We start from the raw sequence: 57671 nt of genomic DNA, 5'->3' as shown, positions 1-57671 counted from the left end.
ACCCCAGGCGTCACGGGGCTCACCGCTTTCTCCATCACCTCGGCGCGCTCCCCCTCACTGCCGGGCCCCCGCAGCCGCCACGCCCTCAGCAGCAGCGCCCCCGGCACACCGAGCAGTGCCGTCCACGCCACCGCCGCCGCCCCGGTCAGCCACCACACCGGGCCGAACTCCGCCAGCGCCCCGGTCCCCAGCGGACCGCCCGCCGCCGCAGTCAGCACCGCCGTACACATGCCACATCCCAGCGCAGCCAGGGCAGCCGTCAGCGCGGTCCCCCGCAGGCCCCATGCCGACTCCCCCACGCCACGGGAGGGCGCTGCCCTCCGCACCGTGAACCAGGCGATCGTCACCCCGGCCGCGACCGGTACCGCCGCGGCCGCCCAGTTCGGAGCCGTTCCGGCTCCGTGGGCGGGGACCGCCGCCAGCAGCGGGAAATTCGGCAGGGCCGGCCGCCCGGTGAAGGCGAGCGGGGTGACCGTGGACGCCGTACCGAGGGCGAATCCCGGCCCCATCCCGTACGCGGCACCCCACATCGCCGCATCCGGCACGAGCACCAGCGCCAGCAGCAGGACCGCGGCCCGGCCCGCCCAGTCGCCGGAGAGCCCCAGGAACGAGTCCCGCAGCGCCTGCTCATGCCACACCAGGGCCACCGCGACGAGCAGCGCCCCACCACCCAGCAGCACCGCCGTCCCGGCCACCGCCGATCGGAGCACCGCGTCCGCCCGCTCCACGAACCGGGACCGTGCCAGCGCCTCGCGCACCCGCACCGGCGCCCAGGCCGGCGGCGGCCCGATCGGGCGCCCGGTCGCTGCCCAGACGCCGGCGGCTGCACCACCCCCCACCACGAGGGCCATCGGGAACAGGAGCGAGCCCGGCCGCGCGAACATCGGTCCGCCCTTCGCGTAGAGGGCGACCGCCACCGCGACCAGCAGGTATCCGGCCGTCACCAGGCAGAAGGCGCTCGCGCCCGACGGCGGGGTGCGCCCCTCGTCCGGCTCCATCACGTCGCGCGCGGCCCGGTGCACCAGCCACACCAGCACTCCGGTGAGCAGCAGCGGGACGATGCCGACGGGGGCGGGCGCGCCGCCGAGAGTGTCGGTCCTGACGAGTACCGCGCCGTGCGCCAGCAGCCAGATGCCGGCCGCCGTGTGGAGGGCCCCGCCGGGACCGCTGTCGGGGGCCGGGGAGCTGATCCACACGGCCAGGGCGAGGACGGTGAGCGAGCCGAGCCCGAGCCCCGCGGCAAGCACCCCCCGAACAAGGGCAGATGCCAGTACGGCGGTCCTTCCCTGCTCTGCCGAGAACGACGGGGTGCGTTCGGTCATGTGGATCACACAGCAATGCTCCCAACGACACGCACTTAATCCATGTAACAGGCGATTAGCCGCTGTGTCGCCCAATATACGTTTATGTACATTTCCATCCCGTGGGGGCCTGCCGGAGGTTCCTCATGACTCGGAGCGCCACCGACACGGCCGACTCCTCCCCCCTGCCCTCCCCCGAGGAGCGACGCCGGCTGCGTGAGGAGAAGTCACTGAGTGAGGAACAGGTCGCTGCGGCCATGGGCGTCACCCCGGCCACGGTCCGGGCCTGGGAGTCGGGCCGCGCCAGCCCTCGGGGGCGGAAGCGCGAGGCGTACGCGAAGCTGATCGGCTCGGCCGGCACGGGCGGCACCGGGGCGCCGGGCACATCGGAAAGCGCCCCTCAGGACGCCCACGACAAGCGGGCTGATCGGACGAAGCCGTCGTCGTCCCCGGCGCCGGCAGCGGAAGCTGCACCGACGGAAGTGGCGCGGGCGGACGAGCCGACGGCCACCGACCGGCCGGACGCCCCCGTACCCGCCCTCACACCCGCGGAGGCATTCGACGCCCTGTACGTGAAGAACGCCGCCGCCCTCTTCCGCCAGACGTTCCTGCTGACCGGGCGCCGAAGCCTCTCCAGGGAGGCCGTCGAGCGGGCCTTCGAGCAGGCCTGGCAGCGCTGGCCCGAGGTCGCCGTGGACCGGGACCCCGCGGGCTGGGTACGGGCAGCCGCATACGAGTACGCCGTGTCGCCCTGGCACCGGCTGCGCCGGGCGCACCGCCACCCCGACCCGCCGCCCGCCGCCCCCGGCGCGCGGGCCCTGCTCGACGCACTGCTCGAGCTGCCGCCGTCCTACCGTCGCACCCTGCTGCTCTACGACGGTGTCGGCCTGGACCTGCCGGAGACCGCCGCGGAGACGGAGGCAAGCACACCGGCGGCTGCGAGCCGGCTGATGAACGCGCGTGCCGCGGTGGCAGAGCAGGTGCCCGAGCTGGCGGAACCCTCATTGCCCACCGGGCGGTCGGCGTTGCTGCACGAGCAGCTGGGCGCGCTCGCCCTCACTCAGCCGGTGGCCGCGATGCCCGCGGCCCGTGCGATCCGTGACGGCAGTGAGCACAAGGCCAGACTCTGGACGCGGGCAGCCATCGCCCTGACGGCTCTGATCGCCGGAATCGCGCTGGTCACCACCGTGACGTCTCCGGTGCGGTACGCGAATCCGCCCGCAGAGCAGGTCGGTGGTGCGCCTCCCCGCGGCGGTCCCCAGAAGCTGACCCCACAGGACCTGGAGCTGCAGAAGAAGCTCCGCGAAGAGCTCTTCCGTGGCCCGGCGCGACTGGTACCGGACCTGAGGTGACCTCCGGCGCGCTCCGGCCTGCGCACAGGAAACGGCGCGGGCCCGTACCCCCGGAGGAGGGGTACGGGCCCGCGCCGTCTGTGCGGAGGCAGTCCCGCGAAGAGGTGATCAGGCGCCGAGGATCTCGCGCGCCAGCTTGGCGGTCTCGGTCGGCGTCTTGCCGACCTTGACGCCGGCGGCCTCGAGGGCCTCCTTCTTCGCCTGGGCGGTGCCGGAGGAGCCGGAGACGATGGCGCCCGCGTGGCCCATGGTCTTGCCCTCGGGGGCGGTGAAGCCCGCGACGTAACCGACGACCGGCTTGGTGACGTTCTTCGCGATGAAGTCCGCCGCACGCTCCTCGGCGTCGCCGCCGATCTCGCCGATCATGACGATCAGGTCGGTCTCGGGGTCGGCCTCGAACGCTGCGAGGGCGTCGATGTGCGTCGTACCGATGATCGGGTCGCCACCGATGCCGACGGCGGACGAGAAGCCGATGTCACGGAGCTCGTACATCATCTGGTAGGTCAGCGTGCCGGACTTCGACACGAGACCGATGCGGCCGGGCTTGGTGATGTCGCCCGGGATGATGCCGGCGTTGGACTGGCCGGGGGTGATCAGGCCGGGGCAGTTCGGGCCGATGATCCGGGTCTTGTTGCCCTTCGAACCGGCGTACGCCCAGAAGGCGGCCGAGTCGTGGACGGCGATGCCCTCGGTGATCACGACGGCGAGGGGGATCTCGGCGTCGATCGCCTCGACGACGGCGGCCTTCGCGAAGGCCGGCGGCACGAAGAGGACGGACACGTCGGCGCCGGTCTTCTCCATCGCCTCGGCGACGGAGCCGAAGACGGGAACCTCGGTGCCGTCGAAGTCGACGGTCGTACCGGCCTTGCGCGGGTTCACGCCGCCGACGATGTTGGTGCCATCGGCCAGCATGAGCTTGGTGTGCTTCATGCCGGTGGCACCGGTCATCCCCTGGACGATGACCTTGCTGTCCTTGGTGAGGAAGATAGCCATGGTGTTGGAGTCCCTCGTCCCTTACTTCGCAGCCGCGGCGAGCTCGGCGGCCTTGTCGGCCGCGCCGTCCATGGTGTCCACACGCTGCACCAGCGGGTGGTTGGCGTCGGAAAGGATCCTGCGACCCAGCTCCGCGTTGTTGCCGTCGAGGCGCACGACCAGCGGCTTGGTGACCTCTTCGCCCTTGCTCTTGAGCAGCGCAAGAGCCTGGACGATGCCGTTGGCGACCTCGTCGCACGCGGTGATGCCACCGAAGACGTTGACGAAGACGGACTTGACGTCCGGGTCGCCGAGGATGATCTCCAGGCCGTTCGCCATGACCTCTGCGGAGGCGCCGCCACCGATGTCGAGGAAGTTGGCGGGCTTCACGTTGCCGTGGTTCTCACCGGCGTACGCGACGACGTCCAGGGTCGACATGACCAGACCGGCACCGTTACCGATGATGCCGACCTCGCCGTCGAGCTTGACGTAGTTGAGGTTCTTGGCCTTGGCGGCAGCCTCGAGCGGGTTGGCTGCGTCCTTGTCCTCGAGGGCCTCGTGGCCGGGCTGACGGAAGTCGGCGTTCTCGTCGAGAGACACCTTGCCGTCCAGCGCCAGGACGTCGCCGGAGGCGACCTTGGCGAGCGGGTTGACCTCGACGAGGAGCGCGTCCTCGGCGACGAACGTCTCCCACAGCGTCACCATGACCTCGGCGACCTTCTCGGCCACCTCGGCCGGGAACTTCGCCTGGGCGACGATCTCGCGGGCCTTCTCGATCGTGACACCGGTGTTGGAGTCGACCGGGACCTTCGCGAGGGCCTCGGGGGTCTTCTCCGCGACCTCCTCGATGTCCATGCCGCCCTGCACCGAGGCCATGGCCAGGAAGGTGCGGTTGGTGCGGTCGAGGAGGTACGAGACGTAGTACTCCTCAAGAATCTCCGGCGCGGTCTCGGCGATCATCACCTTGTGGACCGTGTGGCCCTTGATGTCCATGCCGAGAATGTCGGTCGCCCGGGCGACCGCCTCGTCGGGGGTGGCGGCCAGCTTGACGCCGCCGGCCTTGCCGCGGCCGCCGACCTTCACCTGCGCCTTGACGACAGACTTGCCGCCCAGCCGCTCGGTCGCCTCGCGGGCTGCCTCAGGCGTGTCAATGACTTCACCGGCCAGCACCGGTACACCGTGCTTGGCGAAGAGGTCCCTCGCCTGGTACTCGAACAGGTCCACGCGCGTCCGTCCCTTTTCAGTGGTCTCGCGGTTCGTTTTCAGCGTGGGCGTGCCGCGAGGGGCAACGTGACTGCTCGGTCACAAGGAAGGCGCACACGGTTACCGAGTACGCGGCATGTCCATCTCGCAGGTTATCCCCGAGCTCCGCAGGACCCTAAATCGCAGATCACACCTGGGCGGTGATTACGGTCACAGATCGTGCCGGTGGCCGGGCGCAGTGAACAGAACAGCACGGGCCGCGCCGGTGGGGCGAGGGCGGCCCGCGCCCGGGCGGCCCCACGGTCGGGACGCAGTGGTCCTGACACGACGGGGAACCGCCCGGCCACGGGCCGGGAACTGCACTCGGCGTTCCGAGGGGTCTCAGATCCCCGGGGCCTGGTACTCCGGAGCGGTGAAGGCGGCCACCGCATCGCGCAGATAGGCGGGAGCGATCGAGTCCAGACCCGCCGCTCCGTACGCCGCGTGCTCGACGGCCGGACGGGCGTCGCCGCCCGCCGTGCCGACGAGACCGGCCGCGAACGGCTGCACCTGTGCCCCGACACCCTGCGCCAGCGGCTTCACCCGGGCCGTGACGCCCTGGGCGAACGGGGTGACCGCGTTCCCGGTCAGCCCCTGGGCGAGCGGCTGCACCTCGGCGACGACTCCCCCGGCGAACGGCTGGACCGCACCGGTCACCCCGTCGGCCAGCGGTGCGACCTCGGCCGTGACGCCGTGCACGAAGGGCAGGGCGTCCTGCGCGACGACACCGTGGGCGAACGGTGAGACTTCGGAGACCACCCCCTGGACGAGGGTGCCGACATCCTCGAGCGCCTGGTCGACGACCGGCAGCACCGCGGAGACGGCGTCGACGACGACCGGCGGGAGCACGGAGTCGGAGGTCTGTCCGACAACCGGTCCGGCCTGCGCGACAGTGCCGTGCGCGGTGCTCTGTGCCGTGGTCACGGCGCCGGGGGCGGTGTTCTGCACGTAGCCGGGGATCTGCTCGATCGGACCGAAGAGGTAGTCGATCGGGGCGTCGGGCGCGGTCGGGATGTCGTACGTGGGGACGCCGTACGAGGAGACGTCGAACCCGGGAGCGTCGTAGCCGGGGAGGCCCTGCGGGTCCTGCGTCCCGTACGTGCCGGACAGGCCGGACAGGTCCTGCACGCCCTGCGCGTCCGCGCCGCCGGTGGCGCGGTCGACGGTGCCCGTGACCGTGCCGGTGGCGCCGGCGACCTTCCCCTCGAGGCCGGTCACCTGCCCGGTCTGCCCGGCGGCCGCGGTGGCCTTGGAGACCGTGTCCCCGACAGCTGTCTTCGCCTCACCGGCCGTCGTCCGCACGGTGTCCTCGAGGCCCTCGACCCCGTCGACCCCATTGATCACGTCGGCCGCGTCGTCCGCGTGGTCGGGAGTGGACAGCGGGACGGAGACGGGCAGCTCGTCCGCGCTGGCTGCGGCGGTGCCGAGGGCCCACATCCCGGTGGCCGTGGCGGCGACAGCTATGGAACGGCGGATGTTCTTGTGCATGTGCGTCAGATCCTTCGAATGCGTTTCGACGGTCCGGAGTCGTCCGGACAGCGGGCAGACCTGTTCCGCCCCCGCGCGGCAGGTCGAGGCGGGGGAACGGCCTGCCCTAGCCGGGGAATTCGACGATCTCGCCGGATCTGTCACGCATCGGGGCGGCGGTGGCCGGAAGACCGGCACCGCGTACGAGCCCGAAGGAAGCACCGCCCGCGAACGGGACGGCGTGCTGGTCGCCGCCGCGCGGCACATGCGTCACGGCGGTGGCGGGGCCACCGAAGCCGTCACAGGGATCGAGCGGCACCTGCCCGGGCGCCGGCCGGTACTGCGGCACGGCGCCCCGTCGCTCCGTTTCCTTCGCAGTCACGCCGCTCAGCGGGGCGGCGAAGCCCCGGCCCGGATCGGCCGCAACGGTGTACGCGCCAGCAGGACGAGGCGCGGGTGCGGCGGGGTGTGGGGCACTGCCTTCGGCAGAGCCGTGAGCGGGCGGCTCGATGGAGGAATGGGGAGGCAGCAGTCCTGTCGGCAGTGCCAACGAGTCCGGGAGCAGCCCGGCAGCCTGGCCGAGAGCCGTACCGACGGCCTTTTCGACCAGCCGGCCGACCGGTCGGCCGAGGTCCTGGACCGTGGTCCGCGCCACCCCGGCGACCGGCCGGAGGCCGGGAACGGTGTCGGAGCCCGCGGTGGCCTCAGAGGGAGCGGGTCGAGCAGTGGCGGTGGTGGCGGCCGCAGGCACGGCGAGCCTTTCGTCGGCCCGCGCCCCCTCCGGCCGGGCGGCCGGAACGCGGGTCACGACCGCGGCCGAGGCCTCGGTGGCGTCCGTGGCCGGTTCGGCGTCCGGAACCGCTGTCCGGTCGGCCATCGCGTCGGCCCCGCGTGCAACCGCCTTCTTCACGAGGGCATGTGACGGACCGGGCACCTGCTCCGCGTGCGCCTCGGCCCCGAAGAGGACGCCGAGCGCCAGCAGTCCGCCCAGGAACAGCACCACCTGCAGCGTGCGCCGGCCGACCGGCCCGCGCACCGGGCGCGGGTCGGCGACTGAACGTACAGCTGCTGTGGTCACGTCGGAGTGAGCCCTCCCAGAATGGCGCGGACTGCGGAACGCAGTCCTCCGCGGGCGACGGGACGATGCTTGCACGACCCTCCCGGGTTGACGCAAGCCCCTTGTTACTGATGGGTCTCCTTGTCCGGTATGGGCAGTGACCTCTTCTCAAGTGCCGCGGCCATCACCTCCGGAAAGAGGTCCGGGGTACACGCGAATGCCGGTGCTCCGAGCGCGCCGAGCGCCGCCGCGTGCTCGCGGTCGTAGGCGGGCGCGCCCTCGTCGGACAGGGCGAGCAGCGTCACGAACTGCACGCCGGACGCCTTCATCGCGGCCACCCGCTTCAGCATTTCGTCGCGGATGCCGCCTTCGTAGAGGTCGCTGATGAGGACCACGACGGTGTCGGCGGGCCGGGTGATCTGGGACTGGCAGTAGGCGAGCGCCCGGTTGATGTCCGTGCCGCCGCCGAGCTGGGTGCCGAAGAGGACGTCGACGGGGTCGTCGAGCTGCTCGGTGAGGTCGACGACAGCCGTGTCGAAGACGACGAGCCTGGTGCGCAACGTACGCATGGAGGCGAGCACCGCGCCGAAGACGGAGGCGTAGACGACGGAGGCGGCCATCGACCCCGACTGGTCGATGCAGAGGATGACGTCCTTCTTCACCGCCTGCGCGGCACGCCCGTAGCCGATGAGCCGCTCGGGGACGACCGTGCCGGCCCCGTCCCCGCCGGGAAGCAGGAGGTAGTTCTTGAGGTTGGCCCGGATGGTGCGGTCCCAGTCGATGTCGTGGTGACGCGGCCGGTTGATCTTCGCCGAGCGGTCGAGCGCGCCGGTCAGCGTGGCCCGGGTGCGGGTGGCGAGCCGCTTCTCCAGGTCGTCGACCACCTTGCGTACGACGGCTCGTGCCGTCTCCTTCGTCGTCTCCGGCATCGCCTTGTTGAGCGAGAGCAGTGTTCCGACCAGGTGGACGTCCGCCTCGACGGCCTCCAGCATCTCCGGCTCCAGCAGCAGCGCGGAGAGACCGAGCCGGTCGATCGCGTCGCGCTGCATGACCTGGACGACGGAGCTGGGGAAGTACGTGCGGATGTCGCCGAGCCAGCGGGCGACGGACGGGGCGGAGGCGCCGAGTCCGGCCGAGCGCTCGCTCCCGCCGCGGCTGCCGGGCCTGCCCCCGCCGCCGTACAGCGCGTTCAGCGCACCGTCCATCGCGGCGTCCTGTCCGGTCAGGGTGCACCCGGTGGACTCGGCGCTGTCCGCGCCCAGCACCATGCGCCACCGCCGGAGCCGTTCGTCGTCCGCAGCACCCCGCCCGACGGCTGCCGGCCGCTCCGCGTCCGTGCCGGATTCCGTGACCGTCGTCATCCTGTTGCCCCCAGCGGTTCCATGGCGTTCTCGGCACCCTCTGCGCCCTCGGCGTCCAGGCCCAGCAGCAGCCGCAGCACCGGCACCACCGCGTCCGCCCGCGCCTCGTCGAGGCCCGGTCCGAAGCCGGGTGCCGCCGTCCCGGCGGCGGTCGCGGCCGGTGCCCCGGCGGCCGGACCGCGTCGTACGAGCTCGCCGAGCGTGCGCCGTACGCCGGCTTCGTACGCCGAGAAGGTGCGGCGCAGCAGCGGGAGCACGTCGGTGAACGTGTCGGCGGGGACACCTGCCAGCCAGGCGTCGACCAGGCCGAGCAGCCGTTCGTCGTGGACAAGGAGCATGCCGCCCCCCTCGGCCCCGCCGACGAACCCCTCGATCCAGGCCGCCGCGTCGGCCGGGGGTGTGCCGGGCGAGAGGGCGAGGCCCATCAGCCGTGCCGCGTCGTCCTCTTCGAGCCTCCCGTCGTCGAGGAGCAGCCGCGTCGAACGGCCCCGGATGACGCCCGCGACCGTGTCCCGGGCGGCCAGCTTGTGCAGCACGGCGGCCCAGCGCTCGCGGAGTCCCTCGGCCGGCACGGTTCCGGCGAGCAGCCCGATCGCGGTGTGGACGCCGTCCACCTTGCGGCGCAGTTCGGCGGCTCCGTCGGCGTCCAGCCCGGTGCAGGCGGGCGGCAGTCCGACGCAGATCCGCTCGGCGAGCCCGGCCGCGACCTCGCCGAGCGCCGCGGTGTCCGTGGACCGCACATCCCCGTACCGCAAGGTGCGGGCGAGGGCGGGCAGGGCGTCGGCGAGGTGGCCGACGTCCGCGTCGAGCGCGGCGCGGTCGGCGAGGGCCCGCATCACGACGGGCAGCGCCTCGGGCAGTTCGGCAAGGAGACAGCGCTCGGCGAGCGCGGTGACCTCGGCGAGGGCGGTCGCCGAGACCGCCTGGGACCCGGCCTTGGCCGTCGCCGCGGAGAGCACGGTGGTGCCCCAGGTGCCGGCCTCCGCGACCTGTACGTACAGCTCGGGTTCCCAGCGCAGCCGCCAGCTCTCCCGGAAGGTGCCGGTGCTCCCCCGCCCGGTGGCCGGTTCGCCCCAGCCGACGGCGAGGATCCGCAGCCGGTGGAGCAGCCGGCTGCGGGCCGCGTCGGTGTCCTTGCGCAGGTCGAGCTCCAACTCCCGCTCCAGCGCTTCCGGCTTGAGACGGAGCATGCGCTGCTGTCGGGTGAGGTCACGCTGCAGGGGCACGGCAGGAGCGGTGTCCGGCACTTCGCCGAGTGTCTCGCCGACGATCAGCCGGTCCCGGACGAGCGCGAGCGGCACATCGGAGCCCTCGCACATCACGGCCCGGATCGCATCGGTCGTCTCGCTCAGCCCTGCCAGCGGGCGGCCGCGCATGGCGGCGAGGGTCTCGGCGAGCCGGACGGCCTCGATGACATGGGCGGACGACACGAACCGGTCCTCGTCGCGCAGGAGTCCGGCAACCTTCGTCATCCACCGCTCGATCGGGCGGTCGGCGACCTCGAAGAGGTGTCCGTACCAGCCGGGCGAGTCGATGCCCGCCCCGTATCCGCTGTGCCGGGCGAGCCGCCGATGCGACCAAGGCACCCAGGTCAGCTCGGCCTTGAGCTTGGGCAGCCCCTTGAGCAGGGCCCTGTCGGCGGCGAGTGTGGTCCTCGTACCGAGTGCGGGCACATGCCAGGCACCGCAGACGACCGCGACGTCGTCACCGAACTCCTTCACCGCTTTGCGGAGCTGGATGCGCATGTACGCCTCGCGGACGGCGTCCCGAGGATGCCCGCCGTCCCCGTACACATCGCGCAAGGCCGTCATCGCCTCGGCGAGCGCGGCGAACGGTGCCCGTGGGTCGACGGCCTCACCGCCCTGGGTGCGGTGTTCGACGACGTCCTCCCACCATCGCTCCGGGTCGTCGTATCCCGCTGTCTCGGCCAGCACGCCGATGGGGTCGATCGGGGCATGCCCGGGTGAGCGTCCCGGAGCCGGCTCCCCGGCCGCGCCCCCGGTTCCGTCCGCTTCACCGCCCCCGTCCCCGTCCGGTTCGCGTTCCGCTGCCTGTGTCATGGCCAGGGAGTTCGCCGCGGGCAGGTCGATGAAGCGGACCGGCACGTCGTGCGTCAGCGCCCAGCGGATCGCGACCCACTCGGGCGAGAAGGCGGCCATGGGCCAGAACGCCGCCTGTCCCGGGTCGTCCACGGCATGGGCGAGCAGCGCGACCGGCGGTCGCATCCGCTCGTCGGCCGCCAGCGGCAGCAGTGCGTCACCCTCGGGAGGCCCCTCGATGAGCACCGCCTGCGGGCGGGCGGCTTCCAACGCCGCACGGACGGCTCGGGCCGAGCCCGGCCCGTGGTGCCGCACCCCCAGCAGCAGCGGTCCGACGGGACGCGCGGCGCGGGTCATGCGGATACCTCGCGGCAGGCGCGGTAGAAGTCCTTCCAGCCGTCCCGCTCCCGGACCACGGTCTCCAGGTACTCCTGCCAGACCACCCGGTCCGCCGCCGGGTCCCGGACGACCGCGCCGAGGATGCCGGCCGCCACATCGCCGGGGCGCAGCACTCCGTCGCCGAAGTGGGCGGCGAGCGCCAGGCCGTTGGTGACGACGGAGATGGCCTCGGCCGTGGACAGCGTGCCCGACGGGGACTTGAGCTTGGTGCGCCCGTCCGTCGTGATGCCGTCGCGCAGTTCACGGAAGACCGTGACCACCCGTCGGATCTCGGCCATGCCGTCGGGTGCCGCCGGAAGGTCGAGCGAGCGCCCCATCTGGTCGACGCGCCGGGACACGATGTCGACCTCGGCGTCGGGCGTGGCGGGCAGCGGCAGCACGACCGTGTTGAACCGGCGGCGCAGGGCACTGGACAGCTCGTTGACCCCGCGGTCGCGGTCGTTGGCCGTCGCGATGACATTGAATCCCCGGACGGCCTGGACCTCCTGGCCCAGCTCCGGAACGGGGAGCGTCTTCTCCGACAGGATCGTGATGAGCGAGTCCTGCACATCGGCGGGGATGCGGGTGAGCTCCTCGATCCGCGCGGTCATGCCCTCGGACATGGCACGCATCAGCGGGCTGGGCACCAGTGCGTCGCGGCTGGGGCCGTGCGCCAGCAACTGCGCGTAGTTCCACCCGTAGCGGACGGCTTCCTCGGGTGTGCCCGCCGTGCCCTGGACGAGCAGCGTCGAGTCGCCGCTGACAGCGGCCGCGAGGTGCTCGGAGACCCAGGTCTTGGCGGTGCCGGGAACGCCGAGGAGCAGCAGGGCCCGGTCGGTGGCGAGTGTGGTCACGGCGACCTCGACGAGGCGGCGCGGGCCGACGTACTTGGGTGTGATCACCGTGCCGTCGGGCAGGGTGCCGCCGAGCAGGTAGGTGGCGACGGCCCACGGGGACAGCTGCCAACGGGCGGGCCGCGGGCGGTCGTCGGCTGCGGCAAGGGCCTTCAGCTCATGGGCGAAGGCGTCCTCGGCATGCGGCCGCAGGGCCTGCACGCCGACGGCGGCGGTGGTTTCGGACACGGTCATGGATCCCCCTCCAGATCGGTCGACCTGATGTGGTTCCCACCGTGCACCATGCCACTGACAACCGGCCCCGACCGCAGGTCAGGGCCGGTCCAGCGGCTACGGACGGGGAAGTTCAGCCGGCCACCGGCGAGACCGCGACGCAGCCGCCGCCGGAGATGAGTCCCTCGCCCTTGGCCTCCTTGATCACCTTGCCCTTGTGCGTGATCGAGCAGGCGACGTCGGCCCCGGTCTCGTCCAGGGCGATCGGCATGACGGCGGGCGGCATGATGCCGCGCAGCGTGACGGTCTTCCGCCACGGCAGGGTCGGGGACTTGACCGTCTCGATCTCCGGGTCCATGGCCTTGCCCCCGCCCGCGTGGAACTGGATCTCGTCGACGCGCGTACCGGTGACCTCGTAGGTGACTTCGTACGTCTCGTTCACGGCCTTGTCCACCTGATCGACGGACTCGGAGCAGGCCCCGAGGCCCACGGCGAGACCGAGGACGACGGCTGCGGAGGCGGCAGTCCGGATGGTGCGGGAGTTACGGAAATTGTGGATGCTGCGGACGGTGTGGCTCATCGGTCCATCCCCCCCCGGATTCAAAGGTCGGTATCTCGCAGCGAATCGCAAAGGGAGAGTAAAGTCAAGCTGTTTGCGCGACAACGAAATGGCAGGTCAGCGTGATTGTCAGTGGCCCGTTCTACCGTCGTTCCCATGCTGCTATCTCACGGGGGAGAACCCTTGCGCACCGCCGACCCGGCGGCGCGCTGGACGGTGGAGCAGGTCCTGGCCCTGGCTCCTGACGAGGCATCACGCAAGGCGGGGAGCAAGCTCGGTTCGACCGGACCGTGGTCGGGTGGCGGGTGTGACGGTTCGGGTGCGGTGTGGGGGCTGTGCAAGGGCAGCGGAAGCAAGCCGTATCAAACCGTGGTCGACACGACCGGCCCTGCGTACAGGTGCAGTTGCCCCAGCCGGAAGTTCCCGTGCAAGCACGCGCTGGGTCTGCTGCTGGTCTGGGCTTCCGGCGCATCGGCCCTGCCCGCGGGCGAGGTGCCGGACTGGGCCGGCGAGTGGCTGACGGGCCGTCGCACGCGCGCGGAGGCCAAGGGGGAGAAGGGCGGGCCGGGGGCGGGCGGCTCCTCGGCCGCGGGCCCGGCCGACCCGGAGGCCGCCCGGCGGCGCGCCGAGCGGCGGGCCGGGCGGATCACCGGCGGTGCACAGGAGTTGGAGCAGCGGCTGATGGATCTGCTGCGCGGCGGTCTGGCGGCGGCCGACCAGTCGGGGTACGGGCTGTGGGAGGAGACGGCGGCCCGCATGGTCGACGCGCAGGCGCCGGGACTTGCGGGCCGGGTCCGGGAGTTGGGGGCGATCCCGGCGTCCGGCGCCGGCTGGCCTGCGCGGTTGCTCCAGGAGTGCGCACTGCTGCATCTACTGGACACCGCCTGGCTGGGCATCGACCGGCTGCCGGAGCCGCTGGCCGCGACGGTCCGTACGCGGGTGGGGCTGACCTCCCCCGCCGACGGCCTCCCGGTCCGTGACCGGTGGCTGGTCCTCGCCCAGTACGACACCCCGGACGGCAAGATCGTCACGCGTCGGATCTGGCTGTACGGGAGGGACTCGGGCCGCACCGCACTGCTGCTGTCCTTCGGAGCGGCCGGGCGCTCCCCGGGGCAGGCCCTGCCGGTGGGCGCCACGCTCGACGCCGAACTCACGCCGTACCAGGGTGCTGGACAGCTACGGGCCGAGCTGGGCGCGCAGTTCGGTGCGCCGGTGCCGTCCGGCACTCCCCCTCGGGGCTCCACGACCGCGGGCGCGGTCGCCTCGTACGGGCGCGCCCTGCGGGACGACCCCTGGCTGGAGTCCTGGCCGGTGACCCTGCGCGAGGTCATACCGGTGCCGTCGGGCGACGGCTGGCAACTGGCGGACGCCACAGGTGGTACGGCCCTGCCCGTCGTCCCGTCGGCGCTGTCCCGGCCGGGTCTGTGGAAGCTCGTCGCGCTGTCCGGCGGCGCGCCCCTCACGGTGTTCGGCGAATGCGGCCACCGCGGCTTCGACCCGCTCGCCGCCTGGACCGATGGCTCCGACGGCGGTGCGGCCGAGACCGTACCGCTCATCTGACCCCTGGAGGAGGACCGATGCCCAGTACAACCACCCCGTGGGAAGAGCTCGTCACCTCGGCGTTGCTCGGCACCGATCGCCGGCCGTCATCGGCGGACGGCGATCGGGGGCCGGTCGCGCTCCTGGACGCGGCGGCGCTCCACACCGTGCGGCACAGAGCCGGACTGCTTCCCGCGCCCGCGGCCGCGCGGCCGGGGACGGCGCCCGCCGACCTCCGGCCGCCCCTTCCGCCGGCCGCGCGGCGCAGACTCGCCCAGCTGCTCGCCGACCGGTCGGCGCCGAGCGGTGCGGGCGGCCGGCGCGGTGCCGCGCCGGATCTCACCGAGCTGATCCCGCAGTGGCTGGCCACAGCCGGTCTGCACGGCTACCGGGCGCCGGAGGCGCTGCTCCCGGCGCTCTTGGACGCGGCCCGCGCCCGTACCGACCTGCGGCCGCAGGCCCTGGCCTTCGCCGGGCCGCGTGGGCTGTGGCTGGCCCGGCTGAACCCCGACTGGAAGTTCGCGCTGCGCGGCTCGTCCGGCGGCGCGCCGCGGCCCGAGGTGACCGACCCGGAGGCGGTGCGCCGGCTGTGGGAGGAGGGCTTGTTCGCCGAGCGCGTCGCCCTGCTCGGGGCCGTACGCGCACATGATCCGGGGAGCGCGCTCGCACTGCTGGCCAGCACGTGGCCGACGGAGCGTGCCGAGGACCGGCTGATGTTCGTGGACTCGCTGCGTACCGGGCTGTCCGGTGCGGACGAGCCGTTCCTGGAGCAGGCGCTCTCCGACCGCAGCCGCAATGTCCGCGCGACGGCCGCCGAGCTGCTGTCCGCGCTGCCGGAGTCGGCGCTGGCCGGGCGGATGGCGGCCCGTGCGGCGTCATGCGTGAACCCGGACCTGACGGCCAGTTCCGCGTCCATCGCCGTGGAGGCGCCGCATGAATGCGATGCGGAGATGCAGCGCGACGGCGTGCTCGCGGCGCCGCCGTCCGGCCGGGGCGAACGGTCGTGGTGGCTGGGCCAGTTGGTGGAGTCGACCCCGCTGTCCACCTGGCCGGCGCAGTTCGGCGGGCGTACGGCACAGGAGATCGTCGCGCTGCCCGTCGCCGACGGCTGGGGTGAGGAACTGCACGCGGCGTGGTGCCGGGCGGCGGTGCGGCAGCGGGACCCGGAGTGGGCCCGCGCGCTACTGGGCGCCCCCTCCGTACCCCCGTCGAACGGCCCCGGCACGGCGTCGCTCGCCGAGCGCTCCAAGCTCCTCGCCACACTGCCCGGTACGGAACGGGCCGCGTGGGTGGCCGACTTCATTGCCGCGCACGGGCTGTCCGAGGCGTTCCAGCTCCTGGGGGTCTGCACGGTTCCCTGGGCGGAGCCACTCGGCAGATCGGTCGTCGACGCGCTCGACATCGCCCGCGACGCGGGGAGCTATCCGTGGAGCTTCAGCGGCGTGATGGGTCTCGCCGAGCGCTGTCTGAACCCGGCGGAGGCGGACCGCCTGGAGGTCCTCACGACGACACCGGACGAGCCGGAGGGTGCGTCGCCGGGAGCCGCCGGCTACTGGTCGGAGGCGTTCCAGCGCCTGGTCTCCACCCTGCGGCTGCGCGCGGCGATGGAGGCGGAGCTGCTGCCGGAGGCGGCGTAGGGGGTGCGGTGGTGCCGGCGGCGGATTGCGCTTCCTGCGCCGCGCCGCGTCCTCAATCTCCCCCGTGGTCTCCAGGGCAGGGGAACCCCTTCGACGGACCCGGCCTCGCACCGGGCGGGCGACTGAGGACGCAGGGCACCGGACGGGCGAGCGCCCCGGCCCGCCCGGTCAGGCGTCTGCGGACTGGCGGACGTTGGCGTTCACCCAGTCGACGATCGAGCCCGTCGTCGCCCCCGGGGTGAAGATCGCCGCGACGCCCTGCTCCTTCAGCGGTGCGATGTCCGCCTCCGGGATGATGCCGCCGCCGAACACCTTGATGTCCTCCGCGTCGCGCTCCTTCAGGAGCTCGATCACCTTGGCGAAGAGCGTGTTGTGCGCGCCGGAGAGGATCGAGAGGCCGATCGCGTCGGCGTCCTCCTGGATCGCGGTGTCGACGATCTGCTCGGGCGTCTGGTGGAGCCCGGTGTAGATGACCTCCATACCGGCGTCGCGCAGCGCCCGCGCGATCACCTTCGCCCCGCGGTCATGGCCGTCGAGGCCCGGCTTGGCCACCACCACACGGATCGGACCGGTCACACCCATCACTGCCTCCACATGCGTCTCCCGTGCCGGAAAGGGCCGGGGATGTGAACGAACGTTATCGACAGCATCCCGCAACCCGCCGTTTCGCGGTGGGCCGGGAGGGGGAAATCACACCTGGGACATGTTCACCGGGCCCCGTTCCCGCATCACGCGGCATGCCTGCCGCGCGGGCCACGGAGGCCAGGGGAGCCGCTACGAGGTCGCCGTACCACCGCGCCGTCAGCCGCACGGCACGGTGGTACGACTCGTCGACAGGTGGTCCGACCAGCCACCCACGCCTCTGCCACGGCACCCCATGAGGGCATACGGGGACTTGGGCCGCCTCCCGTGCGCCGAAGCAGGAGGTCGGCCATGAAGGTCCTGCCTTTTCTTCCGCTACTGCTCCGCCAGCCGTGTCTGCGTCGCACCTGGCTGTCATCGGCACTGCTGAGAGCCACCGCGCTGGAGCTGGTCGTGCTCGTCGGGCACGTGCTCCTCTACCCCTCGGGCATGACCGGGGAGCGGCATGCCGCGACGCCCCCGCCCGAACAGCCACCCACCGCACCGGCCGGAACCCGGGCCCTGCCCACCGAGAGCCCCGAGCGGCGGCCCGTCGTGCTCCTGCACGGGTTCATCGACAACCGCTCCGTCTTCGTCCTGCTGCGCCGCTCCCTGGCCCGGCACGGCTGGCACCATCTGGAGTCCCTCAACTACTCACCGCTCACGTGTGACATCCGCACGGCCGCCGAACTTCTCGGCCGGCATGTCGAGGAGATCTGCACCCGCACCGGGCACCACGAGGTCGACGTCGTCGGCCACAGCCTCGGTGGCCTGATCGCCCGTTATTACGTGCAGCGACTCGGCGGTGACCGACGGGTCCACACCCTGGTCACCCTCGGCACCCCGCACGGCGGCACCGCCGTCGCCCCGGTGGCCAGTGCGCACCCGATCGTGCGCCAGATGCGCAGCGATTCCGCCCCGATCGAGGAACTGCGCCGCCCCGCACCCGACTGCCGCACCCGGTTCGTGAGCTTCTGGAGCGAGCTGGACCAGGTGATCGTCCCGGTCGAGGCGGCCTGCATCGACCATCCGGACCTCGATGCGCTGAACGTGCGCGTCACCGGGATCGGCCACCTCGCACTGCCGGTCCACCCGGCGGTCGCCGCCGGGATCCGGCAGGCACTGGAGTCCCCGGAATCGGCCACCGGACTCCTGGGAGCCGCCTCGGTCGCCTGAGGGACCGGAGTCCCTCACGGGCACAAGGCCGCCACGCCGTGCCGGGGGCATACCCCGGGCACCATGGCTGCCCGGAGTGCGCTCACAAATAGAACGCGTTTCGAACATAGAGCCAAGGCTCTGTGCACAGTCCGCCGAAAGACGGCCGATTGCCCGTTTCCTGCGGGCCCGGAACCTGAGGAAGATTGTCGCCGTCACGTACTGCCGGGTACAGTCGCGGCCACTGCTTTCCCCTGGGATTCCCCCACCGGACCCCAGACCCAGGTCCTGCTGCCGAGGCGAGAGAGAAGTTGGTGAACGACCAGCACCCCTACGCCGGGTATGTCGGTTACGACAGCCACTCCACGGGCAGCTTCGACAGCGACCCGCTCTTCGGCTCCCTCCCGGGCAGCCACGACGGCACGTACGACACCACCGGCTACAGCAGCGGCTACGACACCGGACAGGCCGGATACAGCGGCCAGTACGACTCCACCCAGTGGGACACCGGCGCGCATCAGACCGTCACGTACGACCCCTATGCCGCGTACGGGACCCAGCACCCGCAGCAGTACGACACCACCGCGACGTGGATGCCGGAAGTCCCGGGCATCCCCGCGCAGGGCGGCGCTCCGGACGCGTCGGGCCAGTGGGACACCAACGGCTGGCACCAGAACGGCCAGTGGGCGACGACCGGGACGGCCGCCTACGACACCGGCGCATACGACGCCACCGCCTGGAACACCGGCGCCACGCCCGAGCACGAACAGCAAACCGCGCAAACCGCGCACGAGTCGTACGAACCCGAACAGGCCGCGTACGAGGCGTACGAGAATCAGGGTTCCTACGCTCCGTACGAGCCCTACCCGCCCGCCGGAACCGTGGAGCCCGCGGACATCACCGCGACCTCCGAGTTCGGGGTCGCCGACCTGGACCCGGACCTCGAGGCCGATACGGACGACGCGGCAGACCGGACGGACCACGCGGCGGAGCACACCGCCGACATCCCCCGCCCTGCGAGCCGTTCCGTCACCCGCGGCGGCGGTGGCAGCCGCGGCCGGCGTCGCACCCCCGCCAAGCGTTCCGCTCTTCTCACCGTCGCCGTCCCCTCCGCCTGCGTGATGAGCGTCGCCGGTATCGCCGCCGCCTCCGTCGGCGGACTCGGCAGCGGCGAGGACACCAAGGACGACACCACGTCGATGGCGGCCGCCGACCCCGGCAGCGTCAAGCCGGTCGACGCCAACAACAAGTTGGACACCCAGCTCGCCAACCTCAGCGCCGACGCCGAGAACTTCGCCGACCGCGCCAGCCGCACCCAGGAGCGCATCGACCTGAGAGAGCGGCAGGCCGCCGAGAAGAAGAAGCGCGAGGAGGAGGCCGCCCGGAAAGAGGCGCTGCGGCCCAAGTTCCTCCTGCCGGTCAAGCAGCACGGCCTCAGCGCCTACTACGGTCAGGCGGGCGTCAACTGGATGTCCGTGCACACGGGTATCGACTTCCCCGTCTCGTACGGCACTCCGGTGATGGCCGCGACCGACGGCACCGTACGCACCCAGTGGAACAGCGCCTACGGGAACATGGCCATCGTCACCACGGCCGACGGTACCGAGACCTGGTACTGCCATCTGAGCAGCACCAGGATCCGCTCGGGCCCGGTCAAGGCCGGTGACGTCATCGCGTACTCCGGGAACTCCGGCAACTCCACCGGCCCGCACCTGCACTTCGAGGTCCGGCCCGGTGGCGGAGCGGCCATAGACCCGCTGCCCTGGCTCCGCAGCCACGGCCTCGACCCGACCTGAGCTGCAGAGCCCGACACGGCACAGGCCCCGCCCGTCGGCTCCGGAGCGGCCCCCCTAGAGCTTCTCCACCGGCGCGTACCGCAGCAGCAGCTTCTTCGGTCGTTCGTCCCCGAAGTCGACCGTCGCCTTCGCCTGGTCGCCGATCCCCTCGACCGCCGTCACCGTGCCGAGCCCGAACTGGTCGTGCGTGACCCGGTCCCCGACCACCAGCGTGACCGTCGGCTTGTCCGAGGTACGCCGGGTCGCGAAGCCCGAGGGGCCCGAGCGGGCGCGCGACGAGGACAGCGACGACGTGATCCCCGACGTCGGTCCGGCCGGGGCCGCCATCGGCCCGGTCCGCTTCCACTCCAGGTGCTGGTCCGGGATCTCCTCCAGGAACCGCGACGGCGGGTTGTACGAGGGCTGACCCCACGCACTGCGCATCGCCGCCCGGGTCAGATACAGCCGCTCACGGGCACGGGTGATGCCGACGTACGCGAGGCGCCGCTCCTCCTCCAGCTCCTTGACCTGTCCCAGGGCGCGCATGTGCGGGAAGACGCCGTCCTCCATGCCGGTCAGGAACACCACCGGGAATTCGAGCCCCTTGGCCGTGTGCAGCGTCATCAGCGTGATGACGCCGGAGCCGTCCTCGTCCTCGTCGGGGATCTGGTCGGAGTCGGCCACGAGCGCGACCTTCTCCAGGAACTCGGCGAGCGTGCCCGTGCCCGCACCTTCCTCCCCGGCGGACTCCCCCCGCTCCTGCTCGAATTCGAGCGCGACGGCGGCGAGTTCCTGGAGGTTCTCGATCCGCGTCTCGTCCTGCGGGTCCGTGGACGCCTGGAGTTCGGCGAGATAGCCGGTCCGTTCCAGCACCGCCTCCAGCACCACGGCGGGGCCCGCGCCGGACTCGACGATCGTGCGCAGCTCCTCCATCAGCGTGTTGAACCGCTTGACGGCATTGGCCGAGCGGGCCGCCATGCCGTACGCCTCGTCGACGCGGCGCAGTGCCTGCGGGAACGTGATCTTCTCGCGCAGCGACAGTGCGTCGATCATCGCCTCGGCGCGATCGCCGATACCGCGCTTGGGCACGTTGAGGATGCGGCGCAGCGGGACGGTGTCCTCGGGGTTGGCGAGGACCCGGAGGTAGGCCAGGATGTCCCGGACCTCCTTGCGCTCGTAGAAGCGCACGCCGCCGACGACCTTGTAGGGCAGGCCGACGCGAATGAAGATCTCTTCGAAGACGCGGGACTGCGCGTTCGTCCGGTAGAAGATCGCGACGTCGCCGGCCTTCGCGTCGCCCGCGTCGGTCAGCCGGTCGATCTCGTCGGCGACGAACTGCGCCTCGTCGTGCTCGGTGTCCGCGACATAGCCGGTGATCCGGGCGCCCTCGCCCGCGTTCGTCCAGAGGTTCTTGGGGCGGCGGCTCTCGTTGCGCTCGATGACCGCGTTGGCGGCGGAGAGGATCGTCTGCGTGGAGCGGTAGTTCTGCTCCAGCAGGATCGTCGTCGCGTTCGGGTAGTCCTCCTCGAACTGGAGGATGTTGCGGATCGTCGCGCCGCGGAAGGCGTAGATCGACTGGTCGGCGTCACCCACGACGCAGAGCTCGGCGGGGGCGTCGGCCTCTCCGGCCGGGCCGACCAGCTCGCGTACGAGCGTGTACTGCGCGTGGTTGGTGTCCTGGTACTCGTCGACGAGGACGTGCCGGAAGCGGCGTCGGTAGTGCTCGGCGACGTCGGGGAACGCCTGGAGCAGATGGACCGTCGTCATGATGATGTCGTCGAAGTCCAGTGCGTTGGCCTCGCGCAGCCGGGACTGGTACATCGCGTACGCCTGGGCGAGCGTCTTCTCGAAGCCGTCCGCGGCCTGGCCGGCGAAGGTCTCCTCGTCGATCAGCTCGTTCTTCAGGTTCGAGACCTTGGCCGTGAACGACTTCGGCGGGAAGCGCTTCGGGTCGAGGTCCAGATCGCGGCAGACCAGGGCCATCAGCCGCTTGGAGTCGGCCGCGTCGTAGATCGAGAACGACGAGGTGAAGCCGAGCCGCTTCGACTCGCGGCGCAGGATCCGCACGCACGCGCTGTGGAACGTCATGACCCACATGGCGTTGGCGCGCGGTCCGACGAGCTGCTCGACGCGCTCCTTCATCTCGCCCGCGGCCTTGTTGGTGAAGGTGATCGCCAGGATCTGGCCGGGGTGCACGCCCCGCTCGGCCAGCAGGTGGGCGATCCGGTGGGTGAGCACCCGGGTCTTGCCGGAGCCTGCGCCGGCGACGATGAGCAGCGGCGATCCGGCGTGCACGACCGCGGCGCGCTGCTCGGTGTTCAGCCCGTCGAGCAGGGCGGCGGAGTCGATGGCGGGGCGGTGGGCGCCGTCCCGGTAGTACGCGTCCCGGGGCGGCGGGGGTGCGTCGAAGACACCCGCGAAGAGGTCCTCCGGCACCGCTTCGGGTGCGGAGTCCTCGGGGGGCGGCGGGGGTTCTTCCTCCGAGTGCTGGAGGCCGGCCAGGAAACTGTCGTCAAAGAGGCTGCTCATCGCCTCACGAGTCTAGGGCGACGCACCGACACTCTGCGGCCGCATGGGAAAGCGCGGCCGGAAGGCACCTACGTACGGAGAGCACCCGCCCACGCCCCGTAAGGAAATCGGGGCCCAAACCGCCTCCTCCGACCCCTCTTCGCCAAGGTCACGAAAACGTATCGGGCATATCGAACATCAAGCTTCACAGCGGCACCACGGTTGGCTAGCGTGCTCCGTCGGGCGGCCCGTACCCCCTTGAGGCGAACCACGCCGAGCGGGCTCCCCCGCCGAATCCGCGCTGCCCACAGGGAAGTTCGGAACCGGGGACCCACATGCGAAACCGGGGTGAATCGGTCTGTATCCCCACTCGGACCGTAGGGCAGCCTTCCGTTCCGCCCGAACCCGACAGCTAACCCGGTAGGCGGTCCACGGAAGGAGATGCCGGCTTTGGCATCGCATCGCAAACCGCGCAGCCGAGTACGCACCACCACCCCCGCCGTCGGGCTCACGACGGCCGCACTGGCAGGCGTGACCCTGCTGTCGACCCAGAGCGCCACGGCCACCCCGAGCGCACCCAAGCCCAGCATCGAGGACGTGCAGAAGAAGGTCGACGACCTCTACCGGCAGGCGGGCACCGCGACCCAGCAGTACAACCAGGCGAAAGAGGCCTCCGCCACGCAGCGCGGCAAGGTCGACGCCCTGCTGGAGGACGTGGCCGAGCGCGCCGACAAGCTGAACGAGGCGCGCAGAACACTCGGCAACTACGCGGCCGCGCAGTACCGCACCGGCTCCATCGCCCCGACCGCCACCTTCTTCCTGGCCAACGACCCGCAGTCGTACTTCGACCAGAACCAGCTGATGAACCGGATGACCGCCCAGCAGCAGAAGGCGGTCACGGACTTCCGTACGCAGCAGGCAGCGGCGGCGAAGAAGCGCACCGAGGCGACGAAGAGCCTGGAGACGCTCACCGAGTCCCAGGCCACGCTGCGGACCAGCAAGCAATCCGTCCAGAAGAAGCTGGGCGAGGCGCGCGCGATGCTGTCGAAGCTGACGGCCGAGGAGAAGGCGCGGCTGGCGGCACTGGAGCGCGAGAAGGAGGCGGAGGCCAAGCGCAAGGCGGAGGAACTCGCCCGCCGGCAGGCCGCCGCCAAGGCCGAGGCGGACCGCAAGGCCCAGGAGGCGGCGAAGAAGGCCGCCTCCACCAGTGGCACGGGGACGGGCACGGGAACCGGGACCGGGACCGGGACCGGCTCGGACACCAGTGCCACCACGAAGGCCGAGAAGGTTCTCGCCTTCGCCCGCGCCCAGATCGGCAAGCCGTACGTCTGGGGAGCGGCGGGCCCCTCCTCGTACGACTGCTCGGGGCTGACCCAGGCCGCCTGGAAGGCAGCGGGCGTCGACATCCCCCGCACCACTTGGGACCAGGTGAAGATCGGCACCCGGATAGCCACGGCCGACCTGAAGCCGGGCGACCTCGTCTTCTTCTACGACGACATCAGCCACGTCGGTATCTACAAGGGCGACGGCATGATGATCCACGCCCCGAAGCCGGGGGCGAACGTCCGCGAGGAGTCGATCTACTACATGCCGATCTACGGCAGCGTGCGCCCGGCATGACGCCGAGCCCGCATAAGAGGAGCCCCTGCCGGGTCCGGCAGGGGCTCGCTTTTCATGCGGGCGGGTCCGGCTCAGGTCCAGAGTGTCGCGATGAAGATGTTGGCGACCGTCAGTCCGCCGACCGCCGCGAACACACCCTTCTCGACCTTCTCCTCGTCCCGCTTGATGTAGACCAGCGCGAGGATCACCACCAGGACCGCCAGCTTCACGCCGATCTTGATGTTGTTGACCGGGTGGTCGTCGGCCTGGTTGAGTCCGACCAGCGCGACACCGGTGACCAGCATGGTCAGCGCGCCGTGCAGCATCGCCGGGACGAAGCGTGCCGTGCCTGCGCCCATCGCCTTCATCTGGGTCAGGAAGCCGCCCAGGAGGGCGGCGATGCCGATGATGTGCAGCGCGACGAAGACATTGATGAGTACGTCCATGAGGCCGCAGCCTAGCCGGGGCCATATCACCCCTCTTCGGCGAGGTGGGGGCTACCCGGCATTTCGCTCCCATCTGCACCAATTGCCTGACTCTGATGGAATTTTCCAGCCACTCGGCGACAACACATTGCCAAATTCGGGCAATAGCCGTCATTGCGACCCTTCCTCGCGCCCTGGGCCTAGCGTCCCTGTCCAGGTGGCCGGCTTCAGCACCGCTCCGCACCCGGACGGCAGCCCGGTCACCCCGCCGAGAAATCCGGCGGCGGGCCGCTCCCCCTGTTGGCGTCCCGCCGCCGGACCTCTCAGCGGCCCGCCGGTAGGCCCCGACGGGCAGTCGACCGAAGGAGCCCCGCCCCTGTGGCAGTGCATCGGAAACCCAGGCAGCGCCCGCACGCCGGCTCCGCCGCCCGCACCGCAGCCACCCTCGCCTTCGCCGGGGCCGCGACCGCCGCCGTCCTGCCGGGCTCCGCGCACGCCGAACCACAGCCCACCCCCACCCGGATCAAGGCCGCGGTGGACCGGCTGTACCACGACGCCGAGGTCGCCACCGAGCAGTACAACGGCGCGAAGGAGGAGGCGACCGCCGCCGCCAGGTCCTTGAACGCACTGCGCGACGAGGCCGCCCGCAGGACCGAACGCCTCAATGCCTCCCGTAAGGCACTCGGTTCGCTCGCCGCCGCGGAGTACCGCACGGGCGGCCTCGACCCCGCCGTGCAGCTGGCGCTGTCCTCGGACCCCGACCAGTATCTGCAACGGGCCTCGTACGTGGAGTGGGCCTCCGACCGCCAGGCGGCCGAGGTCTCCAACGTGCAGCGGCAGGTCACCGAGATCGCCCAGCTGCGCACGGAGGCGAAGAACGAGCTGGCGGCCCTCACCGCCCGCCGGGCCGACCTGAAGAAGCACCGGACGACGGTCAGGGCCAGACTGGCCGACGCCCGGAGGCTCCTGGACACCCTCTCGCCCGCGGAGCGCTCCGGGTTCGAACGCGTGGGCGCCGCCCGCGCGGATCGCAGCGCCCCGCGCCTAGGCACCACCCAGGCTCCCAACGCCCGCGCCGCGGAGGCCGTCGCGTTCGCCTACGGGGCGCTCGGCAAGCCGTACGTCTGGGGCGCAACCGGACCGTCCTCGTTCGACTGCTCCGGGCTGACCCAGGCCGCCTGGCGCTCCGCCGGCGTCTCACTCCCCCGCACCACATACACCCAGATCAACGCCGGCCGGCATGTCCCCCGCTCCGAACTCGTCCCCGGTGACCTGGTGTTCTTCTACTCCGGGGTCAGCCATGTCGGTCTCTACATCGGCGACGGACAGATGATCCACGCACCGCACCCCGGAGCACCGGTCCGCATCGCGCCGATCGACAACATGCCCTTCGCGGGAGCGACCCGGGTCGCATAGGCTCCCTCGCTCCGCAGTTCGCGGTCCTGACTCCGGAATCCCACCGGACGGTCGAAGGGAACCCGTACGCCCATGGACGCCGCCGCCCACGTACAGCACCACGGGTAAGTGGTGTGGCTGGAGCCGGCCGACGCCGCTGTGGAACGGATCCACGCGGGCATCGGCTACCGAAGGGTCGGCGAGAGACTCAACATCTCCATCGACCCCGAACGGGAGAACGGCTGACTCAGACCAGCCGTCGGGCCGTCGCCCACCGCGTCAGCTCGTGCCGGTTCGACAGCTGGAGTTTCCGCAGCACCGCCGAGACATGCGACTCGACCGTCTTCACCGAGATGAACAGCTGCTTGGCAATCTCCTTGTACGCATAGCCGCGCGCGATCAGCCGCAGCACCTCGCGCTCGCGCTGCGTCAGCCGGTCCAGGTCCTCGTCGACGGGCGGCGCGTCCGTCGAGGCGAACGCGTCGAGGACGAAGCCGGCCAGCCGGGGCGAGAACACCGCGTCGCCCTCCTGCACCCGGAAGACCGAATCGACCAGATCGGTGCCGGTGATCGTCTTGGTGACGTAGCCGCGTGCGCCGCCGCGGATGACACCGATGACATCCTCGGCGGCGTCCGAGACGGACAGCGCAAGGAAGCGCACCGGGTTCTCGACCGCGCCCATCAGCGGGGCGCAGCGGCGCAACACCTCGACGCCGCCGCCGCCCGGCAGGTGCACGTCGAGGAGGACGACCTCGGGGCGGGTCGCCGTGATGACGGTGACCGCCTGGTCGACATCGGCGGCCTCGCCGACGACCTCGACACCGGTCTCCTCGGTGCGGCCGATCTCGGCCTGGACTCCGGTGCGGAACATCCGGTGGTCGTCGACGAGCACGACCCGTACCCGGCGCTCCGGGCCCCCGATCGCTTCGGTGGTCTCGGTCATTCGCCCGCCCTCTCCATCTCCAGCTCGACTTCCGTGCCCCCGCCGGGCACCGAACGCAGCCGCGCCGTACCGCCGTTGCGCTGCATCCGGCCGATGATTGATTCTCGTACGCCCATTCTGTCCCCCGGTACGGAATCCGGATCGAATCCCGGACCACGGTCCCGTACGGAGACGAAGACCGTGCGGCCCTCGACCTCCGCGTAGACCTGCACGGCGCCGCCCTCGCCACCGTACTTCGCGGCATTGACCATCGCCTCGCGTGCGGCCTGCATCTGCGCGGCGAGCTTCTCGTCGAGCGGGCAGTCGCCGACGACGACGACCTCCAGTGGGACACCGTGCTTGTCCTCGACCTCGGCGGCGGCGCGTTTGACGGCTTCGGCGAGGGTCTCCGGTTCGTCGCCCTCGTCCTTGCCGGTGCCCTCGGGGTTGTACAGCCAGTTGCGCAGCTCGCGTTCCTGGGCGCGGGCCAGTCTGCGGACCTCGCTGCCGTCGTCCGCGTTGCGCTGGATCAGGGTGAGGGTGTGCAGCACGGAGTCGTGGACGTGAGCCGCGACCTCGGCGCGTTCCTGGGCCCTGATGCGCATCAGGCGTTCCTCGGACAGGTCCTGGGTCATGCGGACGAGATAGGGACCCGCCAGCAGCGCGATGCCGGTGAGGACGGCGATCGCCGCGGTCAGCACATTGCCGAGCTGGGCCGCGGAGCCGCGTACCACGATGAAGACGGCGAGTCCCAGGCCGACCAGGGCGACCCCGGCCAGCGCGCGGGCCAGATGCAGCACCCGGCGGCGGCGGCCGACCTCCATCCAGCGGGCCCGGCGGGCGTTGTCGGCCTGCCGCCACACCAGGACGGAGCCCGCGCCGATCAGCAGCGTCGGCCAGATGTAACGGTCGGCCTTGCTGCCCATGTCGACGTTGCCGACGAAGGTCACGGCGCCGATGAGGAGCGCGAGGAGGGCGAACACCTGCCCCTTGTCGGGCTTGCGGAGCCTGCGCCGGCCGTCGGGGGCCGTCTCGAAGACGGAGCGCGGCGCGTCGACGCCGCCGACGCCGAGGGGGACGACGATCCAGAACACGGCGTAGAGCAGAGCCCCGAGGCCGTCCGCGAAGAACAGTCCGAGGAAGACGAACCGCACCCAGACGACGGGCAGCCCGAGATGTCCGGCGAGACCGCGCGCGACGCCGCCGAGCAGCCGTCCGTCGGCACTGCGGTACAGCTTGCGCAGCGGTGGCTCCTCCGGGTCGGCGCTGAGGGAGCTTGCGGCTCGGGGTGAGGCGGTCGGCATGCCACGATCGTCACATGGACGGGTGAGCGGCGGTATCAGGGTCTGCCCCCACTTCGACCCTGAGACGGGCAGTTCGCACCCGCCGCACGCACCGCGACGGCGCCCTTCAGGGTCCGGGGGAACCAATATCAGGGATCGGCCAGGGTCGGCGCGGGTCCCGTCGGCGCTTGCCGCCCGTCACCATGGAGCCATGACCGTTCCCCAGGACGCCGCGCCCGGCGTCGCACCGCAGCCCGCACCGAGACCGCAGCTGCAGCGCAGCTCGCGGCAGAAAGTGGTGGCCGGGGTGTGCGGCGGACTCGGCCGGTACTGCGACGTGGACCCGGTGATCTTCCGGATCGTGATCGGTGTGCTGTCGGTGACCGGTGGCGTCGGCCTGATCTTCTACGGCTTCGCCTGGCTGCTGCTCCCGCTGGAGGGCGAGGAGGAGAACGAGGCACGCAGGCTGCTGTCCGGCCGGGTCGAGGGGGCGTCGCTGGTCGCGGTGCTGTTCGCGCTGATCGGCTGCGGGCTCTTCCTGTCCATGCTGGGCAACGGGGGCACGCTGGCGTTCTCCGCGATGCTGACGCTCGCGGTCGTCGGCTTCAGCGTGTGGACGCAAACCCGCAGGACCGCCGCGCCCGAGGACCCGCTGCACCCGACGGCCGCGCAGGCGGTGGCGGACGCCCCGCCGGAGGTGAAAGCACCGCCGTCGCCGGCCAGCCCGTCGTGGTGGCGGGATCCGATCATCAAGGACGGCACGTCCGGCCCGGTGGGACCGGGGTATCTGTGGGGCCCGGCGGATGCGGTGGCCGACAGTCCGCCGGTACGTCCCCGCAGGGCGGCGGACACCCCGTACCGCGCGCCCGAGCCGGTCCGGACCAACCGGGGGCCACGCTCGATCGGCGGCCTGGTCTTCCTGCTCGCACTGATCGCCGGCGGTCTGGGCACGGGCCTGAGCTGGCACACGCATCCGTTCGGCACGAGCCTGCAGTTCGGCCTGGCCGCAGCGCTCGCCGTGTTCGGTGCGGGGATGGTGGTCAGCACCTTCCTCGGCAGGACCGGGTTCGGCACCGTCCTGCTGGCGATGATCACGGCGGCGCTGCTGGCGGGCGCGGCCGCGCTGCCGAAGGACATCAGCACCCATTGGGTGCGGGAGGAATGGCGCCCGGCATCGGTCGCCGCGGTCCAGCCGCGGTACGAGCTCGGCAGCGGTGTCGGCACCCTCGACCTGTCGAAGGTGCCGGTCCCGAAGGGTGACACGGTCCGGACGCAGCTGGGGGTCGGCGCGGGCCGGGCGGTCGTCGTCGTGCCGAAGGCGGTGACGCTCCGGGTGCGGGCGGACGCCGGGATCGGCGACATCCGGCTGCCGGGCGATCCGCCGGGCGATGTGGACATCAGCCCGTCACCGAAGGAACACCGCATGATCGCCCCGCCCGCGGGCGTCACCCCGGCGGGCACGGTCGAGCTGGATCTGGAAGTCGGTATCGGACAGGTGGAGGTCATTCGTGCTGCGTCATGAGATCCGGCCGGGCCGGGCGGTCGCGGGCATCGCCATGCTCGCCCTCGCCGCCGGTTACGCGGCGGACGCGGCGGGCACCTGGGACGCTTCCTGGGTCTTCTTCTGCCCGGTGTTCTTCGGCGGCCTCTGGCTCGCCGCGACCACGACGTGGTTCGGCTACCGTATCCGTCGCCGTCGCGACGCGAGGAAGGCGTCCACGGAGAACGACGCGGCGCCGCCGAGCACCAGCGGCAGCCAGGCCATGAGGTAGGCCAGGTCGTTGCCGAAGTAGTACGGCTTGACCTGCCAGCTCACGGTCAGCCACAGGCTCAGCGAGATCAGCGCCCCGCCGAGTGCGGCGAGCCGGGCCCACAGCCCGATCAGGGTGCCGATGCCGACGGCGAGTTCACCGAAGGCGATGGCGTGCCCGAAGGCTCCCGGGCTCTTCAGCGCGAGGTCGACGAGGGCCGGGATCGCGGCCGAGTCGCGTACCGCGTGCATCGTCTCGCCGATGGAGCCGGGGCCGGTGGCGCGGAAGAAGGCACTGTCCGTCAGTTTGTCGAGCCCGGCATAGAGAAAGGTGACGCCGAGAAAGATCCGCAGTGGCAGCAGGGCATGCTCCCGCGCCAGCTCACGGATGCTTGTCGCTTCGCCCAGACCTCGCGAATTCGTGCCATACGCACGCATAAGGACCCTATCCTTCCGTCGACCCGTCACCAGACCATACGTACGCGGCGAACGGGCTGCTCACCTGCCCTGCGGTTCGATCCGGTCCGATCAGACCCGAGTGGCGGCCGGAGGGAAAGACGGTCGATCGGATCTCAGTCCGTGACGTCGATCTCGACCCGGTTCGTCTCCACCCCGGCGGCTGTCACGACCTGGACGTCCACCCGCCCGGGTTCCACCTCCACCGGGACCGGCACGGTGAGCACGGTGTCGGTCGGGTTGGCGAAGCCTCCCGTGACCGGGATCAGCGGGACATGGACATGGACCCGGCCGATCCTGACCACCATGCGGGCCAGCCGGTCCGGGGCCCCGGCGCCGGGCGGCACGAAGCCCGCTCCGCGGATCTCGATGTCGTCGCCGGTACGGATCGGCGCGTCCAGGTCACCGGCCTCCCGGGCCCGTACGACGGACAGCACGACCGGGCGCCCGCCCTCCGCGTACTTCCCCGCGAAGTACGTCGCCGCGGAGACCGCCACCAGCAGCGCCAGCCCCCACGGCAGATCGGGGAGCTGCTCGGGCCGGCGGGCCAGCCGGACCGCGGCGAAGAGGACGGCTACGGCGCTCACCAGCACGTACTGCACATCCGTGAAACTGCCGCGCCCGGAGTCGTCGGTGAGCAGATCGGCGGCGCGCGGCCGGTCCGCCCGCAGCTTCTGCAGGCGCTGCGCGAGGACGCGTACGGTCACCACCCGGCGTACGAGCACGGCGACGGCGCACACCAGCGCCAGCACGGTCAGCACCCCGACGCCACGCGCCAGCTCCAGACCGTCGATCAGCGCGTCGCGCTCCGCGTGGCTGGAGGCACCTGCCAGCTGCAGCGCGAGGACGAGTACGGAGAAGACGGTGAGCAGCACCCAGGCGACGGCGACCGCGCGGGAGGTGGAGAGCCGGTTGTCCTCGCCGACCAGCGGGGCGAGGACGCCGCCGCGGGCCCGGTGGAAGCGGGCGGCGCCGGTCAGCAGTGCCGCGGTGACGAGCCCGGCGAGCAGACCGGCGGTGCGGGCGGTCGACCAGCCCGCGCCGATCGCGGTGACCGCCTCGCCGATGACGAGCACGGCGACGCTCCCCCAGACGACGGCCAGGGTGCGCTGCCAGACCCGGCGGAGCCAGGCGTCGCCCGCCTCCCGGCTGCGTTCGGCGACCGTGCGGGCCGACTCGGTCAGCTCGTCGGAGACCCACTGACGGGTCGCGGACGCGGACTGGGCGACGCCGGTCGGCAGTCCCTGGCCCGCGGCGAGTCCGTCCCGTTTGGCCAGGAAGGCGGCCACCGCGCGCCGGTGTCCCTCGCGCGCCCCGTACGGGCAGTCGCCGCACGTACAGCCACCGCCGTGCGCGCCTTGTCGTGCCTCGTCCAACGCCACGGAGAACGCCGCCCTTTCCCGCCCCAGTACTGCCAACTGACCACCGATTGCTGCGAATTGTGCCGTACGGGACGGGCAGGTACCGCATCAGGGCGGTCCGGACGTGCAGATCGTCAGAACGTTCGAGCAATCCGCTTCCACAGGGGCTGGTAATTGATCCAGGCCACCAGGTCGCTGCCGAGCTGTTCGCGGGTGGCGACGGCGTCCCGGTGCTCGATCAGCACCGGCTTCCCGGCCGCCCGCGCGGTCAGCTGCACCTGGCAGGAGCGCTCCATGGTCAGGAACCACCAGGCGGCCGCGTCCACCGAGTCGCCGACGGTCAGCAGTCCGTGGTTGCGCAGGATGATCGCCTTGCGGGCGCCGAGCGCGGCCGCGATCCGGCGCCCCTCGTCCTCGTCGACCACGACGCCCGTGTAGGCCTGGTAGACCGCGTGGTCCTCGTAGAACGCGCAGGATTCCTGGGTGATCGGCTCGATGAACTCACCGAGCGTGGACAGTGCCCGGCCGTGCAGGGAGTGGGTGTGCGCGACGGCGACGACGTCCGGGCGCGCCCGGTGCACCTGGGCATGGACGGCGAACGCCGCCTGATTGACGTGGTGGCGCCCCTCGACGACCTGCCCGTCGCCGTTGACCAGGATCAGATCCTCCGGGCTCATCCCGTCGAAGGGGGCGCCGAACGGGTTGCCCCAGAAGCAGTCGGCGAACTCCGGGTCCCGTGCGGTGAGGTGACCGGAGACCCCGTCCTCGTACCCGTACTCACCGAACAGCCGCAACGCCCCGGCCAGCCGCTCCTTGCGGTGCGCGCGTTCCTCACCGACCGACTCGTGGACGGGCGGCATCGCGAACTGCAGCTGTTCGACGGGGATCGGCGTGGGCTCGGGCATGGCGACTCCTCGGGGCTCCCAGGGCATTCGGACGGAAGCTACCGCCGGTCACCGCAGGTGGCCAGAGCGATCACGTATCGATTCGCCGGAGCGGCGGCCCCGGACACGGCGATGCCGCCGCCCGGATGAACGAGCGACGGCATCGGCGTTGGCCCTGCGGTGGGATCACTCCCACTCGATGGTGCCCGGCGGCTTGCTCGTCACGTCGAGGACGACGCGGTTGACGTCGGCGACCTCGTTGGTGATGCGGGTGGAGATCTTCGCCAGGACCTCGTACGGCAGCCGCGACCAGTCGGCCGTCATCGCGTCCTCGGAGGAGACGGGGCGCAGCACGATCGGGTGACCATAGGTGCGGCCGTCGCCCTGGACGCCGACCGAGCGGACGTCGGCCAGGAGGACCACCGGGCACTGCCAGATGTCGCGGTCGAGTCCGGCCGCGGTCAGCTCCTCGCGGGCAATGGCGTCGGCCTCACGCAGCAGGTCGAGCCGCTCCTTGGTGACCTCGCCGACGATCCGGATACCGAGACCCGGGCCGGGGAACGGCTGGCGCTGGACGATGTCCTCCGGCAGGCCGAGCTCCTGGCCGACCATCCGGACCTCGTCCTTGAACAGCTGGCGCAGCGGCTCGACGAGCTGGAACTCGATGTCCTCGGGGAGGCCGCCCACGTTGTGGTGGGACTTGATGTTGGCGGTGCCGGTGCCGCCGCCGGACTCGACGACGTCCGGGTAGAGCGTGCCCTGCACGAGGAACGCGACGTCCTCGCCGGCCGCGCCCGCCTCGGCGACGAGCTCGGCCTGGGCCTGCTCGAAGACGCGGATGAACTCGCGGCCGATGATCTTCCGCTTCTGCTCGGGGTCGGAGACCCCGGCCAGCGCCTTCAGGAACCGCTCCTCCGCGTCGACGACCTTCAGCTGGACGCCGGTGGAGGCCACGAAGTCCTTCTCGACCTGCTCGCTCTCGCCCTTGCGCATCAGACCGTGGTCCACGTACACGCAGGTCAGCTGGGAGCCGATGGCCTTCTGGACGAGGGCCGCGGCGACCGCGGAGTCCACGCCGCCGGAGAGGCCGCAGATGGCGCGCTTGGTGCCGACCTGCTCGCGGATCAGCGCGATCTGCTCCTCGACCACATTGGTCGTGGTCCAGGTCGGCTCGATGCCCGCGCCGCGGTAGAGGAAGTGCTCCAGGACCTGCTGGCCGTGCGTGGAGTGCAGGACCTCGGGGTGGTACTGGACGCCGTAGAGCTTCTTCTCGTCGTTCTCGAAGGCGGCGACCGGTACGACGTCCGTGGACGCGGTGACGGTGAAGCCCTCGGGGGCGGCGGAGCAGGCGTCGCCGTGCGACATCCAGACGGACTGCTCGGCGGGCGTGCCCTCGAAGAGCGTGGAGCCGGTCTTGGAGACCGTCAGCGGCGTGCGGCCGTACTCACGGGCACCGTTGTCGTCGACAGTGCCGCCGAGGGTGGTGGCCATCAGCTGGAAGCCGTAGCACATGCCGAAGACCGGGACCCCGGCCTCGAACAGCGAACGGTCGAGGCTGGGCGCGCCCTCCGCGTACACCGAGGAGGGGCCGCCGGACAGGATGATCGCCCGGGGGTTCTTGGCCAGCATCTCGGCCACCGGCATCGTGGACGGGACGATCTCGCTGTAGACCCGGGCCTCACGGACGCGTCGGGCGATGAGCTGGGCGTACTGCGCGCCGAAGTCGACAACAAGGACCACGTCGGGCGTGGTGTCGGGGGCGGCGGGGGGTGCTGCTGGCACGGGGGCGGCCTTCCGGCGGTGAGAGGGGGGGGTCGGTTTCCGATTCTACCGGGGTTGCGAGGAGTACCTCTTTCTGCGTCTTCCCGGGTGCGGGCGGAAACCCTCCGGGCGTCGGCCGGGACGGGGCCCGCGACCGCCCCGACGGCGGCGTCTCAGCATCCGGCCCCGCATTGGCCCACCGCCCGGCACGGGTCCATACTGGGCCCATGCGTCAGCACACGACCTTCGTCTTTACCTATGGCATCCGGCCCGCCGGCTGCCATGGTCGTGCTGCTTGAGCAACTGACAAGCAACGTTCCAGGCGCCCCGGGCCGACAGGCCCGGGGCGTTCTGCGTTCGGGGCCCGACCGCTCCGGGGACCACATCCCCCAGGAGTCACACCATGAGCAACAGCACCGCCGCCGCGAAGACCCTCATCGAGAGGACCGGCGCGAACACAGATGAGGCCGCCGAGCTGATCGGTGACGCCCGCGAGCGCATCGACGCCCTGGACGACCGGATCATCGGGCTCGTCCAGGAACGGATGGCCGTCTCGGCAGTCATCCAGGAGGCGCGGATCACCTCCGGCGGCCGCCGGGTCAACCTCTCCCGCGAGATGGAGATCCTCGGCCAGTACCGGAAGGCGCTCGGCAAGCCCGGCACCTCGCTCGCCATGACGCTGCTGGAGCTGTGCCGCGGCCGCGTGTGACTTCCGCGGATCGGCCTCGCGCAAACCACCCGTCGGCCGGGCGCGCGGCGGCCGACGGGGGCTCCGGTGACTCCGGGGGCGTATCTGCGTTCGGACCGACTCTCACCCGTACGGCGCGTGACCGGGACCTCGGTGGCTTCGTTGGTCCCGGTGTCCGTGCCAGCCAGGGGCGGCTCAGGAAGAAACCACGCGTGGCTCCGCTGGAGCGTGTGGCGTACTGCAGGTACGCCGTGGGACCGCGCCCCAGCGTGCGTGACCGGTCGGCAGGGGACAGCAGCCCGGTCACCCCAAGAGCGGTCGGCTCCGGGGACGCCCGGAGCCGACCGTATCCGGTCGAAACGGTTGCGCGGGACGCAGCCGGTCCAGCACGATGCAAGGGGCAAGTCCCCCATATCGCACCACTCACGACCTGGGTCGACACCTCGTACGCGCCCCCCGCGCGCCGGGGGCGCCGACCCGACGCACCACCCTCCCGCGGCGCCACCCCCCGGCGCCGCCTCTCGGCACCGGCGCTGCCCTGACGTCGGTGCTGATCACCAAGGGCCCCGTGGACCGGTTCACACCGGACCGCGGGGCCCTTGGTCATGGAGCGGCGGCAGATTCCCGCAGGCCACGGAGGCACAGCGGAACATGCGTGACGCGTGTCACATAAGGATTCTGTGAACACCGGGACAACCATTACGGCGGGTGGCTGGTCATGCATGCAGAACAACGGCCCCACCCGTGCCCCCCACCGCGGAAGGTCCGTCCAGACCCTCGTACCGCGGCCGCAGCGGTACACCGGACTTCTGAGGTCTTCATGAAGCTTCGCCGCGCCATGGCGGTGGCCGCCGCCACCGCAGTCATAGCACCCGCAGCCATCCTGGCCGCCCCGGTCGCGTTCGCCGACGACACCGTCACCACCGTCGAGTCGACGACCCCGGAGCCGACCGGGAACACCGAGACCACGCCCGGCAGTACGCCGTCCGACGAGGTCACCACCACGGCTCCCGCCGAGAACACCTCCTCGCCCGCCGAGGAGACCGGCAAGCCCGCGGAGGAGACCGGCAAGCCCGTGAAGGAGACGGACGAGCCCGCCGCCGAGGCGTCCGGCACGCCCTCCGCGGACGCCGGCGCCACCCCGTCCGGCACGCCCTCCGTCACGCCGTCCGAGTCCGAGGACCCGCAGGAGCCGACCGAGTGCGAGAAGTCCGACCTGGACATCTCGATCAACGGCCTGCCCGGCAAGATCGCCCGCGGCAGCGGCTGGCACAAGTTCAAGATGAACGTCTACAACTCGTCGAAGACCACCGTGCGCGAGATCGACTACTTCGCGGGCGCCTCCTCGGACAAGGACGGCGACAACCTGTTCAAGTCGAAGCAGGTCAGCCTCCAGGCCCTCGACCCGGACACCGGCGCGTGGGAGGACCTCAGCGAGGACGGCCGCGCGGTCGGTTACGTCGGTCAGTCCGACGAGATCCAGGCCGGCTACGAGGTCGACATCCCGCTCCGCATCAATGTGAAGTCGACCGCCCCGGTCGGCGCCGGCTTCACCCTCGGCGCCGGTCTGTACATCGGCGACAAGGACTGCATGGGCGTCAGCGATGTCGCGTACAAGTTCCAGATCGTGAAGTCCGGCGGCAGCGGTTCGACGCCGCAGACCGGCGGCACCGCTCCGGTCCCGGCCGAGAAGCCGTCCTCCAACACCACGGGCCAGGTCTCCGGCACGCTCGCCGAGACCGGTTCGTCCTCCGCAGTGCCGATGTTCGCCCTCGCGGGCGGCGCGGCCGTAGTGCTCGGCGCCGGTGCGATGTTCGTCGTGCGACGCCGCAGGAACGGTGACACCGCCGCGTAACGGGCGACGTCACCGGTAGGCGTGAGGGGCTGCACTCGGAGGGGGGTGCAGCCCCTTTCCGCTGTCCTGATCCGGCCCGGTCCGACAGAGGGGCCCTACCGCTTCTTCTTCGGCGGGACCGTCGGCAGGCCCAGGAACGGCAGCTTCAGCGCGCCGAACGCCTCCTTCGGCACCGCCGGCGCCTTCGGCTCGACCGCGGCCAGCCGCACGTACGCCTCGCCCTGCGCCGGACGCGAGTCCGCCTCGCCCTTGTTGGGCCAGAACGACATGGCCCGCTCCGCCTGCGCGGTGATGGTCAGCGACGGGTTGACGCCGAGGTTCGCGGAGACCGCCGAGCCGTCCACGACCGAGATGCCCGGGTGCCCGTACAGCCGGTGGTACGGGTCGATGACCCCGTCCTCCGCGCTCGCACCGATCGGGCAGCCACCGAGGAAGTGCGCGGTGAGCGGGGTACCCATCAGTTCGCCGACGTTCGACCCGGCGAAGCCGTTGATCTCGTCGGCGAGCAGCGAGGCGCTGCGCGTCGCCTCCTCGATCTGGGTGGGGTTGGGCGCCCCGTGCCCCTGCCGGGCGGTGAGCAGGCCCTTTCCGATACCGCTGGGCTTGCGGTATGTCGTCAGGGAGTTGTCCAGCGACTGCATGACGAGACCGATGATGGTCCGCTCCGACCAGCGGTGGTTGGAGAGCGACCGGACGGCGAGGGTCGGGTGCTTGGCCATGTTGCCGAGCCAGCCCAGCACCCGGCGGCTGCCGTACGGGACCTGGAGGATCGACAGGGAGCCCATGGCGTTGGAACCCTTGCCGTAGCGGACCGGCTCGATGTGGGTGTTCTCGTCGGGGTGGATCGAGGACGTGATGGCGACGCCCTGGGTGAAGTCGGCCTTCGCGGTGCCGTGCTTCCTGCGGTAGCGGCGGTCGCTGGTCTGGGAGCCGACGAGCGCCTCGGAGTTGGTACGGGTCAGCTCGCCGAGCCTGGCGGAGAGCCGGGGCAGCAGCCCCGTGTCCTTCATGGTGTGCAGCAGGGTCTGGGTGCCGTACGTCCCCGCCGCGACGACCACCTTGCGGGCGCGCAGCAGTGTCGGCCTGCCCTTCTTCCGGCGGTCCGTCGGGACGGTCGTGACGTGGTACCCGCCCTCCGGGGCGTCCGTGATCGCGACGACGGAGGTCATCGGGTGGATGACGGCTCCGGCCTTCTCGGCGAGGTGGAGGTAGTTCTCGTTGAGGGTGTTCTTCGCGCCGTGGCGGCAGCCCGTCATGCATTCGCCGCACTCGGTGCAGGCCTTGCGGGCGGGGCCCGCGCCGCCGAAGTACGGGTCGGCGACCGTTCCGCCGGGCTTCGCCTTCGCCGCGCCGTCGGCGTCCTTGCCGTCGCCGAAGAAGACACCGACCGGGGCGAGATGAAAGGTGTCGCCGACGCCCATGGCCTGCGCGGCCGCCTTCAGATGGACGTCGGACGGGGTCATCGTGGGGTTGAGCCGCACCCCGAGCATCCGCTTGGCCTGGTCGTAGTACGGCGCCAGCTCGTCCTGCCAGTCGGTGATGGAAGCCCACTGGCGATCCTCGAAGAACGGGGCCGGCGGGACGTACAGCGTGTTGGCGTAGTTGAGGGAGCCACCGCCGACGCCCGCCCCGGCGAGCACCATCACCTTGCCGAGCAGATGCACGCGCTGGATGCCGAAGAGCCCGAGGGCGGGGGCCCACAGGTAGTTCTTGATGTCCCAGGAGTTCTTGGGGAGGGTGCCGGGGGTGAAGCGGCGGCCCGCCTCCAGAACCCCGACCCGGTACCCCTTCTCGCTCAACCGCAGGGCGGACACCGCGCCGCCGAAGCCCGAGCCGACGACGAGGACGTCGTAGTCGTACGCCGCGTCGTCGGTCTCATCGGCCGGTCCGGCCTGATTCTGGGCAGGGCTGTCCTGGGACATGGCTCTCCTCGGTGCGAAAAGGACAGAACGTGCTGCGGTGTGACGCGGTCAGCGCAGGCGGAACGCCTTCATCGCCTTCAGGCTGCGGCTCATGAACGCCGCGTACTTCTCGTCGTCCATCCCGAAGGACGGGGCGAGCGGGACCAGCCTCTGCTGGGCGACGGTCTGGGCCTCGGTGTACTTGAGGATGCCCTCGGAGCCGTGCCGCCGGCCGAGACCGGAGTCCTTCATGCCGCCCATCGGGGACTGCACGCTGCCGTACGCGGGGGCGTACCCCTCGTTGATGTTGACCGTGCCGGTCCGCAGCCGGGCGGCGACCTGGTGGCCGCGCCGGGAGTCCTTGGTCCAGACGCTGGAGTTCAGGCCGTACGGGGTGGCGTTGGCGAGGGCGATGACCTCGTCCTCGTCGGAGAAGCGGTAGATGGAGACGACCGGGCCGAAGGTCTCCTGGGTACAGACGGCCATCGGTGCCTCGACGCCGTCGAGGATGGTCGGCTCGTAGAACAGCGGGCCGATGTCGGGGCGGGCGACGCCGCCCGCGACGAGTGTGGCGCCCTTCTCGACGGCCTCCGCGACATGCTGCGTGACGGTCTCCAGCTGGCGTTCACCGACGAGCGAACCCATGTCGGCGCCGTACGCGAGGGAGCTGCCGAGCCGCATGGCCTTGGTACGGGCCGCGAACCGCGCCACGAAATCGTCGGCGACCGACTCGTGGACGTACAGCCGCTCGATGGAGATGCAGAGCTGTCCGGCGGAGGAGAAGCAGGCGCGGACGGCGCCCGCGGCGGCCTTCTCCACGTCGGCGTCCTTCAGGACCAGCATGGCGTTCTTGCCGCCGAGTTCCAGCGAGACGCCGACCAGGCGGGCGGCGGCTCCCTGGGCGACCTCACGGCCGGTACGGGTGGAGCCGGTGAACGAGACGTAGTCGGCGTGCTTGACGACCTCGGGACCGACGACCGGTCCGTCACCGAGGACGACCTGGAACACCTCGGCGGGCAGCCCGGCCTCGATCAGCAGGTCACGGGCCCAGAGCGCGGTCAGCGCGGTCTCCGTGTCGGGCTTCATCACGAGGGCGTTGCCGGAGACGAACGCGGGCAGCGCGTCGCCGACGGACAGCTCGAAGGGGTAGTTCCACGGCGCGATCTGGCCGACGACGCCGCGCGGCTGGCGCAGTTCGGTGACCTTGGTCAGCGTCGGTACGACACCGGTGTGCCGCTTCGGCTTCAGATACGAGGACACCTTGCGCCCGTAGTGCCGGGCGGCGACGGCGACCGCCTGGATCTCCTCGTGGGCGTGCAGGCGGGCCTTGCCGGTCTCCAGCTGGATGAGGTCGAGGACCTCGGCCTGGCGCTGGAGTACGAGGTCGTGGAAGCGGAGCAGGACAGCGGCCCTGGCCCGGACGGGGGTGGCGGCCCAAGCGGGCTGGGCGGCGCGGGCCCGCGCGAAGGCTTCGGCGACGTCCTCGGGGGTGGACTCCGGCAGGTCGGCGAGCTTCTCCCCGGTGAAGGGGGTGTGGTTCGCGGTGCGGCCGGAGCCGACGACGCCACGGGTCAACTGGGCGACCACCTCGGGCGTCACCACATCGGCGGCTGTGCGCGCGCCTGCGGGAGCGGCGGCCACAGGGTTCGAACCAAGGTGGGCCACAGAGGCCTGCGAGTCCGTCATGGGGCGAGAGTATGTCCAGCCGCACACTTTGGGTACCCGCCGGTAACAGGTTTTCACAGTCCCCACAAATCAAGCCAGCGATCACTGGCTGCATATTTGCTGATCAGGGGCTATCTGCCGAGCCGGACGGGCCGGCCGGCCCTTGGCCGAACAACTGCGGCAGCGGAACGCCGTCCTCGGCGGGCCGCGGTGAGGGAGTCCGGTGCCGCGTCGAACGCGTCGGCGACCCGCATCGCGCCCAGCGGTCCGCTGGACACCGGGGTCTGGACCCCGGTGCCCACCCGGAACGCCTGGTCCGCCGACATGCAGAAGACCCGCTTGTCGTCCGTGGAGCGGGTGAAACCGTTCGGCACGACGCGCGAGAAGCCTGCGGGGTCGTGAACGCGGTGGTAGCCCTCGGGGAGCGGGGCGGACGGGCCGGTGCGGGTGCCGGGGCCGTTCGGCGAGGCGGCTGCGCCGGACGCGGGCGCAGCCGCCGTCCCGGATGCGCATCATGCCGCCCGCGCAGGCACCGTCAGCCGGCGTCACCCGGGGCGCGCCAGCCCCGCAGCATCGTGTCGAACTGGTCCCGCGTCGTGTCCCAGTCCTCCGCCGGACCCGACATGTACAACGCGTACTCCGGGCCGCCGTCCTCCGCGAAGTACATCTGGTCGATCGCGTGGCGCGGGCCGGGGTGATCCTTGGACTCGGTCCAGGTGAACTCCCAGAGGGAGCCGGGACGATCGCGGTAGAGGTTGGAGTGGAGTGTCTTGCGCTCATAGGCGGGCAGCCGCTCGGTGAGCGTCTTCTCCAGGTCCACCATGTGCATGTACGGGTTGTCGAAGTCGGGCTCCGGGTCGACGCTGATCCGGATGTAGTGCTCGCCGTCGTCCGGGGTGTAGTCGACGTTCTGGCCGTCCACCCGGCGTTCCCAGCCGTCGGGGACGACCAGACCGAACCCTTCGGGGTCGGTCACCGGGTGCCAGCCCTCGGGCACTGCCTTGGCGGAGGGGCCGGGCCCCGGATCCTGGGACGAGGTGCGCGGCGGAGTGTTCGTCGCACGGACCGTCCCGCCCTCCGTGCCGCCCGTCCCGGAGCTCCCGCCGAACTTCATCGCGGCCAGCCCGGCGCCGCCGCCGACCAGCGCGGCGAGCGCGATGACCACGACCGTCGTACGCCACCGGCCGCGGCTGCGACGGGTCGCCGGGGCCGCCGTGAACTGCGGTACGGGGCCGAGTGCCTCCGTCCCGGTACCTGCCGTACGCCCCGTTCCACCCGGGTCCGTCGCCCGCAGGGCTTCCTCGGGCACTCGCTGCGTCGGTACGTACGCCTGCGCCGCCCGGGGCTCCCGCCCCTCCATCGCGTCCAGCAGCATCCGTTCCGTCTCGGCCGCCGATGGCCGGTCCGTCGGGTCCTTGCGGAGCAGCGCGACGATCACCGGGCCGAGCGCGCCGGCCCGGGTGGGCGGCGGCGGTTCCTCGCTGACGACGGCCTGCATGGTGGAGATCGGGGACGTACGGCGGAACGGCGAGCGTCCCTCGACCGCGGAGTAGAGCGTGGCGCCGAGCGACCAGAGGTCGGATGCGGGACCGGGATCGCCGCCGCGTACCCGCTCGGGCGCCAGATAGTCGATGGACCCGACGAGTTCACCGGTCCTGGTGATGGTCGTGTCGCCCTCTATGGCGGCGATGCCGAAGTCGGTGAGCAGCACCTGCCCGTCACGGGCGAGGAGTACGTTGCCGGGCTTCACGTCCCGGTGCAGCACACCGGCGCTGTGCGCGGCGCGCAGCGCGCTCAGGACATGGAGACCGATCCTGGCCGCCTCGCGCGGCGCGATCTCGCCACTTTCCTTGGTCGCGTCGGCGAGTGACGGCCCGTCGACGTACTGCATGACGATCCAGGGCCTGCTGTCGTACTCGACCACGTCATGGACGGTGACCACGCCGGGATGAGTGATGCGGGCCGCGGCACGGGCCTCCTTCTGGGTCCGGGCATGGAGCACGACCCGGTCGGCCTCGGCGACGTACAGCCCGGCGGTCAACTCCTTGACGGCGACCGTGCGATGCAGCACTTCGTCATGGGCACGCCACACCTTGCCCATGCCGCCGCGCCCCAGGACTTCACCGAGCCGGTATCTTCCGGCCAGTACCAGCCCCGCGTCCGTACCTTGTGATTGCTCCACGCTTCCCCGCCCCCGTTTCCTTCGGATGTCAGGTTACGGAGGGGGACTACGGCCACGGAACCTCGCACCGCCCACGAAATCGCACTGTGATGCTTGTCGCGCGGACGCCGTTCTCCTGGCGGTGACTCAGGAGTTCACGCGGTACGAGGCGATGGCCTGTTCATAGACCGCGGTCACCTTGTCCCGCTCGTTCTCCGGGCCGATCACCTGGATGACGTGGTAGCGGCCGTCGACGATCATCGCGAGGTTGCGGACGTACACTTCGTGCCCGGACTCGTCCTGCCAGGTGAACTGGCCTTCCGCCATGGCCTGTCGGCCGACGTCGATACGGCGCAGCCCGGTCGCCGATGACCAGCTGGAGTCCCGGAAGGGCTGCAACTCCTGTTCCTTCTCGCTCTGGTAGACGAGGGGGTCGCTGCCGTTCGCCTTCACGGTGTCGCGGCCCGGCACGACCAGCAGGCTGAACCCGTCGCTGCCGTACCTGACCTGACGGTCGGCGCCACCGGTGCTGCGCTGCCAGCCCTTGAGCACGCCGACCTCGAAGCCCTCGGCGTCCTTGCGCAGGGTGTAACCGGGTGCGAGCGCGACGGCTGAACGGCTGGTCTGCGGCTGCTCCGCACCCGGCGACCCGGACGGTGACGGCGGCTCGGACTGTGCCGGGGGCTTCCCGTCGGAGGAGTCGGGGGAGCCGGTGTCCGCGGCCGCCGGGGCCGAACCCTTGGAGCCGGAGGGGGCGCCCTGCCCGGCACCGCTGTCCGCCTTGGGCATGAACATCACGGCGTACGCGATGGCGGCGGCCATGCCCAGCAGGATCAGCACGAGCAGCAGCCGTCCGAGCCGCCGCGGCGCACGCCCCCCGCCCTGCCGGGGGCGGGGCGGAGTGCGCAGCGCCTTGGGTCCCTTGGGCTCGCGGGGCGGCCGTGGCTTCTCGTACCGCTCGGGCCGCTCCCTCGACTGGCGGTGGCGGCCGTGCGCGGAGGCGCTGCCCATGCGGCCGCGGCGCCTGCGGACCAGCTCGCCCCGGCGGCGCACGACGGGCAGCCGGGTGCCGTCGACGGACGGCAGCGGCACGACGTCGAGACCGGCCTCGGGCTCGGGCGCCGATCGGACGAGGGAGCGCAGCCAGCCGCGCAGCTCCTCGAAGTCCGGGCGTTCGGTGGGGTCCTGGCGCAGCAACGACTCCACGACCGGGCGCAGCGGACCGCACTCCTCGGCGAAGGCGGGCGGCTCGCCGCAGACCATCTGGACGAGCTCGGCCGCGCTCTCCTCGGGGTACGGGGCATGGCCCTGAACGGCGCGGTAGAGCAGGGCGCCGAGCGCCCAGAGGTCGGTGGCGGGGCCGATGGGCGGTGCCAGCCGCCAGTTCTCGTGCACCGGTCCGGCCTGCTCGGGTGCCCAGCGCTCGGTGACGGCGCCGACGACGGCGATCCGTGCCTGCCGGGCGCGCTCGGCGGCGAGGGTGGTGGCGGGGCCGCGGTAGGCGGGGGCTCCCTGGCCACCGGCGACGATGTCGTCCCAGCGGCCGGAGGCGGACTGCTGTTGGTGCTCCTGCTGCTGAGGTGCGGGGTTGCCGTCGCGACGGGCGTCGGCGCGCAGGGCGTCCTCGTTGGAGCCGCCCGCGGGGACAGGGCGTCCGAAGTCGACGCCGTCGCCCCATGAGCCGATCAGGTTCATCCGCCGGTCGGTCGGCCCCTCGCCACGGTGGCCTCCCTCGCCACTGTCACGGCCGTCGCTGCCGTACGGGGGCCCGTACTCGTCGTCGTCCTCGTCGCCCTCGTCGTCGTACGGGTCCGTCGCGGTGGGGCCCCACCCGCCCGTGACCTGCGTGCGGCCGGTGTCGGGCGGTCCGTGGCGCTGAACGGGGAGGCTGCCGGTCCGGTTCGCTTTCTCCGGCTCGCCCGTCCGGGCATGTCGCTGGTCCTCGCTGACGCGTGCGGCGGCGCGGGCGCCCGCGCGGTAGGCGGCGATGGCTCCGGCGCGCGCGGCCCGCAGCTGCGCGGACCCGCCCGCGCCGGGGGCGGCCGCGTCGGGGTGCAGCAGCGACCGTACGGCCTCCAGCTCACCGGCCGGGCCGCGCGAGGACGGCAGCTCGACGGGGCCGGGCGGCCCGGCTCGTTCGGCGGGCTCCGCGGGCGGTGCGTACGGACCGGTCGGGCCCGACTCGAGCGCGGGCCGCCCGTACCCGTCCTCGGGCTGCGGCGTCGGCACATACCCGCACAACGCCTCCTCCGCCGCCCCGGCCGCCAGGCCGGTCAGCATGACGCGTCCGTCGTCGCAGATCAGCACCGTACGGACGGTGATGTTCCGGTGGGTCCAGCCGTGCGCATGCAGCACGCGCACGGCCGTCAGCACATCGGAGCCGATCTCGGCAGCGCGGTACGGATTCAGCGGCCGCTCGGCGAGCAGCGCGGCCAGCGGACGGGCCGCGACCAGTTCGCTCACGATCCAGAGCGATCCGTCCTCGGCGAACACGTCGAAGACCTGATCGAGTCTCGGATGGTCGGGCACCCGGGCCGCGGCCTGCGCGGCCTCGATCGCGCGCCGGACCGCGGGGTCCGTGGACCGCCGCACCGTATGCCCGCCGGACCGACGCACCGCCGGTGGCGGCCCGTCCCCCTCGAGCACCTCGGCGTCCACGACCTCCGGCAACGGCACCTGCCGCACCCGGACTTCCTGTCCGCTGTACGTGTCGAACGCCCGGGTCTCGACCAGTTCGTCCTCGTCGGAAGGCGGCAGCGGCAGGCGGTAGCGGTCGGCAAGCACCCGACCCGCATAGTCGTCCACGACGCCTCCCCAGAGCGCGCTGTCCCCCGGTCACGGAGACCGCAACAACCGTCAATTGCGGTCACATACTGTGCAATTCACCTACGGTTATGGCTGCGCACGGTCCTCGGCCTCTCACGATACGTGGCAAGTGCGGGCCGCGCGGCAGGGTCGAGGCAACCCGCCGCTCAGTCCTTGGGCCGGAACGTGGCGAACGCCGTCTCACGCACGGTCCGGCACGCCTCGCCGTTCCACTCGCTCGCCTTGCAGCTGACCATGATCGAGTAGCCATGCGTGGCGTCGACCTTGAAGCCCCGGTTGAGCACGCGGCTCCGCTGTCCGTTCTCATTGCGCTCGAACTGCCAGTCAGCGACGGTCGGATAGCCGTTGAACTCGACCGCCTTGATCCCGAGGTGCCGGTAACCGCTGCTGGTGGCCGCGATATAGCCCTTGGCCGCGTTCCAGGCCGCGGCGGCGTCGTCCTTGGGAGAACTGTTGTAGTCGACCTGGACGCGCGGGTAGCCGCCGTTCACAGCGTAGATCCGGCCGGAGTTGGCGCCCGCGATCTTGTAGGGCGTGAAGTTCTCGGGCATTGCCATCATGAAGTGGAACCGCTTGTCGGTGACCGTCTTGTACCCGTCGGGCAGCGCGCCCGGCTTGCCCGAGTCCGATCCCTTGGGCTCGGAGTCGTCCGACCCCTTGCCGGAGTCGTCGCCCTTGCTCTTGCCGTTGTCCTTGTCCTCGCCCTGATCGGCGTTCTGCCCCTGCCCCTGGTCCTTGCCGGAGCCGGCGCTCGCGGAAGCCCCCGCCGAGGCCGCCGTGTCACCCTTGCCGGAACCGCTGCTCCGGTTGTCCGTGTCGTCCCCGCCGAGCGAGAGCGCCAGGACGGTGCCGAGCACGACGAGCGTGACGACAGCAGCGATGATCGCCAGGGTGCGACGGGGCACCACATCCGTGAGGGGCGCACGGGCCGGACTGTTGGACGAGCCGCCCGGACGCTGCGGCGGTACGCCCCCGGAGGCGGAGGCCGCCGGAACCTTGGGCCGGGCCGGAGTCGCGGAAACGGCAGAGGGCTCGGCGGAGACAGGAGCGGCGACAGCCGCGCCCGCTCCGGGCGCCGCCTTCGCGTTCCGCACGGAACGCAGCGCACCGCGCAGCCGGTCCCGGGCGCCCTCCGCCGCCTCGCCGGGCTTCGACGCCCCCTTGGCGCGGGGAGCGACGACACTTCCGGGCAGCGCCATGACCTGGGTGGAGTCGGCCGGCGGCGGCACCACGGGGGCCGGCTTGTCGGCGGCGTGGATCACGTCGTTGAGCAGGGCCCGCGCACCCGCGTCGTCGAGCCGCTGCTCCGGGTCCCTGGCGAGCAGGCCGTAGATGACCTCCTCCAGCGGGCCCGCGTTCTTCGGCGGGTCGAGCGGCTCGGTCATCACCGCGGTCAGGGTGGCGATCGCCGAACCCTTGTCGTACGGCGGGGAGCCCTCGACGCTCGCGTACAGCAGTCCGCCGAGCGACCACAGGTCCGCGGGCGGTCCCGGCTTGTGCCCGCGGGCGCGCTCCGGCGAGATGTACGACGGTGCACCGACGAGCATGCCCGTCGACGTGACGGACGGGTCGCCCTCGACCTGGGCGATACCGAAGTCGGTCAGCACGACCCGGCCGTCCTCGGCGATCAGCACGTTGGACGGCTTCACATCGCGGTGCAGAATGCCCTCGCGGTGCGCCGAACGCAGCACGTCGAGGATGGCAAGACCGACCTCGGCCGCGCGCTTCGGCGTCAGCACACCGTCCTCGCGCACCGCCTCGGCGAGCGACTTGCCCTCGATGAGTTCCATCACGATCCACGGCCGGTCGTCCTCGTCGACCACGTCGTAGACCGTCACCGCACCGTTGTTGCGGATCCTGGCGATCGCCTTCGCCTCGCGCAGGGTGCGCGTGATGAGCCGACGCTTCTCGTCCTCGTCGATGGCCGACGGGAACCGCAGCTCCTTGACAGCGACCGTGCGGCCCAGCGTCTCGTCGACGGCACGCCAGACCGTGCCCATACCGCCCCGGCCGAGCACCTCCCCGAGCCGGTACCTACCCGCAAGGAGACGTCCATCCGTGTCCCGTTGGGGCTCCCGTGCCTGCTCCGCCTCCGACATGCGTCCCCTCTGCGATCAACCCGCCCTGGCAGAGCGTTCATTGTCCCTCACCCCGGGACCGGTCATGGTGCCGGGTCCGGGGTCCGTCATGATGTGGCCGGAGGAAGGGACTCCCTGCCATGCCGACACTCAGGGCGCTGCGCGCCACCCTGGTGGTGCTCACGCTGTTCGGCCTCGGAACATCGAGCCTGCCCAGCGAACCACACCTCACGCCCGCAGCCGCGTACCTCCCCCGGCTCGTCGCCGAGGGCGGCGCCCCGGCCGCGGCACTTCTCAGCCGGGACGCCTCCTCCGTCCGCCGCGCCACCTACCGTTCCACGGGTCCCGGCATCCGTTTGGCGGACCGGTTCCGGGCAGGCAGCATCACCAAGACGTTCGTCGCGACGGTCGTCCTCCAACTCGCCGGGGAGCACAGGCTGCAGCTGTCCGACACCGTCGACAGCCAACTGCCCGGGCTGATACGCGGCCACCGCAACGACGGCCGCCGCATCACCCTGCGCGCCCTGCTCACCCACACCAGCGGCCTCTACGACTACGCCGCGGCCCCGGACGCGCACCCCGTCTCCGCCGTCGCCGCGATCCGGGCGGCCGTGGCCCACCGCCCCACGAACACCACCGGCAGTTACTCCTACTCCAACACCAACTACGTCCTGCTCGGCATGATCGTTCAACGCGTCACGGGACACAGCTATGCCGCCGAGATCGGACACCGCATCATCGAACCCCTCCATCTCACCGGCACGTCTCTCCCCGGCGCCCGCACCGGCCTGCCCGCCCCGCACGGGCGCGGCTACTCCCGCGACCCGGCCGACGGCACCCTCCGCGATGTCACCGTCCTCGATCCGCGCACCGCGGGCGCCGCCGGAGAGCTGGTCTCCACGCTCGCCGATCTGAACCGCTTCTACGCAGCCCTGCTGGGCGGCCGCCTGCTGCCGCCCGCCCAGCTGAGCACCCTGCTGAACACCGTTACGACACATGGGGTCTACGGCATGGGGATCTATCCGCAGAAACTCTCGTGCGGTTCAACCGTCTGGGGTCACAACGGCCACATCGCGGGCAGCTACGTCCGCACCGCAGCCACCCGGGACGGCCGACACACCCTGACGTTCCGCATCAACACGGACACCCTGACCGAAGCGACCCTCGAACCGGCGCTCCTCGAAGCCGAGTTCTGCCCCGCTGGGCAGAATCGTCACCGCATCTCCTGAAGGGCCGCCGACCGGCTCGGGCCGACGACCGGACCGTCAGATCGGCACGATGTCCGGCGCCCCGAGCCGTGCCGCGTCCGCCGTCAGGTCGTCCGGCTGACGCTGCGACTCCCGCTCCGCCTGCACCCGCTTCTCGTAGTGCTCGACCTCCCGCTCGATCTGCCCCTTGTCCCAGCCCAGCACCGGAGCCATCAGCTCCGCGCATATCCGCGCGGAGCGAGTGCCCCGGTCGAAGGTCTCGATGGAGATCCGGGTCCGCCTCGTCAGGACGTCGTCCAGGTGACGGGCCCCCTCGTGCGAAGCGGCGTAGACGATCTCGGCCTTCAGATAGTCGTCCGCCGCCGGCAGCGGCTCGCCCAGCGAAGGATCGGCGGCGATCAGCTCCAGGATCTCCTCGGTCATGGACCCGAACCGGTTCAGCAGATGCTCCACCCGGGCGACATGCAGCCCGGTGCGGGCCGCGATCCTCGCCCGTGCGTTCCACAGCGCCCGGTAGCCCTCCGCACCCAGGAGCGGGATGTCCTCCGTGACACAGTCGGCCACCCGCTGGTCGAGGCCGTGCACCGCCTCGTCCACGGCGTCCTTCGCCATCACCCGGTACGTCGTGTACTTGCCGCCCGCGACGACGACGAGCCCCGGGGCCGGGTGCGCCACCGTGTGCTCGCGCGAGAGCTTGCTGGTCGCGTCCGACTCACCGGCCAGCAACGGCCGCAGCCCGGCATAGACGCCCTCGACGTCATCCCTGGTCAGCGGAGTGGCCAGGACCGAGTTGACGTGTTCGAGGAGGTAGTCGATATCGGCGCTGGACGCGGCCGGGTGCGCCTTGTCCAGGTCCCAGTCGGTGTCCGTCGTCCCGATGATCCAGTGGCGGCCCCACGGGATCACGAACAGCACGGACTTCTCGGTCCGCAGGATGAGCCCGGTCGAGGAGTGGATGCGGTCCTTCGGAACGACCAGGTGGATGCCCTTGGACGCCCGGACGTGGAACTGCCCGCGCTCACCGATCAGCGACTGGGTGTCGTCCGTCCACACACCGGTCGCGTTGACCACCTGCTTGGCCCTGACCTCGTACTCCCCGCCCGCCTCGACGTCCTCCACCCGCGCACCGACCACCCGTTCGCCCTCGCGCAGGAAGCCGATCACCCGGGCCCGGTTCGCCACCTGCGCGCCGTATCCGGCGGCCGTGCGCACCAGCGCCGCCACGTAGCGGGCGTCGTCCATCTGGGCGTCGTAGTACTGCAACGCCCCGACCAGCGCGTCCTTCCTCAGCGCGGGCGCGACCTGCAGAGCCCGGCGGCGGGAGAGGTGCCGGTGCACGGGCAGCCCGCGGCCGTGCCCCGACGACACCGACATCGCGTCGTACAGCGCGACGCCCGAACCGGCGTAGAACCGCTCCCAGCCCTTGTGCTGCAACGGATAGAGGAACGGCACCGGCTTCACCAGATGCGGGGCCAGCCGCTCCAGCAGCAGTCCACGCTCCTTCAGCGCCTCCCGCACGAGTGCGAAGTCCAGCATCTCCAGATAGCGCAGCCCGCCATGGATCAGCTTGCTCGATCTGCTCGACGTGCCGGACGCCCAGTCGCGCGCCTCGACCAGTCCGGTCGAGAGCCCTCGCGTCGCCGCATCCAGCGCCGTTCCGGCGCCGACCACGCCCGCCCCCACGACCAGCACGTCCAGTTCGCGCTCGGCCATCGCGGCGAGCGCCTCGACACGCTCCGCAGGTCCCAGTGTCGCTGTCCTCACTGCTGCCTCCCGGTAGATCGGGGTGGGTCAGGCACGGGGCTGCGGTCCGACCGGGGGGTCGGGCTCCCGTACCCACCTCTCGATTCTGTCCGCGGTCCGCGACTTCAGCCACCGCCTGTGGACAACACCCGGGCGAAGAGATCCACATAATGCGACATACAGGTCATATTTACGCCTAGTCTGACATTGCGCCGTGCTCAGCGGTTGCGCTTTCTGCTCTCATGGTCTTAGGGAAGGACGGCCACTTCTATGCCCGCAGACCTCGCCGTCATCGGACTCGGTCACCTCGGCCTACCCCTCGCCCAAGCCGCCGTCGCCGCCGGTATCCACACCGTCGGCTACGACACCGACCCACGCCCGTTCGCCGAGCTCTCCGCCGGCCGCACCCCCGTCGAAGGCTCCCTCACGGCCTCGGAGATCCGCCGGATGCTCTCGCGGGGCTTCCGGCCCACCACCGACCCGGCCGAGCTGGGCCGGGTCCGTACCGCCGTGATCTGCGCGCCCACCCCTCTCGGCGCCGACCGCACCATCGACCTCACCGCCGTCGGCGACGCCACCCGTGCCCTCGCCGCCGGACTCCGCCCGCACACCACGGTCCTGCTGGAATCGGCCGTGCCCCCCGGCACCACCGAGAGTTTCGTGCGCCCCCTCCTCGAAGAGGGCTCAGGGCTGCGCGCCGGACGCGACTTCCACCTCGCCTGCTCCCCCAGCCGTCTCGACCCGGGCAACCGCACCCACGTCTACGCCAATACCCCCAAGGTCATCGGCGGCCTCACCCCCGCCTGCACCGAATCGGCCGCCGCGTTCTACGGCCGGCTGACCGACAAGGTCGTACGCGCCCGCGGGCCGCGCGAGGCCGAGATGACGAAGGTTCTGGAGACCAACTTCCGGCACGTCAACATCGCCCTGGTGAACGAGATGGCGGTGCTCTGCCACGACCTCGGTGTCGACCTCTGGGACGTCATCCGGTGCGCCGAGACCAAGCCGTTCGGCTTCGAGCCGTTCCGCCCGGGACCCGGCGTCGGAGGCCACTGCGCCCCGGTCGACCCGGGCTACCTCCCGTACAACAGCCGCACCCCCGGCCACCCTCTGCGGATGGTCTCGCTCGCCCAGGAGATCAACGACCGGATGCCGAGTTACGTGATCCAGCGCTGCGCCACCCTGCTGAACGAACACGGCAAGTCCGTCCGCGGCGCCAGGGTCCTGCTCCTCGGTGTCACCTACAAGCCGGACCTCGCCGACCAGGAGGCGTCCCCCGCCCAGGAGATCGCGACGCGGCTGATGGACATGGGCGCGCAGATCGGCTACCACGACCCGCACGTCCTGGACTGGCGGGTACGCGAACGGCCCGTCCCACGCGCGGACTCGCTGTACGAGGCGGCGGCGAGCGCGGACCTGACGCTGCTGCTGCAACACCACCGTACGTACGACCTCCAGGGCCTCGCCGTGAAGGCCCAACTCCTTCTGGACACACGCGGCGCCACCCCGGCCGGAGCCGCACACCGGTTGTGAGCGCAGTTCCCCAAGGATTTCGGTGGGCGATGTCACAGGCGGCTGCTAGCCTGCGGCGTCACTTCTCGCACAGTCGTGCGCATCCGTCCCAGGGGGAGTCCCACCATGAGCCAGCCCGTGCCGCCGCCGAACCAACCGCAGCAGCCGTACGACGCCCAGCCCGGCGGCAACCCGTTCGCGGGCCAGCAGCCGGGGCAGCCCGGCGTCGCGACCGGCAATCCGTTCGCCGGTCAGCAGCCGGGCCAGCCCGGCCAGTTCGGCGACGTACCGTTCGCACCGGCCCCGGCGCCCGCGCGCAACAACGTCGGACTCGGCCTGCTCGCCGGCGTCGTCGCAGCCGTCGTGGCCGCGGCCGTCTACGGCGCGATCATCGGCGCCACGAAGCACGAGATCGGTTACGCGGCCGTGGGTGTCGGCTTCCTCGTCGGCCTCGCGGCCGGCAAGGTCGGCGGCCGCAACCCCGTACTGCCGGTCCTCAGCGCCGTGATCGCCCTGGTCTCCGTCTACTTCGGCCAGCTGCTCGGCGAGGCGATGATCGCCGCGAAGGAACTCCCGGTCACCGTCTCCGAGCTGTTCTTCGACCACTTCGGCCTCCTGAACGAGGCCTGGAAGGCCGACGCCGACCCGCTCACCTTCGTCTTCATCGCGATCGCCGCGTTCGCCGCGTTCTCCGGGGCCAAGAAGGCCGCGGACTGATCCGGCTCATAGGGAAGGGCCCGGACCGCAGAAGCGGTCCGGGCCCTTCCCTATGTCCGTCACCCATCAACGGCGGTGCTGCGAGTCCGCCACCGTCACCTCGACGCGCTGGAACTCCTTGAGATCGCTGTATCCCGTCGTCGCCATCGCCCGGCGCAGCGCACCGAAGATGTTCATCGAACCGTCGGGGGTGTGCGAGGGGCCGGTGAGGACCTCCTCCGTCGTGCCGACGGAGCCCAGGTCGACCAGCTTGCCGCGCGGCACGTCCTCGTGGACGGCCTCCATGCCCCAGTGCCGGCCGCGGCCGGGCGCGTCCGTCGCGCGGGCCAGCGGGGAGCCCATCATCACGGCGTCGGCGCCACAGGCGATGGCCTTCGGCAGGTCGCCGGACCAGCCGACGCCGCCGTCCGCGATCACGTGCACGTACCGGCCGCCGGACTCGTCCATGTAGTCGCGGCGGGCCCCGGCCACATCGGCGACCGCGGTCGCCATCGGGACCTGGATGCCGAAGACGTTGCGCGTGGTGTGCGCGGCGCCGCCGCCGAAGCCGACGAGGACACCGGCCGCGCCGGTCCGCATCAGGTGCAGGGCCGCGGTGTACGTGGCGCAGCCGCCGACGATGACCGGGACGTCCAGCTCGTAGATGAACTGCTTGAGGTTGAGCGGCTCGGCCGCGCCCGAGACGTGCTCGGCGGAGACCGTCGTACCGCGGATGACGAAGATGTCCACGCCCGCGTCGACGACGGCCTTGGAGAACTGCGCGGTGCGCTGCGGCGAGAGCGCTGCGGCGGTGACGACACCGGAGTCGCGCACCTCCTTGATGCGCTGCCCGATCAGCTCCTCCTGGATCGGAGCCGCGTAGATCTCCTGGAGGCGGCGGGTCGCCGACTCCACGGGCATCTCGGCGATCTCGTCGAGGAGCGGCTGCGGGTCGGCGTGCCGGGTCCACAGGCCCTCGAGGTTGAGGACGCCGAGGCCGCCCAGCTCGCCGATCCTGATCGCGGTCTGCGGGGAGACCACGGAGTCCATGGGCGCGGCCAGGAACGGCAGCTCGAACCGGTAGGCGTCGATCTGCCAGGCGATCGAGACCTCCTTCGGGTCGCGGGTGCGACGACTCGGAACGACGGCGATGTCGTCGAATGCGTACGCCCTGCGGCCGCGCTTGCCGCGCCCGATCTCGATCTCAGTCACGATGATGTGGCCTTTCCCTCTACGTCTGCGTTCCCAGTATCCCCGACACACGGCTGAGGGGCGGTCCCGGTGCGCCCGGACCGCCCCTCACCTGTGGTGATGCGTTACTTCCTGCTGTAGTTCGGCGCCTCGACCGTCATCTGGATGTCGTGCGGGTGGCTCTCCTTGAGCCCCGCCGAGGTGATCCGCACGAACCGGCCGTTGGCCTGGAGCTCCGGGACGGTGCGGCCGCCGACGTAGAACATCGACTGACGCAGACCGCCGGTGAGCTGGTGGACGACCGCGGAGAGCGGGCCGCGGTACGGGACCTGGCCCTCGATGCCCTCGGGGACGAGCTTCTCGTCGGAGGCGACGCCCTCCTGGAAGTAACGGTCCTTGGAGAACGACTTGCGGTCGCCACGGGTCTGCATCGCGCCGAGCGAACCCATGCCGCGGTACGACTTGAACTGCTTTCCGTTGATGAAGAGCAGTTCGCCCGGGGACTCCTCGCAGCCCGCGAGCAGCGAGCCGAGCATCACGGTGTCCGCACCGGCCACGAGAGCCTTGGCGATGTCGCCGGAGTACTGCAGGCCACCGTCGCCGATGACCGGGACACCGGCCGCCTTGGCGGCGAGCGAGGCCTCGTAGATCGCCGTGACCTGCGGGACGCCGATACCGGCGACGACGCGGGTGGTGCAGATGGAACCGGGGCCGACGCCGACCTTGATGCCGTCGACGCCCGCGTCGATCAGCGCCTGGGCGCCGTCACGGGTGGCGATGTTGCCGCCGATGACGTCGACGCCCGACGCGTTCGACTTGATCTTGGCGACCATGTCGGAGACGAGGCGGGAGTGGCCGTGCGCGGTGTCGACGACGATGAAGTCGACGCCCGCCTCGACGAGTGCCTGGGCCCGCTCGAAGGCGTCGCCCGCGACGCCGACCGCGGCGCCGACCAGCAGCCGGCCGTCCTTGTCCTTCGCGGCGTTCGGGTACTTCTCGGCCTTGACGAAGTCCTTGACGGTGATGAGGCCCTTGAGGACCCCGCCTTCGTCGACCAGCGGAAGCTTCTCGATCTTGTGGCGGCGCAGCAGCTCCATGGCGTCCACGCCGGAGATGCCGACCTTGCCGGTGACGAGCGGCATCGGCGTCATGACCTCGCGCACCTGACGCGAACGGTCGGACTCGAAGGCCATGTCACGGTTGGTGACGATGCCGAGCAGCTTGCCCGCGGCATCGGTGACCGGCACGCCGCTGATGCGGAACTTGGCGCACAGCTCGTCGGCGTCACGCAGGGTCGCGTCCGGGTGCACCGTGATCGGGTCGGTGACCATCCCGGACTCGGAGCGCTTCACCAGGTCGACCTGGTTGGCCTGGTCGGCGATGGAGAGATTGCGGTGCAGCACACCGGCGCCGCCCTGCCGGGCCATGGCGATCGCCATGCGGGCTTCGGTGACCTTGTCCATCGCTGCGGAGAGCAGCGGGATGTTCACCCGTACGTTCTTGGAGATGTACGAGGAGGTATCGATCTGATCGGGCGCCATGTCGGACGCGCCGGGCAGCAGCAGCACGTCGTCGTATGTCAGCCCGAGCGTCGCGAATTTCTCGGGCACTCCGTCGACGTTTGCAGTCATGACACCTTCCCCAAATGGCCTTGATCGGTGCGGATGTCCATGCTAACGGCCTCCGGGGGTGTCTCATTCCACGATCAAGATCACCTAGAGGTTCTGTAGCTTCGTACGGAACCTGCGCACGAGGAAATCCGACGCCGCTCTACTGCTCGGCGAGGGCGCGCAGCCTGCTCAGTGCGCGGTGCTGGGCAACCCGGACCGCACCCGGCGACATGCCGAGCATCTGTCCGGTCTCCTCGGCGGTCAGACCGACCGCGACCCGGAGAACCAGCAGCTCACGTTGGTTCTCCGGGAGGTTGGCCAGGAGCTTCTTGGCCCAGGCCGCGTCGCTGCTGAGCAGTGCACGCTCCTCGGGCCCGAGCGAATCGTCCGGCCGCTCCGGCATCTCGTCGGAGGGCACGGCCGTCGATCCCGGGTGCCGCATCGCGGCCCGCTGGAGATCGGCGACCTTGTGGCCGGCGATGGCGAAGACAAAAGCTTCGAAGGGCCTGCCGGTGTCCTTGTAGCGCGGCAACGCCATCAGCACCGCGACACAGACCTCCTGCGCCAGGTCCTCCACGAAGTGGCGAGCATCACCGGGCAACCGGTTCAGCCGGGACCTGCAGTAGCGCAGCGCGAGGGGGTGGACATGAGCCAGCAGATCATGGGTGGCCTGGGCGTCGCCGTCGACGGCACGGTGCACCAGAGCACCGATCACCGTCGTCTCGTCGTCGCGCATCGGACCATGGTGCCTCGATGCCGCTTCATCCGCGGCACCGCGTCCGTAGTTGTGCACCGAAGCGTTATGAGCGGGTGCGCCGGAAGTCATGTCCTGCGCCCTCCCCTTCCGCTCGACCGAATCGTTCCCGAGGAACTCCACATCTCAAGGATGCGTCATCGGCCGGGAAGCGTCACATACCGAGGCAGCCGAGCAGCCGATCGGCGTCCTGCCGCCCCCGTCACCCCGTCCGCCGAAGTGCGGACGGGGAAGCGGCCGGCTACCGGTCATGGCCCGTCATCAGCGGACCAGGCCCCAGCGGAAGCCGAGCGCGACGGCATGCGCCCGGTCCGAGGCGCCGAGTTTCTTGAACAGCCGTCTGGCGTGCGTCTTCACGGTGTCCTCGGAGAGGAAGAGCTCGCGCCCGATCTCCGCGTTGGAACGGCCATGGCTCATCCCTTCGAGCACCTGGATCTCACGCGCAGTGAGCGTGGGCGCCGCACCCATCTCGGCGGACCGCAGCCGACGCGGGGCGAGCCGCCACGTCGGATCGGCCAGCGCCTGGGTGACGGTCGCCCGCAGCTCCGCGCGGGAGGCGTCCTTGTGCAGATATCCGCGGGCACCGGCGGCGACCGCGAGCGCGACACCGTCCAGGTCCTCCGCGACGGTCAGCATGATGATCCGGGCCCCCGGGTCGGCGGAGAGGAGCCGCCGGACCGTCTCCACACCCCCCAGACCGGGCATACGTACGTCCATCAGAATCAGATCCGAACGGTCGGCTCCCCAGCGGCGGAGGACTTCCTCGCCGTTGGCCGCCGTCGTCACACGCTCGACGCCGGGCACGGTCGCGACCGCGCGACGGAGCGCCTCTCGGGCAAGCGGGGAGTCGTCGCAGACGAGGACGGATGTCATGGCCGTCCTCCGCAGCTGATGCGCATCACCTTGAGCCTCCAGGCTGATACAAGTCGTCACCTGTGCGGTTGACGCTCTCGGACATCTGACCGATCGCTTTTTCTGCCAACCGCCTCCGCACTCTCAACGATGGTCACTCGAAAGAGTTACGGGCCCGCGGGGCGGGTTCGGCACTCTACGTGAGGGACCGCGCACAGAGGAGAGCGGCGCGGTTGGTCAAGCCGTCAACCGAACTTTCACTTCAACGTATGCCCCATTTAGTCGGTTTTCTTCCCTTTTACTGGTGTCTGTGGCTAGATTCGCAATCAGTCATATTTACATCTACTAGCACCGCAGATGTACGGTCATGGGCACCGGTCCAACGACGAACGCCAACGACGTTTCCTACCCACCATGGTTTCGAGGGGACAAGCAATGGCAGATTTCTCCCGCCTTCCCGGACCCAACGCCGATCTGTGGGACTGGCAGCTGCTGGCGGCCTGCCGTGGGGTCGACAGTTCGCTGTTCTTCCATCCGGAGGGTGAGCGCGGCGCGGCACGGAGCGCCCGCGAGAACTCGGCGAAAGAGGTCTGTATGCGATGCCCGGTACGCGCCGAGTGCGCAGCGCACGCCCTGGCGGTGCGGGAGCCCTACGGGGTGTGGGGCGGACTGACCGAGGACGAGCGCGAGGAGCTCATGGGACGGGCCCGCAACCGACTGATCGCGGCAGCACCTCCGGGGATGGCCGCCCCATCCGGGCACACCTGACCCTTAGGCACTCCGCACGACAACAGAAGAAACGTTCCTGCACCGCATGCCTGCGGGGCGGGCCAGTGGCATGCGTGGCCCCGGCCTAGCGGGCGGCAGCCAGGGACAGCTGATCCAGCGTGGCCGCCACGGCGGGGACGTGGGCCAGGTCAGGAAGAGTCAGTGCGACGATCTCGCGTTCGATCGCCGGCTCCACCGTCACGGTGCGGGCCCCCTTGGGGCGCACCGACTCGATCGCCAGCGCCGGCAGCACGGCCACTCCCAGACCGGCGCCGACCAGGCCGACCACCGCAGGGT

At 71.3% G+C, this 57671-nt stretch carries 44 protein-coding genes and 1 riboswitch (2 of these 45 cut by a window edge); of the genes, 14 read left to right on the top strand and 30 right to left on the bottom strand.

The window, feature by feature from the left end:
• On the bottom strand, positions 1-1322 hold the 5' portion of the coding sequence (locus ACFU8W_RS30450; protein WP_384043826.1) for a DUF6350 family protein. It extends 364 nt beyond the left edge of the window; the window shows 1322 of its 1686 coding nt (coding positions 1-1322); its start codon is at positions 1320-1322; its stop codon lies beyond the left edge, outside the window.
• A gap of 125 nt (positions 1323-1447) precedes the next feature.
• Between ACFU8W_RS30450 and ACFU8W_RS30445 the strand changes: the two genes are divergently transcribed.
• Positions 1448-2653, top strand: coding sequence for a sigma factor-like helix-turn-helix DNA-binding protein (locus ACFU8W_RS30445; protein WP_384043796.1), 1206 nt, complete (start codon positions 1448-1450; stop codon positions 2651-2653).
• A 108-nt stretch (positions 2654-2761) separates the two neighbouring features.
• Here ACFU8W_RS30445 and sucD read toward each other — a convergent pair whose 3' ends face one another.
• From sucD to ACFU8W_RS30405, 8 genes are all read right to left on the bottom strand, one after another.
• Positions 2762-3646, bottom strand: a complete 885-nt coding sequence (gene sucD, locus ACFU8W_RS30440; protein WP_037688208.1) for a succinate--CoA ligase subunit alpha — start codon at positions 3644-3646, stop codon at positions 2762-2764.
• Positions 3647-3667: 21 nt separating this feature from the next.
• Positions 3668-4849, bottom strand: coding sequence for an ADP-forming succinate--CoA ligase subunit beta (gene sucC / locus ACFU8W_RS30435; RefSeq protein WP_266982419.1), 1182 nt, complete (start codon positions 4847-4849; stop codon positions 3668-3670).
• 360 nt (positions 4850-5209) lie between these two features.
• The gene (locus ACFU8W_RS30430; RefSeq protein WP_384043791.1) at positions 5210-6355 is read right to left on the bottom strand and encodes a hypothetical protein; all 1146 of its coding nucleotides are present in this window, start codon (positions 6353-6355) and stop codon (positions 5210-5212) included.
• A 106-nt stretch (positions 6356-6461) separates the two neighbouring features.
• The gene (locus tag ACFU8W_RS30425; protein ID WP_384043789.1) at positions 6462-7412 is read right to left on the bottom strand and encodes a hypothetical protein; all 951 of its coding nucleotides are present in this window, start codon (positions 7410-7412) and stop codon (positions 6462-6464) included.
• A 104-nt stretch (positions 7413-7516) separates the two neighbouring features.
• On the bottom strand, positions 7517-8752 hold the full coding sequence (locus ACFU8W_RS30420) for a VWA domain-containing protein (protein ID WP_384043786.1): 1236 nt from the start codon (positions 8750-8752) through the stop codon (positions 7517-7519).
• On the bottom strand, positions 8749-11148 hold the full coding sequence (locus tag ACFU8W_RS30415; protein WP_384043783.1) for a DUF5682 family protein: 2400 nt from the start codon (positions 11146-11148) through the stop codon (positions 8749-8751). Before ACFU8W_RS30415 ends, ACFU8W_RS30420 begins: the two co-directional genes overlap by 4 nt.
• Entirely contained in the window at positions 11145-12257 is a 1113-nt protein-coding gene (locus ACFU8W_RS30410) for an AAA family ATPase (RefSeq protein ID WP_266982427.1), read from the bottom strand. Before ACFU8W_RS30410 ends, ACFU8W_RS30415 begins: the two co-directional genes overlap by 4 nt.
• 112 nt (positions 12258-12369) lie before the next feature.
• A complete protein-coding gene (locus tag ACFU8W_RS30405) occupies positions 12370-12816 on the bottom strand; it encodes a hypothetical protein (protein ID WP_384043780.1) in 447 nt (148 codons plus the stop codon).
• A gap of 135 nt (positions 12817-12951) precedes the next feature.
• Between ACFU8W_RS30405 and ACFU8W_RS30400 the strand changes: the two genes are divergently transcribed.
• A complete protein-coding gene (locus tag ACFU8W_RS30400; RefSeq protein WP_384043777.1) occupies positions 12952-14355 on the top strand; it encodes an SWIM zinc finger family protein in 1404 nt (467 codons plus the stop codon).
• Between the two features lie 17 nt (positions 14356-14372).
• On the top strand, positions 14373-15971 hold the full coding sequence (locus ACFU8W_RS30395; RefSeq protein ID WP_384043774.1) for a DUF5691 domain-containing protein: 1599 nt from the start codon (positions 14373-14375) through the stop codon (positions 15969-15971).
• Positions 15972-16139: 168 nt separating this feature from the next.
• Here ACFU8W_RS30395 and ACFU8W_RS30390 read toward each other — a convergent pair whose 3' ends face one another.
• Positions 16140-16553 (bottom strand): cobalamin B12-binding domain-containing protein, encoded by a 414-nt coding sequence (locus tag ACFU8W_RS30390; protein WP_266982434.1) that lies wholly within the window; start codon positions 16551-16553, stop codon positions 16140-16142.
• 351 nt (positions 16554-16904) lie between these two features.
• Here ACFU8W_RS30390 and ACFU8W_RS30385 point away from each other — a divergent pair, with 351 nt between their 5' ends.
• Positions 16905-17768 carry an esterase/lipase family protein gene (locus tag ACFU8W_RS30385; RefSeq protein ID WP_384043771.1) on the top strand — a complete coding sequence of 288 codons (864 nt, stop codon included), beginning with the start codon at positions 16905-16907 and terminating at the stop codon, positions 17766-17768.
• Positions 17769-18061: 293 nt separating this feature from the next.
• A complete protein-coding gene (locus ACFU8W_RS30380; RefSeq protein ID WP_384043768.1) occupies positions 18062-19543 on the top strand; it encodes a M23 family metallopeptidase in 1482 nt (493 codons plus the stop codon).
• 54 nt (positions 19544-19597) lie between these two features.
• Here the strand turns inward: ACFU8W_RS30380 and pcrA are convergent, their stop codons facing one another.
• Positions 19598-22051, bottom strand: coding sequence for a DNA helicase PcrA (gene pcrA / locus ACFU8W_RS30375; RefSeq protein ID WP_266982440.1), 2454 nt, complete (start codon positions 22049-22051; stop codon positions 19598-19600).
• A 257-nt stretch (positions 22052-22308) separates the two neighbouring features.
• Positions 22309-22473: riboswitch (cyclic di-AMP (ydaO/yuaA leader) on the top strand.
• On the opposite strand from pcrA, the gene ACFU8W_RS30370 reads away from it, so the two are divergent.
• On the top strand, positions 22472-23650 hold the full coding sequence (locus ACFU8W_RS30370) for an NlpC/P60 family protein (RefSeq protein WP_384043765.1): 1179 nt from the start codon (positions 22472-22474) through the stop codon (positions 23648-23650). It overlaps the preceding riboswitch by 2 nt.
• A gap of 71 nt (positions 23651-23721) precedes the next feature.
• On the opposite strand, the gene ACFU8W_RS30365 is transcribed toward ACFU8W_RS30370, so the two are convergent.
• Positions 23722-24075, bottom strand: a complete 354-nt coding sequence (locus ACFU8W_RS30365; RefSeq protein ID WP_266982443.1) for a hypothetical protein — start codon at positions 24073-24075, stop codon at positions 23722-23724.
• A gap of 357 nt (positions 24076-24432) precedes the next feature.
• Between ACFU8W_RS30365 and ACFU8W_RS30360 the strand changes: the two genes are divergently transcribed.
• Positions 24433-25470, top strand: a complete 1038-nt coding sequence (locus ACFU8W_RS30360) for an NlpC/P60 family protein (protein WP_384043762.1) — start codon at positions 24433-24435, stop codon at positions 25468-25470.
• Positions 25471-25696: 226 nt separating this feature from the next.
• Here ACFU8W_RS30360 and ACFU8W_RS30355 read toward each other — a convergent pair whose 3' ends face one another.
• On the bottom strand, positions 25697-26392 hold the full coding sequence (locus tag ACFU8W_RS30355; protein ID WP_345515054.1) for a response regulator transcription factor: 696 nt from the start codon (positions 26390-26392) through the stop codon (positions 25697-25699).
• Positions 26389-27675: a PspC domain-containing protein gene (locus tag ACFU8W_RS30350; RefSeq protein WP_345515053.1), complete on the bottom strand. Its 1287-nt coding sequence runs from the start codon at positions 27673-27675 to the stop codon at positions 26389-26391. The genes ACFU8W_RS30355 and ACFU8W_RS30350 overlap by 4 nt, the downstream gene beginning before the upstream one ends.
• 190 nt (positions 27676-27865) lie before the next feature.
• Between ACFU8W_RS30350 and ACFU8W_RS30345 the strand changes: the two genes are divergently transcribed.
• Positions 27866-29176, top strand: coding sequence for a PspC domain-containing protein (locus ACFU8W_RS30345; RefSeq protein WP_384043758.1), 1311 nt, complete (start codon positions 27866-27868; stop codon positions 29174-29176).
• Positions 29177-29332: 156 nt separating this feature from the next.
• On the opposite strand, the gene ACFU8W_RS30340 is transcribed toward ACFU8W_RS30345, so the two are convergent.
• The 4 genes from ACFU8W_RS30340 to guaA form a co-directional block, all read right to left on the bottom strand.
• Positions 29333-29842, bottom strand: coding sequence for a DoxX family protein (locus ACFU8W_RS30340; protein WP_384043756.1), 510 nt, complete (start codon positions 29840-29842; stop codon positions 29333-29335).
• A gap of 134 nt (positions 29843-29976) precedes the next feature.
• On the bottom strand, positions 29977-31242 hold the full coding sequence (locus ACFU8W_RS30335) for a hypothetical protein (RefSeq protein ID WP_384043823.1): 1266 nt from the start codon (positions 31240-31242) through the stop codon (positions 29977-29979).
• Positions 31243-31355: 113 nt separating this feature from the next.
• Entirely contained in the window at positions 31356-32126 is a 771-nt protein-coding gene (locus tag ACFU8W_RS30330) for a class II aldolase/adducin family protein (protein WP_384043753.1), read from the bottom strand.
• 165 nt (positions 32127-32291) lie between these two features.
• Positions 32292-33887 carry a glutamine-hydrolyzing GMP synthase gene (guaA, locus tag ACFU8W_RS30325; protein ID WP_384043750.1) on the bottom strand — a complete coding sequence of 532 codons (1596 nt, stop codon included), beginning with the start codon at positions 33885-33887 and terminating at the stop codon, positions 32292-32294.
• A 382-nt stretch (positions 33888-34269) separates the two neighbouring features.
• Between guaA and ACFU8W_RS30320 the strand changes: the two genes are divergently transcribed.
• The gene (locus tag ACFU8W_RS30320) at positions 34270-34575 is read left to right on the top strand and encodes a chorismate mutase (RefSeq protein ID WP_345515047.1); all 306 of its coding nucleotides are present in this window, start codon (positions 34270-34272) and stop codon (positions 34573-34575) included.
• A gap of 799 nt (positions 34576-35374) precedes the next feature.
• Complete coding sequence (locus tag ACFU8W_RS30315) at positions 35375-36409, top strand: LAETG motif-containing sortase-dependent surface protein (RefSeq protein WP_384043747.1); 1035 nt, start codon at positions 35375-35377, stop codon at positions 36407-36409.
• 95 nt (positions 36410-36504) lie between these two features.
• Here ACFU8W_RS30315 and ACFU8W_RS30310 read toward each other — a convergent pair whose 3' ends face one another.
• The 6 genes from ACFU8W_RS30310 to ACFU8W_RS30285 all read right to left on the bottom strand — a co-directional run bounded on the left by ACFU8W_RS30310 (position 36505) and on the right by ACFU8W_RS30285 (position 47061).
• Positions 36505-38331 (bottom strand): GMC family oxidoreductase, encoded by a 1827-nt coding sequence (locus ACFU8W_RS30310; protein WP_345515045.1) that lies wholly within the window; start codon positions 38329-38331, stop codon positions 36505-36507.
• 48 nt (positions 38332-38379) lie between these two features.
• Complete coding sequence (locus ACFU8W_RS30305) at positions 38380-39996, bottom strand: succinic semialdehyde dehydrogenase (protein ID WP_384043742.1); 1617 nt, start codon at positions 39994-39996, stop codon at positions 38380-38382.
• 110 nt (positions 39997-40106) lie between these two features.
• On the bottom strand, positions 40107-40349 hold the full coding sequence (locus tag ACFU8W_RS30300) for a hypothetical protein (RefSeq protein WP_384043741.1): 243 nt from the start codon (positions 40347-40349) through the stop codon (positions 40107-40109).
• Between the two features lie 161 nt (positions 40350-40510).
• On the bottom strand, positions 40511-42157 hold the full coding sequence (locus tag ACFU8W_RS30295) for a serine/threonine-protein kinase (protein ID WP_384043738.1): 1647 nt from the start codon (positions 42155-42157) through the stop codon (positions 40511-40513).
• A gap of 126 nt (positions 42158-42283) precedes the next feature.
• Positions 42284-44941, bottom strand: coding sequence for a protein kinase (locus ACFU8W_RS30290; RefSeq protein ID WP_384043735.1), 2658 nt, complete (start codon positions 44939-44941; stop codon positions 42284-42286).
• Between the two features lie 167 nt (positions 44942-45108).
• A complete protein-coding gene (locus tag ACFU8W_RS30285; RefSeq protein ID WP_384043732.1) occupies positions 45109-47061 on the bottom strand; it encodes a serine/threonine-protein kinase in 1953 nt (650 codons plus the stop codon).
• A gap of 119 nt (positions 47062-47180) precedes the next feature.
• On the opposite strand from ACFU8W_RS30285, the gene ACFU8W_RS30280 reads away from it, so the two are divergent.
• Positions 47181-48269, top strand: coding sequence for a serine hydrolase domain-containing protein (locus ACFU8W_RS30280; protein ID WP_384043729.1), 1089 nt, complete (start codon positions 47181-47183; stop codon positions 48267-48269).
• A 36-nt stretch (positions 48270-48305) separates the two neighbouring features.
• On the opposite strand, the gene ACFU8W_RS30275 is transcribed toward ACFU8W_RS30280, so the two are convergent.
• The gene (locus tag ACFU8W_RS30275; RefSeq protein ID WP_384043727.1) at positions 48306-50012 is read right to left on the bottom strand and encodes a glycerol-3-phosphate dehydrogenase/oxidase; all 1707 of its coding nucleotides are present in this window, start codon (positions 50010-50012) and stop codon (positions 48306-48308) included.
• 249 nt (positions 50013-50261) lie between these two features.
• Here ACFU8W_RS30275 and ACFU8W_RS30270 point away from each other — a divergent pair, with 249 nt between their 5' ends.
• Both ACFU8W_RS30270 and ACFU8W_RS30265 read left to right on the top strand, forming a co-directional pair.
• Positions 50262-51524, top strand: coding sequence for a nucleotide sugar dehydrogenase (locus ACFU8W_RS30270; RefSeq protein ID WP_384043724.1), 1263 nt, complete (start codon positions 50262-50264; stop codon positions 51522-51524).
• Between the two features lie 105 nt (positions 51525-51629).
• A complete protein-coding gene (locus ACFU8W_RS30265; protein ID WP_345515033.1) occupies positions 51630-52220 on the top strand; it encodes a hypothetical protein in 591 nt (196 codons plus the stop codon).
• A gap of 66 nt (positions 52221-52286) precedes the next feature.
• Here the strand turns inward: ACFU8W_RS30265 and ACFU8W_RS30260 are convergent, their stop codons facing one another.
• From ACFU8W_RS30260 to ACFU8W_RS30245, 4 genes are all read right to left on the bottom strand, one after another.
• Positions 52287-53411: a GuaB3 family IMP dehydrogenase-related protein gene (locus tag ACFU8W_RS30260; protein ID WP_030914322.1), complete on the bottom strand. Its 1125-nt coding sequence runs from the start codon at positions 53409-53411 to the stop codon at positions 52287-52289.
• Positions 53412-53515: 104 nt separating this feature from the next.
• The gene (gene guaB / locus ACFU8W_RS30255; protein ID WP_345515032.1) at positions 53516-55021 is read right to left on the bottom strand and encodes an IMP dehydrogenase; all 1506 of its coding nucleotides are present in this window, start codon (positions 55019-55021) and stop codon (positions 53516-53518) included.
• Between the two features lie 139 nt (positions 55022-55160).
• The gene (locus tag ACFU8W_RS30250; RefSeq protein WP_030084428.1) at positions 55161-55736 is read right to left on the bottom strand and encodes a sigma-70 family RNA polymerase sigma factor; all 576 of its coding nucleotides are present in this window, start codon (positions 55734-55736) and stop codon (positions 55161-55163) included.
• Positions 55737-56015: 279 nt separating this feature from the next.
• The gene (locus ACFU8W_RS30245; RefSeq protein ID WP_003948568.1) at positions 56016-56627 is read right to left on the bottom strand and encodes a response regulator transcription factor; all 612 of its coding nucleotides are present in this window, start codon (positions 56625-56627) and stop codon (positions 56016-56018) included.
• A 414-nt stretch (positions 56628-57041) separates the two neighbouring features.
• On the opposite strand from ACFU8W_RS30245, the gene ACFU8W_RS30240 reads away from it, so the two are divergent.
• Positions 57042-57374, top strand: coding sequence for a WhiB family transcriptional regulator (locus ACFU8W_RS30240; RefSeq protein ID WP_266982485.1), 333 nt, complete (start codon positions 57042-57044; stop codon positions 57372-57374).
• A gap of 85 nt (positions 57375-57459) precedes the next feature.
• Here ACFU8W_RS30240 and ACFU8W_RS30235 read toward each other — a convergent pair whose 3' ends face one another.
• Positions 57460-57671 carry the 3' portion of a LysR family transcriptional regulator gene (locus ACFU8W_RS30235; protein ID WP_345515031.1) on the bottom strand. Its footprint extends 679 nt past the window's final position, so 212 of the gene's 891 nt are visible here — the last part of the coding sequence; its start codon lies beyond the right edge, outside the window; it ends in the stop codon at positions 57460-57462.

The sequence above is a fragment of the Streptomyces sp. NPDC057565 genome, assembly GCF_042801455.1.
Lineage (GTDB): Bacteria > Actinomycetota > Actinomycetes > Streptomycetales > Streptomycetaceae > Streptomyces > Streptomyces yanii.
This window is presented reverse-complemented; position numbering and strand designations above follow the sequence as displayed.

Coding starts and splice junctions, on each gene's coding strand:
- ACFU8W_RS30445 (WP_384043796.1), top strand. CDS start 1,448: ATGACTCGGAGCGCCACCGACACGGCCGACTCCTCCCCCCTGCCCTCC.
- sucD (WP_037688208.1), bottom strand. CDS start 3,646: ATGGCTATCTTCCTCACCAAGGACAGCAAGGTCATCGTCCAGGGGATG.
- ACFU8W_RS30430 (WP_384043791.1), bottom strand. CDS start 6,355: ATGCACAAGAACATCCGCCGTTCCATAGCTGTCGCCGCCACGGCCACC.
- ACFU8W_RS30420 (WP_384043786.1), bottom strand. CDS start 8,752: ATGACGACGGTCACGGAATCCGGCACGGACGCGGAGCGGCCGGCAGCC.
- ACFU8W_RS30415 (WP_384043783.1), bottom strand. CDS start 11,148: ATGACCCGCGCCGCGCGTCCCGTCGGACCGCTGCTGCTGGGGGTGCGG.
- ACFU8W_RS30410 (WP_266982427.1), bottom strand. CDS start 12,257: ATGACCGTGTCCGAAACCACCGCCGCCGTCGGCGTGCAGGCCCTGCGG.
- ACFU8W_RS30405 (WP_384043780.1), bottom strand. CDS start 12,816: ATGAGCCACACCGTCCGCAGCATCCACAATTTCCGTAACTCCCGCACC.
- ACFU8W_RS30400 (WP_384043777.1), top strand. CDS start 12,952: ATGCTGCTATCTCACGGGGGAGAACCCTTGCGCACCGCCGACCCGGCG.
- ACFU8W_RS30395 (WP_384043774.1), top strand. CDS start 14,373: ATGCCCAGTACAACCACCCCGTGGGAAGAGCTCGTCACCTCGGCGTTG.
- ACFU8W_RS30390 (WP_266982434.1), bottom strand. CDS start 16,553: ATGGGTGTGACCGGTCCGATCCGTGTGGTGGTGGCCAAGCCGGGCCTC.
- ACFU8W_RS30385 (WP_384043771.1), top strand. CDS start 16,905: ATGAAGGTCCTGCCTTTTCTTCCGCTACTGCTCCGCCAGCCGTGTCTG.
- pcrA (WP_266982440.1), bottom strand. CDS start 22,051: ATGAGCAGCCTCTTTGACGACAGTTTCCTGGCCGGCCTCCAGCACTCG.
- ACFU8W_RS30370 (WP_384043765.1), top strand. CDS start 22,472: ATGCCGGCTTTGGCATCGCATCGCAAACCGCGCAGCCGAGTACGCACC.
- ACFU8W_RS30365 (WP_266982443.1), bottom strand. CDS start 24,075: ATGGACGTACTCATCAATGTCTTCGTCGCGCTGCACATCATCGGCATC.
- ACFU8W_RS30355 (WP_345515054.1), bottom strand. CDS start 26,392: ATGACCGAGACCACCGAAGCGATCGGGGGCCCGGAGCGCCGGGTACGG.
- ACFU8W_RS30350 (WP_345515053.1), bottom strand. CDS start 27,675: ATGCCGACCGCCTCACCCCGAGCCGCAAGCTCCCTCAGCGCCGACCCG.
- ACFU8W_RS30345 (WP_384043758.1), top strand. CDS start 27,866: ATGACCGTTCCCCAGGACGCCGCGCCCGGCGTCGCACCGCAGCCCGCA.
- ACFU8W_RS30340 (WP_384043756.1), bottom strand. CDS start 29,842: ATGCGTGCGTATGGCACGAATTCGCGAGGTCTGGGCGAAGCGACAAGC.
- ACFU8W_RS30330 (WP_384043753.1), bottom strand. CDS start 32,126: ATGCCCGAGCCCACGCCGATCCCCGTCGAACAGCTGCAGTTCGCGATG.
- ACFU8W_RS30320 (WP_345515047.1), top strand. CDS start 34,270: ATGAGCAACAGCACCGCCGCCGCGAAGACCCTCATCGAGAGGACCGGC.
- ACFU8W_RS30315 (WP_384043747.1), top strand. CDS start 35,375: ATGAAGCTTCGCCGCGCCATGGCGGTGGCCGCCGCCACCGCAGTCATA.
- ACFU8W_RS30310 (WP_345515045.1), bottom strand. CDS start 38,331: ATGTCCCAGGACAGCCCTGCCCAGAATCAGGCCGGACCGGCCGATGAG.
- ACFU8W_RS30305 (WP_384043742.1), bottom strand. CDS start 39,996: ATGACGGACTCGCAGGCCTCTGTGGCCCACCTTGGTTCGAACCCTGTG.
- ACFU8W_RS30285 (WP_384043732.1), bottom strand. CDS start 47,061: ATGTCGGAGGCGGAGCAGGCACGGGAGCCCCAACGGGACACGGATGGA.
- ACFU8W_RS30280 (WP_384043729.1), top strand. CDS start 47,181: ATGCCGACACTCAGGGCGCTGCGCGCCACCCTGGTGGTGCTCACGCTG.
- ACFU8W_RS30270 (WP_384043724.1), top strand. CDS start 50,262: ATGCCCGCAGACCTCGCCGTCATCGGACTCGGTCACCTCGGCCTACCC.
- ACFU8W_RS30265 (WP_345515033.1), top strand. CDS start 51,630: ATGAGCCAGCCCGTGCCGCCGCCGAACCAACCGCAGCAGCCGTACGAC.
- guaB (WP_345515032.1), bottom strand. CDS start 55,021: ATGACTGCAAACGTCGACGGAGTGCCCGAGAAATTCGCGACGCTCGGG.
- ACFU8W_RS30250 (WP_030084428.1), bottom strand. CDS start 55,736: ATGCGCGACGACGAGACGACGGTGATCGGTGCTCTGGTGCACCGTGCC.
- ACFU8W_RS30245 (WP_003948568.1), bottom strand. CDS start 56,627: ATGACATCCGTCCTCGTCTGCGACGACTCCCCGCTTGCCCGAGAGGCG.
- ACFU8W_RS30240 (WP_266982485.1), top strand. CDS start 57,042: ATGGCAGATTTCTCCCGCCTTCCCGGACCCAACGCCGATCTGTGGGAC.